Below are 57,494 nucleotides of genomic sequence, written 5' to 3' on the forward strand. Positions count from 1 at the left end.
TCGCCCTCGCCCCAGAACTGCTGCAGCAGCTCCAGGTTCTCCCCGAGCCGGCGCACCCGAGCTGCCGCGTCGCCGCTCTCGATGCCGAACCGCTCGAACTCCTGTGGCCACGAACCGGATCCGAGGCCGAGTTCGAAACGGCCGCCGCTGGCCTCCGACAGCGTGACAGCCTGCTTGGCGAGCACCGCCGGATGCCGGAACGCGTCACACAGCACCAGATGGCCGACCCGCAGACGTTCGGTGCGGGCCGCCACCCAGGTGGCGACAGTCATTGCCTCCCAGATGCTTTGGTGGGTGGCACCCGGGGCTTCCAGATGGTCGATGAGGGCGATGCCGTCGAACCCACTGGCCTCGGCCGCCCGCGCACGCTCGACGATGTCGTCGACACCGAGGCGCACTTGGGGCAGGAACAGGAACCACTCACTCACCGCCGCACCGCCCGCGGTCGATCCAACACAGTAATCACAAGCCGCCTATTGCTTCTACAGAAACGGTAACGTCATTCTCGCAAGTGCAGCATGACGGAGGTGATGGCGCAATGGCTAGGCCGGCCGAACAATCGTCCGAAGGCGCGCGCGCCGAGGCGCAGGCGGACCGGGCCCGCCGTTTCATGAAATCGGCGTTGGCGATCCTGGGCGAGACCGGACGCACCGACTTCACCGTGCTGGAGGTGGTGGAACGCTCCAAGACGTCGCTGCGATCCTTTTACCAGCATTTTTCCACCAAGGATGAGCTGCTGCTGGCCCTCATCGACAAGATCATGGCCGAGTCGACCCAGCGCTGGCGCGCGGACACCGAGGGCCTGGCCGGACGCGAGGCGCTGCGTGTGCTGATCGAGCGCATCACCATCCCGGCCTCGTCGAGCACCCAGGACAGCATCAACCGCGGCCTGACCTTCTACAACGACCATCTCGCCGAGTCCCTGCCCCGTGAATACGCGCGGGTGCTGACGCCATTGCACCAGCTCATCGGCGACATTCTGCAGCGCGGAATGGACTCGGGGACCTTCCGGTCCGACATCGATGTCCAGAGCACCGCCGCCCTGATCATGCAGTCGGTGCTCGGTGCGATGCGCCTACGTTCACTGGGGGTGGAACTCAACGGCGCGCCGATCGACGGCGAGCACATCTACGAGTTCTGCGTGCGCGGTCTACTGGCCCCAGAATCTGCGGCCTGACCAGTACTTTCCCGACATTTTGAGCGATCGCCCGAATGGGCTCGTCGGCGCCTGCCATCGCGTGGTAACGTCATTACCAGTTTCGAAAACCCGACTCTCCCTGGAGGCGAAGATGCCGTCACGCGAGCTTTCCTATCCGGTGTTCGACGCCGACAACCACTTCTATGAGCCCAAGGAAGCCCTCACCAAGTTCCTCCCGGAGCACCGCAAGGGCGTCATCGACTACATCGATGTCCGGGGCCGGACCAAGATCATGGTCCGCAACGTGGTCAGCGACTACATCCCGAATCCGACCTTCGAGGTCGTGGCCCGACCCGGCGCGCAGGAGGACTACTTCCGCCACGGCAGCGGCGGCAAGACCTACCGCGAGGTCATGGGTAAGCCGATGAAGGCCATCCCCGCGTTCCGCAATCCGCAAGCGCGCCTGGAGGTTCTCGACAGCCTCGGCCTGGATTACACCCTGATGTTCCCGACGTTGGCCAGCCTGGTCGAGGAGCGACTCAAGGATGACCCCGACCTGATTCTCGACATCGTGCACGCCCTCAACGAGTGGATGTACGAGACCTGGCAGTTCAACTACTCCGACCGCATCTTCTCCACGCCGGTCATCAATCTGGGCAACGTCGACCGCGCACTCGAGGAACTGGAATGGTGCGTGGAGCGCGGCGCCAAGACCGTCCTGGTCCGTCCCGCGCCGGTGCCCGGGTATCGCGGTAGCCGGTCCATGGGCACCGAGGAATTCGACCCGTTCTGGAACGCCTGCGTGAAGGCCGGCATCCCGGTGTCGATGCACGCCTCGGACAGCGGCTACTCCAACTATCTCAACGACTGGGAGCCGGCCACCGAGTTCAAGCCGTTCTCGCCCACCTCATTCCGGATGGTTGCGATGGGTAAGCGTCCGATCGAGGACACCATGGCCGCGCTGGTCTGTCATGGCGCGCTGACCCGCAACCCCGACCTGCGCATCCTGTCGGTGGAGAACGGCGCCTCATGGGTGCCCTACCTGCACTACCAGTTCAAGGATGTCTACTCGAAGATGCCCGACGGGTTCCCCGAAGATCCGATCGAGGCGTTCAAGCGCTGCGTGTACGTCGCCCCGTTCTGGGAGGACGACTTCAAGAAGATGGCCGACCTGTGCGGCATCGACCGGGTGATCTTCGGCTCGGACTGGCCGCATCCGGAGGGCCTGGCTGATCCGATCAATCTGGTCGACGACCTCGTATCCCATGGACTTGACGATGAAGGTGTACGGAAGGTGATGGGCGGCAACATGATCGACTTGTTCAAGGTCGAGAACAAGAAGATGTACCGACCCGATGTACCTGCGCTCGTCCTGAACTGACCTCGTCCTCTCCTCATACACAAGAAGCTGGGCCGACTACATGACCGATGTGGCAAATCCCGAACAGATGTTGTTCACCTCCACCGCGCAAGCCTTCCTCGAGAAGGAGGTGCCGCTGGCCCGGGTACGCGAACTGCATGCCCAGGGCAACTCGTTCGACACCCAGTGGTGGGGCCGCGCAGCTGAATTGGGATGGGCCAGCCTCCTGGTGCCCGAGGAACTGGGCGGCGGCAGTCCGTCCGGGGACGGTGTCACCGACCTGGCATTGCTCGCCGAGCAGGCCGGCCACACCGTGGCCCCCGGTCCGCTGCATCCGGTCAGCATCGTGCTGGCCGGACTCGTCGAATCACCCGACGGGCACGGTGAATTGATCGAATCGCTGGTCGCCGGTGAAACGGTGGCGTCCTGGGCGGCATACGAACCCAAGCGGCCGTTCGGGGCCCTCGAGGCCGTCACCGGGATCGGAACCACCGCCACCCGCACCGAGGCGGGCTACCGCATCGACGGCATCAAGGACCGCGTCGAAGCCGGCGACCAGAGTGCCACGTTGCTGGTGGTTGCCGCGTGCGACGGCCAGATCCGCCAGTTCGTGGTGCCGACCGGCGCCGCCGGGGTGACGGTCACGCCCCAGAACTCGGTCGACCTGGTCAAGCGTTACGCCCGAGTGCAATTCGACGGTGTCCACGTCGACGCGTCCGCGGCCCTGGGTACCGCCGAGCAGACGCCGGCAATCATCGAACGCCAGCGTCAGGTCGCCCTGGTGCTGCAGTGCGCCGAGATCGTCGGAATCCTGGACGCGGTGCTCACGATGACCAACCAGTGGTTGGCAGACCGGCACAGTTTCGGCCGTCCGCTGGCCTCGTACCAGGCCCTCAAACATCGTGCTGCTGACATGAAGATGTGGTTCGAAGCCGCACGCGCCACCACCGCGGGAGCAGTCGCCGCGGTGGCCGATCGGTCCCCCGATGCGCCGAAGCTCGTCAGCGTCGCGAAAGCCTATGTGGCCGAGCGGGCTCCGGTGATGCTGCAGGACTGCGTGCAGCTGCACGGCGGCATCGGGGTGACCTGGGAGCATGACCTGCACCTGTACCTGCGGCGGGTTGCGCTGCATCGGGCGATGTACGGTTCGCCCGAAGATCACCACCGCGTCGTATACGCATTGAGCCGCAAGACCCGCGCAGCCGAGGAGATCGGGGCATGACCGACACCGTGAGTACCGCCGCAACCACAGAGTCTGTCGGGGAGTTCGCCCTTCGCGCCCGGACCTGGCTGGCCGAGAACATGCCGTCCATCGATCCGGACAACCCTCCGTTCGCGGTGCGTGCCAAGTCCGAATCCTGGGAACGGGCAAAGGAACTGCAGAAGCGGCTCTACGACGGTGGATTCGGCGGCATCTGCTTCCCGCGCGAGTACGGCGGCCTCGGCCTGGACTACGCCTACCAGAAGGCGTTCAACGACGAGTGCACAGCGTATGAGATGCCGTTGATCCTCAACACCCCGTCGTTCACCATCTGCGGCGCAACGATTCTCGACATGGGTAGTGAAGAGCAGAAGCGCGAACGCATCTCGGCTGCGATCCGCGGCGACGAGGTGCTCTGCCAGTTGCTGTCCGAGCCCAGCGGCGGGTCGGATCTCGCCGGCGTGATCACCCGTGCCGAACGTCAGGGCGACACGTGGATCATCAACGGCGCCAAGACCTGGAGCACCAGCGCCTTCGCCGCCGACTACGGATTGATGCTGGCCCGCACCGATTGGACCGTGCCCAAGCACGAGGGCCTGACCATGTTCCTGGTGCCACTGAATGCGCCGGGTATCACGATGCGCCGGATCACCGAGGTGAACGGCAACGAGGAATTCTGCGAGGAGTTCTTCGACAACCTGGAGCTTCCTGCGGACGCCGTCGTCGGTGAGGTCAATGACGGCTGGACCGTGGCCTCCCGTCAGCTGCACCACGAACGTCGGGCTGTCGGTGGCGGTTCCGAGTTCGCCAGCGGTACCGGCGCCGAGAACGCGAACGAGATGCCGCCCGATCACGTCGGGCTGGCCGAGGCCACCGGCCAGGGTGACGATGCCCGGGTGCAGGATCTGGCCGGTCGCGCCCTGGTGCGGCGAATGGTCAAGAAGCAACTCATCGACCATGTCGGCACAGCGATCGGGAACGGTTCGCTGCCGCCGAATGCGGGCACCCTGATTCGGCTGTTCCATGCCGAGACCACCGAGCTCGAGGTGGACACCGCACTGGCCATCGCAGGGACGGCCGGCGTGATCGACGAAGGCTCCGAAGGTGCGCCAGAGTTGGCCGGGCTGATGGAGATCGGTGTGCGCTACCTGTCTCGGCAGACCGGGTCGCTCGGCGGTGGCAGCTCGGAGATGGCGCGCAATGTGATCAGCGAGCGCATTCTGGGCTTCCCACGCGAACACTCGGCCGACCGCGGAGTGCCGTTCAACCAGGTCAAGCGCGGCAAGAGCTGACCGCCGCTCGGCGCTGAGGCGCGGTCGTGTCGACAGGTGTGCCGCGTACGGTGGGGACCAGACAACCCAGGGGGAATCCTGATGCCCACCATTCGTTTGGAACGAGTGATCGCCGCACCGCTCGAGCAGGTCTTCGACTGGATGGCCGACCCGGCGGGGCTGGCCACCGCACCGCTGGTGCTCCGGTCTGGCTGGGCGGCGGGGTCTTCGGAACCCACCGTCGGGGCCGTACGAACGGTGACCGGAGCCGGCATGTGGTTTCGGGAGGAGATCACCGCCTACGACCGCCCCAACAGTTACTCGTATCTGATCATCAGGTCGTTCCCGCCGTTCGATCATGACGGCGGCACACTGACTTTCACACCCCGCGGCAACGGTACGCATGTCGAATGGACGACGAGCTACACCCACCCCGCACGTGTCGGTGGTAGGGCGATGGAGGCCATCAGCTCGCGGCTGCTCCCGTGGAATTTCCGCGCCATCCTCGCCAATTGCGCTAAGGCACTGGAGCACTAGAACAGGACTGGGTGCGCCGATGCCGCGGTTTCGGGTACGGCATCGGCGCGCGCCGAGGGCGCTTGCCCAGTCATTCGCACATCGGATCGGAAGCGGACCGCCCGACGTGCACATCTATATCGAACAATAGTTCGAATACTCAGTCAAGCCGGATCCCAGTCTCTGGGATCCGGCGGGTCAGATCAGCACACCCGCGCGCGGGTCAATCACCACTTACCGAGCTGGCAGCGCGGGCTGTACGGATGGTCGTTCTGGACCGCGATCTGGCCGTCGACGGTGATCTCGCAGTGCGCGTTCGGCTGGGCCTGGCCCCCGTGCGTGGTGCTCGCGACCGTGAAGATGGCCCACTGCGGATCGTCGAGCGTGGTCTCGAACACCCAGGGCGCATCGGGACCGACGTTCACCGTCGCCTTCTGCAAGTACTTGTAGGCGTCGGCGTTGTAGGCGGCCATGCTCGCAGGCTGCGCCGTCAGGTAATAGAGGTCGAATTCGTAAGGTGCGCCGGAAGTGAGCGTGTACTTCACCTGGTGGCCTTGGGCCGCCGGATCCGCATACGACGTTGCGTTGGAAACCGCCATACCCGCAGCCGCCAGAACGAGGGCCGCACCGACCGTGGTTGTCGCTTTTCGCATATTCGTCACATACGTCATATCCGAGCACGCTACCGCGTTGTTACACCTGTGACAGGACCAGTGGCCACGCCGATGCGCGGACAATGCCCGAAATCTGTTCACGCTGGGAACATCGCTGTCATCGGCAGGTAACAAGCCGCTCCTAATTTTTCCGCATGACACAAGACCTCGGCAGTAAGCCGGCGGATGACACTGTCGAGGACCACCTCGACACCATGAATGCCACCAGGGAAACCCTGGAGGACTACACGCTGCGGTTCGCGCCGCGCAGCTACCGAAAATGGTCGACCGGAGTGGTGGGTATCTCCGCCCTCGGCGGCATCGCCTACCTGGCCGACTTCGCGATCGGCGCCAACATCGGCATCTCGTACGGCACCACCAATGCGCTGTGGGGCATCCTGATCTTCGCGGTCGTCGTCATCCTCACCGGATTTCCGGTCGCCTACTATTCCGCGCGCTACAACATCGACCTCGACCTCGTCACGCGCGGTAGCGGATTCGGTTACTACGGCTCCGTCGTCACCAACGTCATCTTCGCGACGTTCACCTTCATCTTCTTCGCCCTCGAAGGCTCGATCATGGCCCAGGGACTTCAGCTGGGCCTGCACATCCCGCTGTCGGTGGGCTATGCGGTGTCCACCCTGGTCATCTTCCCGCTGGTGATCTACGGGATGAAAGCCCTTTCCACACTCCAGGTCTGGACCACGCCGTTGTGGCTGGTCCTGATGGTGGCGCCGTTCGTCTATCTCGTGGTGAGCCATCCGGAGTCGGTCGGCCAGTTCTTCGCCTACCAGGGCGAGAACGGGGTCAAGGGCTTCGATCTCGGCTCGACACTGTTGGCCGCGGGCGTGTGCCTGTCGCTCATCGCCCAGATCGCCGAACAGAACGACTATCTGCGGTTCATGCCGCCGCTGACCCCGGAGAACAAGCGGAGTTGGTGGACCTGGCTCATCCTGGCCGGGCCGGGGTGGGTGTTCTTCGGCGCCGTCAAGCAGGTGGTCGGGCTCTTCCTCGCGGTCTACCTGATCGCCAACGTCGCCGACAGCGCCGGAATCGCCAACCAGCCCGTGCACCAGTTCCTGGAGATCTACGAGAACTTCCTGCCCGGTTGGCTTGCGATGACGCTGGCCGTGGTGCTCGTGGTGATCAGCCAGATCAAGATCAACGTCACCAACGCCTACTCCGGTTCACTGGCGTGGACGAACGCCTTCACCCGCGTCACCAAGCACTACCCGGGACGTCTGGTGTTCCTCGGACTGAACCTGTTGATCGCACTGATCCTGATGGAAGCCAACATGTTCGACTTCCTCAACACGATCCTGGGGTTCTACGCCAACTGCGGCATGGCGTGGGTGGTCGTGGTCGCGAGCGACATCGTGTTCAACAAGTACCTCCTCAAGCTGTCCCCGAAAGAGCCCGAGTTCCGGCGCGGCATGCTGTATGCGTTCAACCCCGTCGGTTTCGGCTCGATGCTGATCGCAGCCGGACTGTCGGTGATCGCATTCTTCGGCGGGCTCGGCGAAGCCATCCGCCCGTACTCGCCGCTGGTCGCCATCGGCCTCGCGCTGGTGCTGCCGCCGATCATCGCCGTCGCCACCAAGGGCAAGTACTACCTGCGCCGCATCGACGACGGTATCGACCTGCCGATGTTCGACGAACTCGGCAACCCTTCCGGCGCCCACCTCAAATGCCATGTCTGCCATCACGATTACGAACGTCCGGACATGCTCAAGTGTGAGACGCACGATGCCTACGTGTGCTCGCTGTGCGTGAGCACCGACAAGGTCGGCGACCACGTACTGCCCGCAGCACGGTAAAACCTCAGGCAATTCACGCACGCTGACGGGCCCGGCGGCCTCGCTATCGATCGGATAGCGGGTCGTCGGGCCGGCACGACGAACGACGGCTCACTCAGCCCAGACGGGAAAGAACCTCGGCGACAACGGAATCGGCTGCGACATCGACCTGCTCGCCGGTGGAGAGGTCCTTGAGGCCGACGGTGCCGGCCTCGATATCGCGGTCCCCGGCCACCAGCGCGTACTTGGCGCCGGAGCGGTCGGCCGCCTTCATCGCGCCCTTCAGCCCGCGGTCGCCGTAGGCCAGGTCGACGCTCACCCCGTCGGCCCGGAGCCGCGCGGCCAGCTTCGCCAACTCCAGCTTGGCGGCGTCGCCCAGTGGCACGCCGAACACCTCGACACCGCCGACACCGGTCACCGACTTGCCCTCGGCCTTCAGCGCGAGCAGCGTGCGGTCGACACCGAGCCCGAAGCCGATCCCCGAGACGTCCTGCCCGCCGAGCTGACTCATCAGCCCGTCATAACGCCCACCGCCACCGATGCCGGACTGTGCGCCCAACCCGTCGTGCACGAACTCGAAGGTGGTCTTGGTGTAGTAGTCCAGCCCGCGCACCATGCGCGGGTTGATCACGTACGGCACGCCCAGTGCGTCGAGGTGCGCCAGCACCACCTCGAAGTGGGCCTTGGCGCTGTCGGACAGGTGGTCGAGCATCAGCGGCGCGTCAGCGGTCATCTCCCGCACGTGGGGCCGCTTGTCGTCGAGCACCCGCAACGGGTTCAACTGAGCGCGTTGCCGGGTTTCTTCGTCCAGGTCGAGTTTCGACAGGAAGTCCTGCAGCAGCTCCCGATACGCGGGCCGACAGGTGTCGTCGCCCAGCGAGGTGATCTCGAGGCGGAAGCCGTCCAAGCCCAATGACCGGAAGCCCGCGTCGGCCACCGCGATCACCTCGGCGTCCAATGCCGGGTCGTCGACCCCGATGGCCTCCACGCCGACCTGCTGCAACTGGCGGTAGCGTCCGGCCTGGGGGCGTTCGTAGCGGAAGAACGGCCCGGCGTAGCAGAGCTTCACCGGCAGCGCGCCCCGGTCCAGGCGGTGCTGGATCACCGCGCGGATCACCCCTGCGGTGCCCTCGGGACGCAGGGTCACCGAGCGGTCGCCCCGGTCGGCGAACGTGTACATCTCCTTGGACACCACATCGGTGGACTCGCCCACACCGCGGGCGAACAGCGCGGTGTCCTCGAAGATCGGCAGCTCGATGTCGCCGTAGCCGGCCCGGCGCGCCGAGGCCAACAGGCCGTCCCGGACCGCCACGAACTGTGCCGACTCGGGCGGTAGATAGTCAGGCACGCCCTTGGGCGCCTGGAATGCAGAAGTCACAGAGTCAAACCTTCGAGAAACGGGTTGGTACGGCGTTCATGCCCGATGGTGGTGCGCGGGCCGTGCCCTGGTAGTACCACGGTGTCGTCGTCGAGTATCAACAGCTTTGTCACGATCGACTCGAGGAGGTCACGTCCGCTGCCACCGGGCAGGTCGGTGCGGCCCACCGAGGACCGGAACAGCGTATCGCCCGTGAATACCGTCTGAGCGGCCGATGCTTTCTCCGGCCCGCCGGAGACCCGGAACACCACCGATCCCCTGGTGTGTCCGGGCGTGTGCTCGACGGTGACCGAGACACCGTCGAAATCGAGAGTTTGGCCATCTCTGTCCAGCTCGACCAGCTGTTTGGGCTCGGAGAGAAGTACACCGAACGCGAGCCGGGACAACCGGCCCACGAGGGCGGGCCCGAAATCTTTGATCGGGTCGGTCAGCATGAATCGGTCTTCGGGGTGGATGTAGACGGGGCAGCCATAGCTGTCGGCGACCTTCTGGGCCGACCAGATGTGATCGAGGTGACCGTGGGTCAGCAGGACCGCCGCCGGGGTCAGGCGGTTCTCGTCGAGGATCCGGCGCAGCCGGTCCATTGCCCGCTGACCGGGGTCGACGACGATCGCGTCGGCTCCTGGCCGCTCGGCCAGGACATAGCAGTTGCACGCCAGCATCCCGGCCGGAAATCCGGTAGTGAACACGACCACAGTTTCCCACGTGGCCGCTTCCCCGACGCGCCGCGACCTGCGGCTACCGCGGGTCGCGGCACCGGCACTCAGGTTCGCCTGGCAGACTCGTTGCCAATCTCAACCGCCTACAAGGAGGACTGCCGCGGTGCCGACCAACGAACAACGGCGTGCGACGGCCAAGCGCAAGCTGGACCGCCAGCTGGAGCGCCGTGCCGACCAGGAACGCAAACGACGCATCGTGACCATCGCGGGTACCGCGGTCGCGGCCCTCGTCGTCATCGGGGCGGTTGTGGCCACATTCGTGTTCACCGGCAAGGACTCGGGCAGCACCACCGCCTCGGCGGAAGCCACCACCGCCACGTCGGGAGCGCCGGCGCAGCCTGCCGCCAACGGGCAGCTCCCGGCCTTCGCCGCACCTGCCGACCTCGGCGCCAACTGCCAGTATCCGGCCGCAGCCGCGGCCAGCAAGCCGGCCACGCCACCGCGCACCGGCAAGGTCCCCACCGATCCGGCCACGGTCAGCGTCAGCGTGGTCACCACCCAGGGCAACATCGGGCTGCAACTCGACAACGCCAAGGCGCCGTGCACCGTGAACAGCTTCGCGAGCCTGGCCGGCCAGAACTACTTCAACGACACCCCCTGCCACCGGCTGACCGCGGGCGGCCTGTCGGTGCTGCAGTGCGGTGACCCGACCGGCCAGGGCACCGGCGGCCCCGGCTACAAGTTCGCCGACGAGTACCCGACGAACCAGTACCAGCCGGACAACCCGGCGCTGGGTCAGCCGGTGCTCTACCCCCGCGGCACCTTGGCCATGGCCAACGCCGGGCCCAACACCAACGGCAGCCAGTTCTTCCTGGTGTACCAGGACTCCCAGCTGCCCCCGAACTACACGGTGTTCGGCAAGATCGACGACACCGGCCTGGCCACCCTCGACAAGATCGCCGCAGCCGGTGTGGCCGGAGGCGGAAGCGACGGCAAGCCGGCCCTCGATGTTCAGCTGAAGTCCGTGGCACTGGATTAGTCCCCGTTGACTGTCCCGCCCCCGTACGGCGGTTACCAGCCGGAGCATCCCAGTTATCCGCCGGCATACCCGGTGGGATATCCGGCTGGTTATCCCCCGCCTGCCCGCACCAACGGCATGGCGATCGCATCGTTGATCGGTGCCGTCCTGTTCGCTCCGCTGGGCATCGTCTTCGGGCACATTTCGCTGTCGCAGCTCAAACGCAGCGGTGAACAGGGACGCGGCATCGCGATCGCGGGCCTGATCATCGGATACGTGATGACGGCGCTGACCCTCGTGGCAGTCGTGCTGGTCGTGGTGTTCGCCGTCCTCATCAGCCGAGCCGCCGAGGACATGCCCCGCCAGGACCGGTACACGGCCGCCCCCGGCTCAGGCCGTCAACTGCCCGCGTTCGCGGCGCCATTGAACCTCGGCGCCAACTGCCAATACCCGGCCACCACGGCGCCTGCCACCAGGCCGGTCACCCCGCCGCGTTCCGGCCCGGTGCCAACCGAACCTGCCACGGTGGAAGCCGGGATGGTCACCAATCGCGGCGCCATCGGACTCAAGCTCGCCAATGGCAGGGCGCCGTGCACGGTGAACAACTTCGCCAGCCTGGCCTTCCAAGGATTCTTCGATGGCACCCCGTGCCACCGGTTGACCACAGGAGAGCTCGCGGCGCTGCAGTGCGGTGACCCGTCGGGCAGCGGAACCGGTGGGCCCGGTTACCGATTCCCGAATGAGTACCCGACCAACCAGTACCGGCTCTCCGATCCCGCGGTGAAACAACCTGTCGTCTATCCGCGCGGCACGGTGGCGATGGCGAATTCCGGGCCCGGCACCAACGGCAGCCAGTTCTTCCTCGTGTACGAGGATTCGCTCCTGCCGCCGACATACACGGTGTTCGGCACCGTCGACAAGACCGGATTGGACACTCTCGATGGGATTGCCGCAGCCGGGGTCGCCGACGGCGGCACGGACGGCAAACCAGCCGGCCCCGTCGAAATCACCTCGGTCACACTCGATTAACCCGCACGGCGTCAATTTCGGGGGCCGGCGAGTGTGGCTGTGGCAAGCTGACCAGGAAAGAACGCCTTCGACGAATGGGAAGTGGCGCATGAGGATCCGCAGGTTCGGAACACCGCTGGCGGTTGCGGGTATCGCGGTGATCGGCTTGACGACCGCACCGATCGCAATGGCCGAGCCGACCGTGACTCCCTTCGACACCACCCAGGAACTGGTCGATGCGGGCGGCGCCGTGGTCACCGGCTGGACGGTCGAGGAACTGGAGCCCGCCGACGACACCATCCCGGGCTACCACCCCGCGGGGCAACTGTGGGAGGCCGACGTCACCGTCGAGGCCGTCAAGGGCGCCGTCACGCCGATCATCCCCAACTTCAGTGTGCGAGCCGCCAACGGCGACACCTACCGGGTGGTCGTGGTGCTGCCGGCGCCCGAAGGGCTCAATCCGAGCACATTGCAGCAGGGCCAGTCCGCCGAGGGCGAACTCTACTTCGACGTCACCGGCGCGGAGCCGGATAGCGTCGTCTACAGCGCCGGAGGCCATGACCTGCTGATCTGGAAGGGCGAAAGCTAGGCCTCAGGCTGCGGAGGTGATGCGGTAGACGTCGTACACGCCTTCAACGTTGCGCACCACACTCAGCAGGTGGCCGAGGTGCTTGGGATCGCCCATCTCGAAGGTGAACCGGCTGATCGCGACCCGGTCGTTCGAGGTCGTCACCGACGCCGAGAGGATGTTGACCTTCTCGTCGGCCAGCACGCGCGTCACATCGGACAGCAGACGGTGCCGGTCGAGCGCCTCGACCTGGATGGCCACCAGGAACACCGACGACGGAGACGGTGCCCAGTTCACCTCGATGATGCGTTCCGACTGTTGTTGCAGGGAAGCCGCATTCGTGCAGTCGGTGCGGTGCACGCTGACGCCACCACCGCGGGTCACGAAGCCCATGATGGTGTCGCCGGGTACCGGGGTACAGCACTTGGCGAGCTTGGTCAGGGTGCCCGGCGCTCCCGGCACCGCGACGCCGGTGTCGTCGGTGCTGCGCTGACGCACCGGCATGGTCAAGGGCGTGGACCGCTCGGCGAGTTCGTCCTCGGCCGCGTCGTCGCCGCCGAACTGGGCGAGCAGACGCTGCACGACGTGGCGCGCCGAGACGTGGCCCTCACCGACAGCGGTGTACAGGGCGGAGACGTCGGCGTAACGCAACTCGCGGGCGAGCGCACCCATGGAATCGGCATTGATCAAGCGCTGCAACGGAAGTCCGCCTCGACGGACTTCCCGCGCGATGGCATCCTTGCCGGACTCCAAGGCTTCTTCGCGGCGTTCCTTGGCGAACCACTGCCGGATCTTGGCCTTGGCCCGCGGCGACACCACGAAGGTCTGCCAGTCGCGTGACGGTCCGGCGTTGTGCGCCTTCGAGGTGAACACCTCGACGACTTCACCGTTCTCCAGCTTGCGTTCCAGCGCGACGAGCCGGCCATTGACCCGGGCACCGATACAGCGGTGCCCCACCTCGGTGTGCACGGCGTAAGCGAAGTCGACCGGCGTCGATCCGGTCGGCAGGTTGATCACGTCGCCCTTGGGGGTGAAGACGAAGATCTCTTTGACCGCAAGGTCGTAACGCAAGGACTCGAGGAACTCGCCGGGGTCGGCGGCCTCCCGCTGCCAATCGAGCAACTGGCGCATCCAGGCCATGTCGTCGATCTCGGTGGCGGCGTGGCTGGGCGGAACTCCGTTGCGGCCCTTGGCTTCTTTGTAGCGCCAGTGCGCGGCGATGCCGTACTCGGCGGTGCGGTGCATGTCGCGGGTACGGATCTGCACCTCCAGCGGCTTACCCTCGGGGCCGACGACCGTGGTGTGCAGCGACTGGTAGACGCCGTAGCGCGGCTGGGCGATGTAGTCCTTGAACCGGCCCGCCATCGGCTGCCACAGCGAGTGCACGACGCCGACGGCCGCATAGCAGTCCCGGATCTCATCGCACAGGATCCGCACGCCGACCAGGTCGTGGATGTCGTCGAAGTCGCGCCCCTTGACGATCATCTTCTGATAGATCGACCAGTAGTGCTTGGGCCTGCCCTCAACCACCGCGTTGATCTTCATCGCGCTCAGTGCCACGCCGATCTCGGCACGCACCTTGGCCAGGTAGGTGTCCCGCGACGGCGCCCGGTCGGCGACCAGTCGCACGATCTCTTCGTACTTCTTGGGGTGCAGGATCGCGAACGACAGGTCCTCAAGCTCCCACTTGACCGTCGCCATACCAAGCCGATGGGCCAGCGGCGCAATCACTTCCAGGGTCTCGCGGGCCTTGCGGGCCTGCTTCTCGGGGGGCAGGAACCGCATGGTGCGCATGTTGTGCAGCCGATCGGCCACCTTGATCACCAGTACCCGCGGGTCGCGGGCCATCGCGATGATCATCTTGCGGATCGTCTCGCCCTCAGCGGCCGAGCCGAGCACCACCTTGTCCAGCTTGGTGACCCCGTCGACCAGGTGACCCACCTCGGCCCCGAACTCGGCGGTCAACGCCTCCAAGGTGTATCCGGTGTCCTCCACCGTGTCGTGCAGCAGGGCCGCGACCAGCGTGGTGGTGTCCATGCCGAGCTCGGCCAGGATGTTGGCGACCGCCAGCGGATGGGTGATGTAGGGATCACCCGATTTGCGCAACTGGTCGGCGTGCCGCTGGTCGGCGACGTCGTAGGCCCGCTGTAGCAACTGCAGGTCGGCCTTGGGGTAGATCTCGCGGTGTACCGCGACGAGGGGCTCCAGGACCGGGTTGAACGCACTGCGCTGCGAGGTCATCCGGCGGGCCAACCGGGCGCGCACCCGGCGCGAGGCACTGGTTTTGGTCGTATCGGGAGCCGGCGGGGTGGCACCCGGCAGCGTCGGGGGCAACTCAGCAGTCTGGCCGGTACCTGTGTCCGTAACCGGTTCGCTGGCCATCGTCACCTCCCACTGTTGATCTGAGATATCGAGGATATCCCTCACACCGTGTGCAAGCTGCTGACCCTCAGCGGTGCCACCACATCCCGACCACCCAGGGCGGTCAATTCCAGCACCACCGCGGCGCTCAGGACATTGGCGCCGCTGGCCTCGAGCAGCTGCATGGCCGCTCCCAGCGTCCCGCCGGTGGCCAGGACATCGTCGATGATCACAACGTTGCGGCCGGCGATATCAATCCCGTCAGCCGGGATCTCCAGGGTCGCGCTGCCGTACTCGAGCTGATAGGTCACGCTGTGCACCGGAGGCGGCAGCTTGCCGCCCTTGCGCACCGCCAGGACACCGGTGCCGAGTCGGGTCGCGACCGCGGCACCCAGCAGAAAGCCGCGGGCATCCAGGCCTGCGATCAGATCGGCGTCGGCCGCGGTGGCGGCCAATGCATCGGTCACCGCGCACAGGCCCTCGGCGTCGGCCAGCAACGGGGTCAAGTCCTTGAACTGCACGCCGGGCTCGGGAAAGTCGGGGACCTCCCGGATCAGCCTCTTGACCAGCTCCGAGACTCTGGCAACGTCACCGCCACTCACGTGGACAACTTCCAGCGATCCATGTTCCAGCCCGCGCCCCACCGCGTGGGGTTACTGCTCACCGCATACATCTTGTTCGATGTCAGCACGGTGCGCTGCTGGCGGTACAGCGGCAGGGTCGGCATGTCGTTCCACAGGATCGTCGCGCCCTCCCCGGCCAGCCGGGCCAGTTCCTTCGGATCGCTCGTGACAGCCTGCGCATCGATGATGCCGTCCACCCGCTCGTTGAAATAGGCGCCCAGGTTGTTGCCGTTACCCGAATGGAAGGCATAGGCATCGATCGCCGAAGATCCCGAGGAACCGCTGCCGGCGGCCCCGCCGGTGCTGGCCAGCAATCCGTCGATCTCGTTGTTGCGCAACGCCACCGGCCCTGCCGTCGCCGATCCGGCGTCCTGCACGGTGATGCCCGCGGCGGCGCACGATTTCGCGATGGCGCCGACGGTCGCGGCCAGTCTGGCATTGGGCGTCTGATACCCGATGCGCACCGTCAACGGCTTGTTGTTCAGGGCGGCGCGGGCCGCACCGGGGTTGGCAGAAGCGAATTGCGCGGCCTCGCCGACATTCTCGGCCGCACTGAACGCGTCGTCGCTGACCGGGCTGAGCCGCGAGTTGACGATCGGCGTGGCGGCGTTGCGGGCGATCACGTCACGCGGGGTGCACAGCGCGACGGCCCGTCGCGCCGCCGGAGGGGCCAGCGGACCGCCCGGCGCGAAGATCAGCTGCTCGATACCGGCGGACGGGCTTTCGGTGCTGACATAGTCGTCGGGCAGGTTGAGCAGACCCGAGGATCCGGACTCGATGTCGACAACGTCGAAGGATCCCTGGTTGACCCGCTCCTGGATGTCAGCCCCACGCGGCCACACCGCGATCCGGTTGGTGACGGGGGCGGTGCCCCACCATTTGTCGTTGGCGACCAGGACCACCACGCCGTCCTCGGACACTGAGTCGATCCGGTACGGGCCGGACGAGGGGAACCGTTTGAGGTCGAGGTCGGGCTTGAGATCCCAGCTGTTGTTCCACGCCTTGGCGATGCGGTCGATGGTCGGTTGGTCGCTGTTCAGCAACGCAGTGGCCACACCCCCGTCGCCCAGGTCGAGTTCGTCGGCGAGGACGTGTGCGGGCATCAGCGAGGTGGCCGCGAACAGCTGACCGTAGTCGAGGAATCCGCGATCCTGGGCGAAGGACACCCGGGCCCGCTTCTGGCCGGGTACGCAGTCCACCGATGCGATGTCGCGGTAGCCGGCGTGGCTGGCGGCGTCGAACACGGGGAACCGGCCGGACTGTGCGCCCCAGGTCAGCACCAGGTCGTCACAGGTGATCGGCTTACCGTCGGAGTAGACGGCCTTGTCGCTGATCACGTAGTCGAGCACCAGTGGGGCGCGGCCCACGACCGACACCGAGCCGAAGTCGTTGTCGGCGACCACCTGACCTTCAGGCCCGTGATAGGCGAACCCGGTCAATGCCCGGGCGAAGGCCTGTGGGCCGGCGGAGGCCGCTCCGGCCATGGTGTTGGTGTTATAGGTGGTCAGTGTGCCGTCCACGGCGTAGTCGATCTCGTCGGCCGAACTGCCCGAACACGCCGCCAGACCCAGCCCGGCGACCACGGACAGCGTGGCCACTGTTGCCGCTGTCCGGGTCCGGGCCGCGGCCCGCCACTGAACCATGCGGATTACCGCCGGCTGTTCCGCTTGCCCGACGGACGTCCGGTCCGGGGGCCGGGACGTGCGCCCGGTGCCGGCTTGGCCGGTGCAGGCGCGGCGACGACCGAAGCCGACACGGTCGCGTCGTCGGCGTCGTCGGCCTCGGTGGTGTCGGAGGCATCCTTGGCCATCACCGGCTTGGCGCCCCGCTCCCGGCGGTTGAGCACCCGCTTGGTGTGCTTGCGCACCAGTTCGGTGCGTTCACGCAACGACACGAGCAGCGGCGTGGCGAAGTAGATCGACGAGTACGTACCCACGATGACGCCGACCAACTGGACCAGAGCCAGGTCCATCAGGGTTCCGACGCCCAGAAGCCACACCGCCACCACCATCAACGCCACGATCGGCAACACCGAGATCAAGCTGGTGTTGATCGAACGCATGAATGTCTGGTTGACGGCGAGGTTGGCCTGCTCGGCGAAGGTTCGGCGAGTGGTGTGCTCGAACCCGTTGGTGTTCTCCTCGACCTTGTCGAACACGATCACCGTGTCGTACAGCGAGAAGCCCAGAATCGTGAGCAGGCCGATCACGGTGGCCGGGCTGACCTCGAATCCGACCAGCGAATAGACGCCTGCGGTCACGACCAGGTCGAAGACCAGGGTCGCCATCGCGGCCATCGCCATGTAGCGCTCATAACGCCAGGCGATGTAGATCGAGGCCAGGACGATGAACACCACAAGCGCGATCAGTGCCTTGTCGGTGATCTGGCCGCCCCAGGTCTCCGACACCTTCGAATCGCTGATCGCCTGTTTGCTGGGCTGGCCGTCGCTACCCTTCGGATGGAACTCGTCGAACAACGCGGTGCGCAACTGCTCGATCTCGGGTTCCGACAGTGTCTCCGAACGGATCTGGACCGTCGCCGAGTCGCCGCTGCCGACCCGCACGACCGACTCGGGCGTCCGATTCAGGGTCTTGCTGTAGACATCCTCGACCTGTTGCACCGAGACGTTGCCCGTAGAACCGGCCGACGGCATCGACACCTTCGTGCCGCCCTCGAAGTCGATCCCGAAGGTGAACCCGCGCAGCACCATGCTGGCGATACAGATCCCGACGATGATGCCGCTGACCGCATACCAGAATTTGCGGCGACCGATCACCTCGAAGGCGCCGGTGCCGGTGTAGAGCCGGACGAAGAATCCGTGCTTGGGCAGTGCCGCAGACGTGGATTCGATGCTCGGCGCCTCCACCGAGGTGTCTTTCACGTCCTCGCCAGTGGTGTCATTCTTTGCTGCCATCTGCTTATCCCCGTCCCGCGGTCGCATGCGAAGCCTCCCGGCGTTCCCGCGCGATCTGCTGCACCGCGCCGAGACCGTTGAGGGCAGGTTTTGCCATCGTCGGGGACTTGGACGCCAGGTACACCAGCGGCCAGGTCACCAGGAACACCACCACGATGTCCAGGATTGTCGTCAACCCCAGTGTGAACGCGAAGCCCTTGACCTGACCGATCGCCAGGAAGTACAGCACCGCGGCAGCCAGGAAGGTCACGGCGTTGCCGGACACGATCGTCTTGCGGGCGCGCGCCCAACCTCGGGGCACCGCCGACCGGAAAGATCTGCCCTCGCGGATCTCGTCCTTTATTCGCTCGAAGAACACCACGAAGGAGTCCGCAGTGGTGCCGATACCGATGATCAGACCGGCGATGCCGGCCAGGTCCAGTGTGTAGCCGATATACCGGCCGAGCAGGACGAGGATGGCGAAAACCACCGCGCCGGCAGCGATCAGCGACAGCGCCACCAACAGACCGAGCACCCGGTAGTACAGCAGCGAGTACAGCAGCACCGCCGCCAGACCGACCGCGCCTGCGATCAGGCCGGCTCGCATGGAGGACAGGCCCAGGGTCGCCGAAACGGTCTCGGCCTCCGACGACTCGAACGACAGCGGCAGCGACCCGTACTTGAGCACGTTGGCCAGTTCCTTGGCCGATTCCGAAGTGAACTGGCCGGTGATCTGGGTGTTGCCACCGGGAATGGCTTCCCGGATCTCGGGTGCGCTGACCACCTGCGAGTCCAAGGTGAAGGCGGTCTGAGTGCCCACGTTGGCCGCGGTGAAGTCGGCCCAGGTCTTGGCTCCCCCACTCTTGAAGGTCACGTCGACGACGTACTGGCCCTGCTGCTGGTCCAGACCCGAGGAGGCGGTCTCGATCTCTTCACCGCTCATGATCGACTTGCTGAGCAGGTACACCGTCTGCCCGTCTTGCGAGCACGTGATCAACGGCAGGTTCGGGTCGTCGTTGCCGGCGAGCACATCTTCCTCACCGCAACGGGTGGCCTGGTACTGCAGCGCCAGGATCTGGATCGACGGGTTGGTGCTCTGCCGCAGTTCCTTCTCGTCGGAAATCCGCTGCGCCATAGCGGCCTTGGCGTCACCGGGCTTCGGCTGTTCGGGAGCCGGAGCCGGTGCGGGACCGGGTGCCGGTGCAGGCGCCGGGCCGGGCTCACCCGGGGCCGGAGCCGGAGTCGGTTCACCTGGAGTCGGTGCCGGGTCCAGCGGGTAGGGCCGCGGCTGGGGAGCCGGGACCGGCTCACCCGCCGGAGGCGCCGGCTGCTCGCCGGCCGGCGGTACCGCCGGAGCCTCGCCCGGCGCACCCGGAGCCAGACCTGGGACCGCACCGGGAAGCCCGGGCACGACACCCGGAGCCGCAGGAGCACCCGGGGCCGCAGGAGCACCCGGAGCGCCCGGCTGCTGTCCCTGCGGAGCCGGCGGCTTGGCGGGCATCGAGTGCACGACCGGCCGGATGTACAGGCGGGCGGTCTGGCCCAGGTTGCGGGCCTCGCTGCCGTCATTGCCGGGAACGGTGATCACCAGGTTGTCGCCGTCGATGACGACCTCCGAGCCGGAGACGCCGAGACCGTCGACGCGGGCACTGATGATTTGTTGGGCCTGGCTGAGTGCCTCTCTGGTGGGCGTCGAGCCGTCCGGGGTGCGCGCTGTCAGCGTCACCCGGGTACCGCCCTGCAGGTCAATGCCTAGTTTTGGCTTCGCCTGCTTGTCGCCGGTGAGAAACACCAGCAGATAAACGCCGACCAGAAGTGCCAGGAATAGCGACAGGTAGCGCGCAGGATGCACCGGCGCCGAAGACGATGCCACGTTTCTAGGGTCTCCTCGAGATCAGTTCGTCAGCACCGCAAAGGGTACGTGCTTGTCCTGGGTGCTCTGCGGTCAGTCTTTCTTGAAGCCGTCGGCGTCGGTGACACCGGTGCTCTCGGTCAATTCGGTCGCGCCTGCCGAAGCGGCGGTCTCATCCTCGAGATCATCGTCGGTGTCCTCCTCGATGCGATCGCGCACGGCGAGCTTCATCCAGGTGGTGACGACGCCGGGGGCGATCTCCAGGTCGACGTTGTCGTCGGTGATACCGGTGATGGTGGCCAGCATGCCCGAGGTGGTGTGCACTCGATCCCCGACCTGCAGAGAATTGTGCAGGTCGATGGTCGCCTGCATGGCCTTGCGCTGACGACGCGACGCGAAGAACATAAATGCGCCCATGACGATCAGCAAGGGCAGGAAAATGACGAGATCCATGTCAGTTATGTCTTTCGTGTTGTGTCAGAAGTCAGGGCGACCGAGGCCACGATACCGCCGCCGAGCCGGACCACCCCATTCGCCGCCGACAGTCGGGTGTGACGACTAGGCTCGAGACGCGTTCTTTCCGGCGCCGCCCTTGGAGAATTCAGGAGGCTGTGTTGAGTCATCCCGAGCAGAGTCGCCATCTGGCCACCGCGATCCCGGGCCCGAAATCTGAGGCGTTGATCGGCCGGAAAATGGCCGCTGTCGCCCGTGGTGTCGGCACGACCATGCCGGTGTATGCCGCCCGCGCCGGCGGCGGCATCGTCGAGGACGTTGACGGTAATCGGCTCATCGACCTGGGCTCGGGCATTGCCGTCACCACCATCGGCAACTCGTCGCCGCGGGTGGTCGAGGCAGTCGCCGCACAGGCCGGCGAGTTCACCCATACGTGCTTCATGGTGACGCCGTACGAGCGGTACGTCGCGGTCTGCGAGCACCTCAACCGGCTCACACCGGTGCGGGGCGAGAAACGCTCGGCCTTGTTCAATTCCGGTTCTGAGGCCGTCGAGAACGCAGTCAAGATCGCCCGGTCCTACACCCACAAGCCCGCCGTCGTCGCGTTCGACCACGCCTATCACGGGCGCACCAACCTGACCATGGCCCTGACTGCCAAGGTGATGCCCTACAAGCATGGCTTCGGCCCATTCGCACCCGAGATCTACCGGGCGCCGTTGTCCTACCCCTACCGCGACGCCGAGTTCGGCAAGGAGCTGGCCACCGACGGCGCGCTGGCGGCCAGGCGGGCCATCGACGTGATGGAAAAACAGATCGGCGCCGACAACCTGGCCGCGGTGATCATCGAACCCATCCAGGGCGAGGGCGGGTTCATCGTGCCGGCCGACGGGTTCCTGCCCGCACTGTTGGGCTGGTGCCGCGACAACAACGTGGTGTTCATCGCCGACGAGGTGCAGACCGGGTTCGCCCGGACCGGCGCAATGTTCGCGTGCGAGCACGAGGGCATCGATCCCGATCTCATCGTCACCGCCAAGGGGATCGCCGACGGCCTGCCGTTGTCGGCGGTGACCGGCCGCGCCGAGATCATGGACTCGCCGCACGTCTCCGGGTTGGGCGGCACCTACGGCGGCAACCCGATCGCCTGCGCGGCGGCGCTGGCCACCATCGAGACCATCGAGGCCGACGGACTGGTCGCCCGCGCCCAGCACATCGAGCTGCTGATGAAGGACCGACTTGGCCGGTTGCAGGCCGAGGACGACCGGATCGGCGACGTGCGCGGCCGGGGGGCGATGATCGCCGTCGAACTGGTCAAGGCCGGCACCACGACCCCCGACCCGGAGCTGACCAAGGCGCTGTGCGCCGGTGCCCATTCGGCCGGGGTGATCGTGCTGTCCTGCGGTACCTATGGCAACGTGCTGCGCTTCCTCCCGCCGCTGACGATCAGCGACGAACTGCTCGTCGAGGGGCTCGACGTGCTCGAGCTGATCCTGCGCGACCTCTGAGGTATTAGTGCGCGTGGGTGTGGCGTCCACCGAAGAATCCGCCCCAGGTCCGACGTCTAGGCGTGCCCACCGCTTCGGTCGGCTGAGCGTCGGCGACCGCTTCGGGCTCGGTCGACACCGCCGACGCGACGGGTCGGCGCACGTATTCGACATCACGCACACTGCGGACCGATAGTCGCCCTACCGCGACGGCTCCCAGGAACACGATCAATGCGCCCAGCCCCGAGAAGTAGGCCAGCTCGAGGCTGACGCGCTTGGCGTCGGTCACGGCGATCGGCATCCCGGCGTCGCCCATGCCCAATGGCCCTGCGAGCGCCCGGCCGATCACGAACCACGCCCCGCCGAGTACCGCCAGCCATGCGCCGAAATGGGCCGTGGCCCGGTTACCCGAAACCAGGAGGAGCAGGCCGCCCAGCGCCGTGACAGCACCCGGAAGTACCTCCAACCACCCGCGCGCCGACGTCCAGAACCAGCCCTGGTCCGGCGTGAACGCGAAGTCGAAGTACGGCCCCACGAACGGGATCAGCGCACCCCAGATTCCGAGCAGCACCAGCAGAAACCCACTGGCGGCTCCGCGGCTGCGTGGCATTCGCAGACGGCTGCCGGGGGTATCGAATTCGGTCATGATGCCTCCTTTGACATCCCGGTGGGTACCCCAAACTCAGTGGCAGTAACGCTCCTACGGTGAGGAGATGCGCCGAGTAGGGATCGTCTTGCGCGATGAGTTGGCCGCCTGGGCGCGATGGATTAGCAGGCCTGCCCGGGGGCACCACATAGAAATGACCGGACTCACAGCACATTGACAGCGCAGAAGCTGGTTTTCCGGAAATAAGTTTAGTTTCACTAACGTAGTAGTTCGGTAGCGCAACGTCGCGCCAGTGATTATTTCCGCTATCTGTAAAGAGGGTTCTTGATGTCGTCCGATACTCGCGAAGAGCAACTAGCAATCCGGATCGCCGATCTGACCGCCGCCGATCCCCAGTTCGCCGCCGCGATTCCCAGCGACACCGTCACCGCCGCCGTCGACGTCCCCGGCCTCCTGTTGCCCGAGATCGTCCAGACCCTCCTGCAGGGTTATGCCGAACGGCCGGCGCTCGGTGAACGCGCACAAGAATTCGTCACCGATCCGGCCACCGGTCGGACCACGGCCCGCCTGCTCCCCCGGTTCGACACGATCAGCTACGGCCAGCTCGCCGACCGGGTCCGCGCCCTCGCCGCGGCCTTGCACGCCACTGCCGTCGCGACCGGCGACCGGGTTGCCATCCTCGGATTCACCAGCGCCGACTACACCGTGATCGACACCGCACTGGGCCAGATCGGCGCGGTGTCGGTGCCCCTGCAGACCAGCTCCTCGCCCGAGTCGCTGGCGCCGATCGTGACCGAGACCGAGCCGCGCGTGATCGCCGCGAGCGTCGACCACCTCGCCGCCGCAGTCGAACTGGCGGTCACCGCCCACGCTCCAGCCCGGGTCCTCGTCTTCGACTACCACCCCGAGCTCGACGACCACCGCGACGCCGTGGCATCGGCCTCCGAGCGGCTGGCGGGCACCGGCGTCGCAGTCGAGACCCTGACCGACCTCCTGGACCGCGGCGACAAGCTGCCGGCGCCCGAGGCACCCAAGGCTGACGGCACCGATCCGCTCGCCTTGCTGATCTACACCTCTGGCAGCACCGGTGCCCCCAAGGGCGCCATGTACCTGCAGAGCTCGGTCGGCAAATTCTGGCGGCGCAACAGCAAGGCCTGGCTCGGACCGGTCAGCTCGGCGATCAATCTGAGTTTCATGCCGATGAGCCATGTGATGGGCCGCGGCATCCTGTACGCGTCGCTCGCCGCCGGCGGTACCTGCTACTTCGCGGCCCGCAGCGATCTGTCGACGCTGCTCGAGGACCTCGCCCTGGTGCGGCCCACTGAGCTGAATTTCGTTCCGCGCGTGTGGGAGATGATCCACAGCGAGTACCAGAGCCGGGTCGATCACCGCCTGGCCGAGGGAGGCCAGGACCGTGACGCGGTCGAGGCCGACGTACTGGCCGAGGTGCGCGACGAGGTTCTCGGCGGACGGTTCGTCGCGGCGATGACCGGCTCGGCACCCATCTCGGCCGACCTCAAGGTCTGGACCGAGGACATGCTCGGCATTCATCTGCTGGAGGGTTACGGCTCGACCGAGGCCGGTATGGCGCTGTTCGACGGCGTGGCCCAGCGTCCGCCGGTGATCGACTACAAGCTCGTCGACGTCCCCGACCTTGGGTACTTCAGCACCGATCAGCCCCACCCGCGTGGCGAGCTGCTGATCAAGACCGAGAATCTGTTCCCCGGCTACTACAAGCGTCCCGACGTGACCGCGTCGGTGTTCGACGAGGACGGCTTCTACCGGACCGGTGACGTCGTCGCCGAGATCGGCCCGGATCAGCTGCGCTACGTCGACCGGCGCAACAACGTGCTCAAGCTCGCCCAGGGCGAGTTCGTCACGCTGGCCAAGTTGGAAGCAGTCTTCGGCAACAGCCCCCTGGTGCAACAGATCTACGTCTACGGCAACAGCGCGCAGCCATACCTGCTGGCCGTCGTGGTGCCCACCGATCTGACGGTGTCGAAGGAGGCGATCAGCGAATCCCTGCAGGAGGTCGCCCGGGATGCCGATCTGCAGTCCTATGAGGTCCCGCGCGATTTCATCGTGGAGACAACACCTTTCAGCCTGGAGAACGGCTTGCTGACCGGCATCCGCAAGCTGGCCTGGCCGAAGTTGAAGGCGCACTATGGCGAGCGGTTGGAGCAGCTCTACACCGACCTGGCCGAGACTCAGGCCAACGAGTTGCGCGCCCTGCGCACCGGCGCGGCCGACGCCCCGGTGCTGGAGACCGTGAGCCGGGCCGCCGGCGCCCTGTTGGGTGCCGCGGCTTCGGATCTGGAGCCCGACGCCCATTTCACCGATCTGGGCGGAGATTCGTTGTCGGCATTGACCTTCGGCAATCTTCTCCGGGAGATCTTCGACGTGGATGTGCCCGTCGGCGTGATCGTCAGCCCGGCCACCGACCTGGCCGGCATCGCCACCTACATCGAAACGCAGCGCCACGGATCCCAACGCCCGACCTACGCATCGGTGCACGGCAGGCACGCCGCCGAAGTCGCCGCCGCCGACCTGACGCTGGACAAGTTCCTCGACGCGGACACCCTGGCTGCCGCACCCGGCCTGCCCAAGGCCCCAGCCGAGGTGCGCACAGTGTTGCTCACCGGCGCCACCGGATTCCTGGGCCGCTATCTGGCCCTGGAATGGCTGGAACGCATGGATCTGGTCGACGGCAAGGTCATCGCCCTGGTGCGGGCCAAGTCCGATGAGGAGGCCCGAGCCCGGCTCGATGCCACCTTCGGCGGTGCTGAATCTAACAGCGGTGGCGACGCGAAACTCCTTGCGCACTACCAGGATCTGGCCGCCGACCACCTCGAAGTGATCGCCGGCGACAAGGGTGAGGAAAACCTCGGCCTGGATCAGCAGACCTGGCAGCGGCTGGCCGCTGACGTCGACCTGATCGTCGATCCGGCCGCACTGGTCAACCACGTGCTGCCGTACAGCGAACTGTTCGGGCCCAATGCCCTGGGCACCGCCGAGCTGATCAAGATCGCGCTCACCACGAAGATCAAGCCGTACACCTATGTGTCGACCATCGGCGTGGGCGATCAGATCGAGCCGGGGAAGTTCGTCGAAGGCGTCGACGTCCGCCAGATGAGCGCGGTCCGCAAGATCAACGACGGCTACGCCAACGGCTACGGCAACAGCAAGTGGGCCGGCGAGGTCCTGCTGCGGGAGGCCAACGATCTGTGCCGGCTGCCGGTGGCGGTGTTCCGTTGCGACATGATCCTGGCTGATACCACCTACTCGGGTCAGCTGAACCTGCCGGACATGTTCACCCGGATGATGCTCAGCCTGGTCGCCAGCGGTATCGCGCCCGGCTCGTTCTACCAGCTCGACGCTGACGGCAACCGGCAGCGCTCGCACTACGACGGACTGCCGGTCGAGTTCATCGCCGAGGCCATTTCGACACTGGGCGGGCAATCCGTGGAGAGCTTCGAGACCTACCACGTGATGAACCCGTACGACGACGGCCTCGGGCTCGACGAGTTCGCCGACTGGCTGATCGAGGCCGGCTACCCGATCGAGCGCATCGCCGACTATGGGCAGTGGATCCAGCGCTTCGAGAGCACCCTGCGCGCGCTGCCGGACAAGCAGCGACAGGCCTCACTGCTGCCGCTGCTGCACAACTACCAGCAGCCCGAGCGGCCGATGCTGGGCGCCCTGGCCCCCACTGACGTGTTCCGGGCCGCGGTGCAGGAAGCCAAGATCGGACCGGACAAGGACATCCCTCATGTCAGCCCGGCAGTGATCGTCAAGTACATCACCGACCTGCAGCAGCTCGGCCTGCTCTAGTCCCCCGTGCGCCCGTCCCACATCGGAGTGGGACGGGCGCACGTCGGGCGTGACGCATCTCGCAGCCCCAGGACTGGCATCTCGAAATATAATTAGTTTTACTAACGTAGTAATTACTAGGCACGGCAAACGTGCCGACCATAGTTATTTTGATTTGCTCAGGGGACCGATATGACGACCGAAACACGCGAGGACCGGCTCCAACGCCGCATCGCACACCTGCATGACACCGACCCACAGTTCGCCGCCGCCTACCCCAGCGACACCGTCAACGCCGCCGTCGCGCAGCCCGAGCTGCGGCTGCCGGCCATCGTCAAAGGGGTGCTCACCGGGTACGCCGACCGCCCCGCGCTCGGACAGCGCGCCGTCGAACTCGTCACCGACGCCGCCGGCCGGACCTCGGCCCAGCTGCTCCCCCGTTTTGACACCATCACCTACCGCCAGCTGGGCGACCGCGTCCAAGCGGTGACCAACGCGTGGCACAACCATCCGGTGAAGCCCGGCGACCGCGTCGCCATCCTCGGCTTCACCAGCGTCGACTACACCACGATCGACACCGCACTCATCGAACTCGGCGCCGTGTCGGTGCCGCTGCAGACCAGCGCCCCGGTCAGCACACTGCAGCCGATTGTCGCCGAGACCGAACCGGTCGTGATCGCTGCGAGCATCGACTTCCTTGACGACGCAGTCGAATTGGTCCGGACCGGCCCCGCGCCCCGCCGCCTCGTGGTGTTCGACTACCTTCCCCAGGTCGATGCTCAGCGCGAGGCCTTCGAAGCGGCCAAGGCGGCCCTGTCGGATACCGACGTGATCGTCGAACCTGTGGCCGACGTCCTCGACCGCGGCCGCTCGCTGGCCGACGCACCGCTCTACACGCCAGGTCAGGCCGACCCGCTGGCCATGCTGATCTACACCTCCGGCAGCACCGGGACCCCCAAGGGCGCGATGTACCCGGAGAGCAAGGTCGCCAACATGTGGCAGCTCGCGGCCAAGGCCAATTGGGACCCACAGCAGGCCGTGCTGCCCGCGGTCACGCTCAACTTCATGCCGATGAGCCACGTCATGGGCCGCGGCATCCTGATCGGCACCCTGAGCTCGGGCGGGACCGCGTATTTTGCGGCGCGCAGCGACCTTTCGACCTTCCTGGGCGATCTCGCACTGGTCCGGCCCACGCAGCTCAGCTTCGTGCCGCGGATCTGGGACATGCTGTTCGGTGAGTACCAGAGCCACCTCGACCGCGCCGGCGGCAGTGAAGACGCGGTGCTCGCCGAGGTTCGCGAGAACCTGCTGGGCGGGCGGTTCGTCTCCGCGATGTCGGGCTCCGCGCCGATCTCGGCTGAGATGAAGGCTTGGGTGGAGCGCCTGCTCGACATGCACCTGCTGGAGGGATACGGCTCGACCGAGGCCGGTTCGGTCTTCGTGGACGGCCAGATCCAGCGTCCGCCGGTGATCGACTACAAGCTCGTCGACGTTCCCGATCTCGGGTACTTCGGCACCGATCAGCCTCATCCGCGTGGCGAGCTACTGGTGAAGTCCGAGCAGATGTTCCCCGGGTACTACAAGCGTCCGGAGATCACCGCCGAGATGTTCGACGAGGACGGCTATTACCGCACCGGTGACATCGTGGCCGAGCTCGGACCGGATCACGTGGAGTACCTCGACCGGCGCAACAACGTGCTCAAGCTTTCGCAGGGCGAGTTCGTCGCCGTGTCCAAGCTGGAGGCGGTCTTCGGGGACAGCCCGCTGGTGCGGCAGATCTTCATCTACGGCAACAGCGCCCGCTCCTATCTGCTGGCCGTGGTGGTACCGACCGATCCCAGTGCGTCCAAGCGGGCGATCAACGACTCCCTGCAGGACGCGGCCCGTGCCGCTGGTCTGCAATCGTATGAGATCCCCCGCGATTTCATCGTGGAGACAATGCCTTTCAGCCTGGAGAACGGCCTGCTGACCGGTATCCGCAAGCTGGCCCGCCCCAACCTGAAGAATCACTACGGCGACCGGTTGGAGCAGCTGTACACCGAGCTGGCCGAAGGTCAGGCCAACGAGCTCAGCGAACTGCGGCGCAGCGGTTCGCACGCCCCCGTTCTCGACACCGTCAGCCGGGCCGCCGGAGCGCTGTTGGGTGCCGCGGCATCCGATCTCTCACCTGACGCCCATTTCACCGATCTGGGCGGAGATTCGTTGTCGGCGTTGACCTTCTCGAATCTGCTGCACGAGATCTTCGATGTGGACGTGCCGGTCGGTGTGATCGTCAGCCCGGCAACCGATCTGGCCGGCATCGGCGCCTACATCGAGGCGCAGCGCCACGGATCGAAACGCCCGACCTACGCCTCGGTGCACGGACGTGGCGCCACCGAGGTACATGCCCGCGATCTGACACTGGACAAGTTCATCGACGCGGACACCCTGGCCGCCGCACCGTCGCTGCCCAAGGCCCCGGCCGAGGTTCGCACCGTGCTGCTGACCGGCGCCACCGGATTCCTGGGCCGCTACCTGGCCCTGGAATGGCTGGAGCGCATGGACCTGGTCGACGGCAAGGTCATCGCCCTCGTCCGCGCCAAGAGCGACACCGAGGCCCGTGCGCGGCTCGATGCCACCTTCGATGTCGGTGATGCGAAATTGCTTGCGCACTACCAGGATCTGGCCGCCGACCACCTCGAAGTGATCGCCGGCGACAAGGGTGAGGCCGATCTGGGTCTCGACCACGACACCTGGCAGCGACTGGCCGACGAGGTCGACCTGATCGTCGACCCGGCCGCGCTGGTCAACCACGTGCTGCCCTACAGCCAGATGTTCGACGCGAATGCGCTGGGCACCGCCGAGCTGATTCGTATTGCACTCACCACGAAGATCAAGCCGTTCGTCTACGTCTCGACGATCGGTGTGGCCGCCGGCATCGCACCCGGCGCCTTCGTGGAGGATGCCGACATCCGGGTGATCAGCCCGACCCGCCAGGTCGACGATTCCTACGCCAACGGCTACGGCAACAGCAAGTGGGCCGGCGAGGTCCTGCTGCGTGAGGCCCACGATCTGTGCGGGCTGCCGGCCTCGGTGTTCCGCTGCGACATGATCCTGGCCGACACGACCTACTCGGGTCAGCTCAACCTGCCCGACATGTTCACCCGACTGATGCTGAGCCTGGTGGCCACCGGTATCGCGCCCGGATCGTTCTACGAACTCGACGCTGACGGCAACCGCCAGCGGGCGCATTACGACGGGCTGCCGGTGGAGTTCATCGCCGAGGCCATCTCGACGCTGGGCGTGCACGTCACCGAAGGGTTCGAGACCTACCACGTGATGAACCCGTACGACGACGGCCTCGGCCTCGACGAGTTCACTGATTGGTTGATCGAGGCCGGTTACCCGGTGCATCGCATCGACGACTACGCGGAGTGGTTGCAGCGCTTCGACACTGCGCTGCGCGCCCTGCCGGACAAGCAGCGCCAGGCCTCTCTGCTGCCGCTGCTGCACAACTACCAGCAGCCGTCGTACCCGTTGCGCGGCGCAGTCGCGCCGACCGACCGGTTCCGGGCCGCGGTGCAGGAAGCCAAGATCGGGCCGGACAAGGACATCCCCCATGTCAGCCCGGCGATCATCGTGCAGTACATCACCAACCTGCAGCAGCTCGGACTGCTGTAACAGACTTCCCCACCAGGGAAGAATCCCCTGAGCGGCCGCGGTCCTTACCCAGGACCGCGGCCAATCAGTATCTGTGCGAACGGTGCAACCACGTCACAGAGAAGAACCCGGCTGGCAGGTGGGCGCCGGAGTTGATGAATCAGGGCCCCGAATCGCAGCGTGACCGGGCGGACCAGAATTCGGTGAGCAATCCGACGATCCGGTCGCAATCGATCAGCAGCGGCGAGACATGACCCGTGCCTGCCACCTCCTCGACGCGGCAGTCGGCAATGGCCGCGCAGGCTTGGCGGGCCTCGGCCGCCTGCCAGCCCATCATGTCGTCACGAGCCGCAAGCACCAGCGTGGGGACCCTGATCGCGGTCAGCAGATCCGATACCCCGCTGCGGTGCAGCATCATCGACCGCATGGCGTGCAGCATTCCCATCCGGTCGGCAGTTCGGAACGAATCTAGAATCACCGCAGCCTGATTCGGCTCGGCAGCGACGCCTGACGAACCGAGAATCGAATCTGACAGCTGCTTCACGATGAACGCATTCGGGCCGACCAATTGATATAGCCCGACCAACGGCCACCCCTTCATCCACTTCTCGCGCCTCGTGAGCGCCTGGACCGGGGTGCCGATCGTGGTCAAGGTCCGCAGCCTCGGCTGTTCGTCGGCTGCCAAACGGATGCCGACGTGACCACCCCAGGCATTCCCGACCCAGTCCACGGGTTCGTGCAATCCCAGGCCCTCCAGAGCCTGCTCCGCGGCCGCCACGCATTCCGCGAAGGTGAAATCGCGCTTCACTGCATCACTTTTCCCGTGTGACGGACCGTCGATCGCGTACACGGCGCGGTCACGCGCCAACGCGCGCTCGATCGGGCCCCAGGACTGTGAATCGACGAAAAGGCTGTGCCACAAGACGGCCGGCGGTCCGGCTCCGCTGCAGCGCACGTGCAACCGGCCCAGGTCTGTGGTGACGAAACGGGAACGGTTCATGGCTTTCTCCAATTACTTCGGGAACCGAAACTTCGGTAACCGTAGTATCCTCGAGCGCCATGGTGTCGTCAAGAGAGTTGCCCTCCGACCGACAGGCGATCGGACAACTACTGGTGCGGCTACTGCGGGAGTTCCGCAGCGAACTCGCCGATCCCCGGACCGGGGCTGAATTCAGCGACATCCGCGATCCACACATGCAGATCTTCGGCAATATCCGCATCGGCGGCATCCGGCTCACCGAGCTTGCCCACCGGGCTCAGCTGAGTTTGGCCGCGACCTCGGAACTGGTCAACGACTTGACCGAGTTGGGATACCTCACCAGGCGGCCGGACCCCGCCGACGGCCGGGCGAAGTTGATCGATCTGACCGCCCGCGGAAATGCCGCGATGAGCTTTGCAGCTGAAAGAGTTGCCGACATCGAACAGCACTGGGCCCGCATCGTTGGTGGCCGAGACTTCGATCAGATGTGTACGACGATGCAGCAACTGCTCGACGAGCTCAATCCCGAGCAGTCGAGGAGCTGAGCGCTAGACCGCAATTCCCAGGGCCAGCAGCACCACCGCGATCAGCGGGAAGATGCCCTGGGTGATCGCTGCCCGCGCCTTGTCCGGCGAGCTGGTCAGCAGCACCGCGGCCGCGACCAGCATGGAACCGACACCGGCAAACACCAGCGCGGCCCCGACCGCGTTGTGGCCCGAGCCAACCGCGACGATGCCCACCACCGTGACGATGGCCAGGAACAGGTTGTAGAAACCCTGATTGAAGGCCAGCTCCTTGGTGGCCTGCGCCTCCTCCGCACTGATTCCGAAGGTGGCGCGGGTGCGTGGCGACGTCCAGGTGAGCGACTCCATCACGAAGATGTAGACATGCAGGGCCGCGGCGAGCGCGGCGAACACCAGACCGGCGGTGACCATGCGGTCTATTCAAACAGCCCGGTCGGCCCCAGTCCGGTGATCGGCGGTTGCATACCCAGATGCGTCCATGCCAGCGGCGTGGCCACCCGGCCCCGCGGCGTGCGAGCGACCATGCCTGCGCGCACCAGGAAGGGCTCGCACACCTCTTCGACCGTGGTGGCTTCCTCCCCGACCGCCACGGCCAATGTCGACACGCCGACCGGACCGCCGCCGAAACTGCGGGTGAGCGCCGACAGCACGGCACGGTCCAGGCGGTCGAGGCCGAGCTCGTCAACGTCGTAGACCTCCAGGGCGGCCTTGGCGATATCGCAGGTGATCACCCCATCCGCGCGGACCTCGGCGTAGTCCCGAACCCGGCGCAGCAGTCGGTTGGCGATGCGGGGCGTGCCCCGGGAGCGCCGGGCAATCTCGGTGCCGGCCTCACGGCCCAATTCGATGCCGAGGATGCCGGCCGACCGGGCCAGGACCCGCTCGAGTTCGACCGGTTCGTAGAAGTCCATGTGCGCGGTGAAACCGAACCTGTCCCGCAGCGGGCCGGTCAGTGCGCCGGATCGGGTGGTCGCTCCCACCAGGGTGAAGGGCGCGACTTCGAGCGGGATCGACGTGGCGCCAGGGCCTTTGCCGACCACCACGTCGACGCGGAAGTCCTCCATAGCCAGATACAGCATTTCCTCGGCCGGCCGGGCGATGCGGTGGATCTCGTCGATGAACAGCACATCGTGCTCGACGAGGTTGGACAGCATCGCGGCCAGGTCACCGGCCCGCTCCAGTGCGGGACCCGAGGTGAGCCGCAGCGAGGAGCCCAACTCGGCGGCGATGATCATCGCCAGCGAGGTCTTGCCCAGCCCGGGCGGACCGGACAGCAGGATGTGATCGGGTGTGCCACCGCGGTTCTTGGCACCCTCTAGAACCAGCGACAGCTGCTCGCGAACCCGCGGCTGACCGATGAACTCCCCCAGCGAGCGCGGGCGCAGGCTGGCGTCGACATCGCCCTCACCGACCGTCAGCGCCGGTGATACCTCCCGCTCCTCGGGCTCCTCGGCTTCGTCGAAGCGGCCCATTACTTCCTACCCAACATGGACAGCGCCGTCCGCAACGCGGACGCCGTAGTGGCCTCCGGATCGTTGGCCAGCACCTTGTCGGTGGCCTCCTCGGCCTGTTTGGCCGCAAAGCCAAGTCCGACAAGGGCTTCCACCACTGGTGCGCGCACCGCGTGGCCGGTGAAGCCGGAGCCCCCGGCGGTGACCGGCCCGATCTTGTCGCGCAGTTCGAGCACCATGCGTTCGGCACCGCGTTTGCCGATGCCGGGAACCCGGGTCAATGCCGTCACGTCCCCGTCGGCCAGCGCCTGGCGCAGGGCCTGCGGGTCGTAGACCGCCAATGTCGCCAATGCGATCTTCGGGCCGACGCCCGATACCCCCAGCAGTGTGAGGAACAGATCGCGGGCCTCCCCGTCAGCGAACCCGAACAGCGTCATCGAATCCTCGCGCACGATCATCGCGGTGATCAGCCGCGATTCGCTGCCACGGCGCAGGTTGGCCAGGGTCGACGGGGTCGCCATCACCTTGTAGCCGACGCCGGCAGCCTCGATCACGGCATGGTCGAGGGCGATGTCGATGACCTCGCCGCGCACCGACGCGATCATGCCCGGGCCGCCTTCGCCGTGGCCTTCAACCGGGCCTGGTATTTGCGCCGCTGTTCGGCGGCCATTGCCTCGGCGGCAGCCATCCGCTCGATCATCGGGGCGCGCCAGCAGTGGCAGATTGCCAGGGCCAGCGCGTCGGCGGCGTCCGCCGGGTTCGGCTTGGCTTGCAGCGCAAGAATTCTGGTGATCATCTCGGTGACCTGAGCTTTGTCGGCGCGGCCGTTGCCGGTGACCGCGGCCTTCACCTCGGAGGGGGTGTGGAAGTACACCTCGATGTCCCGCCGGGCAGCGGCGAGCGCGATCACCCCGCCGGCCTGGGCGGTGCCCATCACGGTGGAAACATTCTGTTGAGCGAAGACCCGCTCGATCGCGATCACATCGGGCCGATGGGTATCCATCCAGCGCTCGGCCACATCGCTGATCGCCAGCAACCGCTTCTGCAGCGGTGCGTCCGCCGGGGTGCGCACCACGTCCACGTCCAGCGCGGTGACCTGCCGGCCCTTGCCACTCTCGACCACCGACAGGCCGCAGCGCGTCAACCCGGGATCCACTCCCATCACCCGCACACGAACCCCTTCGTCAGAACATCTGTTCGAAGAGCCTAGCGCGACCCGGCGACAGCCTGCGGCAGGGACACGCTCAGCCCTCGGCGAATACGCTCGCCCCGAGCGTGACCCCCCGGTATTGCGGGCCCAGTGCGCGGCCGGCGGCCAGCAACGGCTCGACGTCGCGCAGCGTGCGGGCCAGGATGAACCCGCCTTCGAGTGCGGCGACGAGCGCCATCGTGACGTCGCGAGCATTCGCGGGATCGACACCGCGTTGCGCGAAATAGGCTGCGCCGCCGTCGAACCACGCATTGAACACGCCGGCCGCGGCGACCCGCAATTCCTCGACCGTGTCGGCGGTTTCACCCGCCACGGTGCCGACCGGGCACAGGTTCGCGAAGCCGGTGGCGGCCATGTCCGCGGCGGCCTGGGTGAACACTCCCTCGATCGCCTCACCCAGGTCGTCGTACTCGTCGACGATCGTCGGGATGAGCAATCCGTAGGCGACGCCCGCGTCGACCAGCGCCTCGCGGGCGATCTGGCACTTCCCACCCGGGAAGTGGTGGTAGAGCGAACCGATCGGCGCCCCCGACGCCAAAACGATGTCCTTCATCCCGACCGACGCGTAGCCCTTGTGCCGCATCAGCTCGGCCGCGGCGGTCACGATCGCCTCCCTCGTAGACCTTGCCATTCAAACCTCCTGCCGACACACTAGAGCATTAGTTCTAGAATCATCGTTCTAACAATGGGAAGGCCATCATGAAGTCAGTAGACCTGTCCGCCGGAACCGTCGAATACCGCGAGGAAGGCAACCCGACAGGTCCGCCGGTGGTGCTGCTGCACGGGCTGCTCATGAACGACACCCAGTGGAGTTCGACGCTGCCCCTGTTGCCCACCGGATTCCGCTATCTGCTGCCGGTACTCCCGATGGGCGGGCACCGCATCCCGATGCGCGAGGACGCCGACCTCAAGATGGACGGGATGCTCGGCATCCTCGCCGATTTCCTCGATGCCCTGGACCTGGCCGATGTCACCCTGGTCATCAGTGACTGGGGCGGGCCGCTGTTGCTGACCGATACCGGCCGCGACAAACGGATTGCGCGGTTGGTGATCTGCCCTGCGGAAGCGTTCGACAACTTCCCGCCCGCTCCGGCCGCCAAGGTGCTCTGGTTCGCCACCCGCACCACCGGCACCGTGGCCTTCGCTCTGCGCCAGATGCGGATCAGCTGGCTGCGCAGGCTACCGATGATGTTCGGGCAGATGTCGAAAAAGTCGATTCCCCAAGATGTTTTCGAGGGCTGGACCAATGCCGCGCTGGCCGATCCGCGAATTCGCCGCGACCTGATCCGCTACTGCCGCAGCCGATTCGACAAGCCGGAGCTGATCCGGGCCACCAACGCCCTGGCCGATTTCACCGGCCCCGCATTGGTGTTGTGGAGCGACAACACCGTGATGCCCACCGCGCATGGGCAACGGCTGGCCGACCTGCTCCCGAACGGACAGCTCCGACACATCGAGGACGCCCGGGTACTCGTCATGCTCGATCAACCCGAACAGACCGCCTCCGAGATCGGCCGGTTCCTGGCCCAGTGAGCGAACGGGGATACCGTGTCCGAGGGAGGTAGGGACATGCGAGTAGTGATTGCAGGTGGACACGGAAAGATCGCCCTGATCCTCGAGCGGCTGTTGTCGGCGCGGGGCGACGAGGCAGTCGGCCTCATCCGCAACCCGGACCAGGCGGCCGATCTAGAGGCCGCAGGGGCCGAGGCCGTCGTTCTGGACCTGGAGCAGGCGTCGGTCAACGAGGTGGCCGACGCGGTGCGCGGCGCCGCCGCGGTGGTGTTTGCCGCCGGTGCCGGTCCCGGCAGCGGGGCAGACCGCAAACAGACCGTGGATCGCGACGCCGCGATCCTGCTGGCCGACGCCGCCGAGGCCGCGAGTGTGGGCCGGTACGTGATGGTCTCGGCCTTGGCCGCCGACGACCGGTCGCTCGACAAGAACTACGACGAGGTGTTCCTGGCGTACATGCGGGCGAAGTCCGAGGCCGACGCCGACGTGCGGGCACGCACCGGGCTACGCACCACGATCGTTCGGCCCGGCGGGCTCACCGATGAGCCCGGTACCGGCACGGTCACCATCGCCGAATCCACCGGCCGCGGCAGCATTCCCCGCGACGACGTCGCCCGCGTGCTGCTCGCCGTCCTGCACGAGCCGGAGGCCGCGGGACGGACCTTCGAGGTCATCTCGGGCGAGACGCCGATCGAGGCAGCGCTGCATCCGACGCGATGAACGCCTTGATCTGATCGATGCGGGCGCTGGTCGCGGCCCAACCACGCACGGCTTCCTCACCGACGATCTTGCGGTCACGCCGGACCACGATGATCCACGGCGTTCCGAACAGTGAGCGGGCCAGCACCCACAGCGGCAGTAGGAGCAGCAACAGCAGGAACTCCGCGGCCACCAGCAGCGCCAACACCAGAACCGGGATCAACAGCACCATCAGGGCGATATTGAGCACGATGCTGATGATGTCGTCGCCGTCGCTGAAGGACGCACCGCCGAAGTTCCAGTCGTCAGGCATCTTTCGGCGCGGCCGCCACGGCAACCAGCGCCGGCGAACCGTCCATCGGACGCCCTCAGGGTCGAGGACGCTCGCCACTACTCCTCGTCGAGTTGCGCAGCGACATCGTCGGGGATGTCGATGTTGGTGTACACCTCTTGCACGTCGTCGCTGTCCTCCAGCGCGTCGACGAGCTTGAGCACCTTCCGCGCGCCCTCGAGGTCGACCGGCACGCTCACCGAGGGCTGGAAGCTGGCCTCGGCCGAGTCGTAGTCGATGCCGGCGGCCTGCAGCGCGGTGCGCACCGCGACCAGGTCGGTCGGCTCGGAGATCACCTCGAAGGCGTCCCCCAGGTCGTTGACCTCTTCGGCACCCGCCTCCAGGACGGCCGTCAGCACGTCGTCCTCCGTCAGGCCGTTCTTCTCCAGCGTCACGACGCCCTTGCGGGTGAACAGGTAGGCCACCGAACCGGGGTCGGCCATGTTGCCGCCGTTGCGGGTCATCGCGACCCGCACCTCGCCGGCCGCGCGGTTGCGGTTGTCGGTCAGGCACTCGATGAGCACAGCGACACCGTTGGGGCCGTAGCCCTCGTAGGTGATGTTCTGCCAGTCGGCGCCGCCGGCCTCTTCACCACCGCCGCGCTTGCGAGCCCGCTCGATGTTGTCATTGGGAACCGAAGACTTCTTGGCCTTCTGGATCGCGTCATAGAGGGTGGGGTTACCGGATGGGTCACCGCCGCCGACACGCGCTGCGACCTCGATGTTCTTGATCAACTTGGCGAACATCTTGCCGCGCTTGGCGTCGACGACGGCCTTCTTGTGCTTGGTGGTCGCCCACTTGGAATGGCCGCTCATGCAGGTTCTGCCCTCTTTCCCGGTTAAAACTCCGGCCCCCCAGTCTACGTGGCCCCGTCTACCGGGCCTGCAGCAACGCGAACGTCGTGCCCGCCACGGCGCTGCACAGCACCGGCCAATACCAGATGTGCCAGTGCCGCCAATGCCCGATCGCCATGCCGATCGGCGCGACAACGACCGTCGCCAGGGTCAGGACTGCCCATCCGGCAATGCTCCCGGCCTCATCCGCCTGTTCGGGAAATGCCCCACTGAAGCCCAACGGAAAGATCGCGGCGAACGCCAGCACCACGGCGATCAGGCCGACGACGGCCCATGTGGCCCAACTGATCACCGACTCGACGACACCTGGCCGGCCTCGGGCGGACGTTGGCGCCGACGCAGACATGCAGGGAGCGTACGCCGATGCACGGACGCTACCCGGCACCTACGGACAGCGTCGCATTGGCGTCGGCGGTGAGAATGTCGTCATCGCCCATCCAGTGCACCAGCCGGGCCAGCGGATACATGGCATCGTGCGGGCCACCCTCGACGTGACCGTTGGCAGTACCCACCCGGCACACCCGCTGGCCACCCGCGCCGGCCAGCGCATCGCGCAGCTGGGCCTTGCGTTCGAAGGGATAGACGCCGATGGTCTGGGTCGCCACGTTGACGTAGCGGACCGCGTCGTCGAGCGATGGCACCATCACCACGTTGGAGATCTTGTTCGACGGGTGAAAGTCCACCGGCTCGTCGGACAGCACGACCATGCCGCGGCCGTCGAAGCGGCCGAACACTTCAAGTTCGTCACCCATCGCACCCATCACCTCGACCTCGTCGCGGATCTCGGTGGGCGGCAGTGGCGCCACCGCCGATCCGAACACCCGGTCAACACCCAGGCGCGGCAAAAGTTCAGCGCAGAACCGCCGAGCCTGGGCCCGGTCGGTGGTCTCCAGGAAGACGAATCGGCTTGCCAGGCAGGCCTCCTGGTTGAAGACGCAGGTGTCGGCCGCCACCCGTTCGGCGACATCGGCGAGCACCTGATCGGAGGCGAACACCTCACTCCCGATCATCGAGATCGACGACTTGGGGTCGAAGGACACCAGCTGGATGCCGGGGCCCAGGTACTTGATGACGTTGTTGATCGCCGGTCCGCCACCCCAGGCCACGATCTTGTCGAAGTACTGCGGGCGGTAGATGGTCCGTTCGATCGCCTCATCGCCGCCGGCCCAGTAGACCGCCGACATCGATTGCACCACCGGGTGGTTCGGGTCGATCTCGGCCATGGTCCGCAGTACTGCCACCGTGGTGAACGGATCCGATGAGGGCATCTTGAACAGGCTGATGCCCTTGACCAACGCGCTCTGGGCAATCGACGCGACGCAGCCGGACGGGGCGTTACCGGCCAGCATGTGCACCATGCGGGGCGGGAAGGCCCGCACCGCGCCGGTGTTCCCGGGCGCGTCGGTACGGCTCACCCAGCCATCGAGCACGGCCGGATCGGCGAAGTTGGATTCGACCTGCGCCCACAGGCTGTCCCGGTTCAGCAGGGACGGTGCGGTGCGGTAGAGGTTTTCCACCACTCGGCGTGGCAACGGATTGGTCTCCGCCACCAGATCCAGACAGCGCTGCATGTGCGGATTGCCATCGAGCTCCAGCCGCTGCCCGGTCTCGACCAGAAAGTCGATGATCTCGGCCAGCGGCACGTTCAACAGTGGCGGCAATTCCGTGCGCGGGGTCACCAGCGCATCCAGTTCAATTGCGGGCGTGGCGAAGTCGACACCGAGGTCGCGGGAACGGTGCAGCGAGGCATCTCCCTCGACCAGCTCTCCGCGGATTACGAACGGCGCCGACAGGGCCACCGCGGCGCTCACGTTTCACCCCCCCACGTACGCGTCGATGGTGCCCGAGCAGGCGATCTTGTCCCCGCCCAGATCGGCATAGCGGGTGATGTCCGGACCGATGGTCGGCCCCTGGTGGCCGCAGTCGCAGGCCCCGAAATCGACATCGATGCGGTCACCGGAGATGACCCCACCCCAGCGGCCGTCCAACGACAGATCGAAGAATGCCCCGCGCACTTGCACCGGACCTGCGGAGGTATCGACGATATTCTCGCCGGGTTCGTCCAGCGGCAGCAGCAGCACCCACGGCGGTACGTCCAGATCCTCGCGCTGGGCCACCTTGGTGATCTCCGCAGCCTGAGCGCGGTTGCGCAGCAACGGGATCTGGTCAACCCGCTCGGCGAACCGCTCGTTCACCGCGTCAATCTGCAGCTGCTGCACATCGGCGGGCGCGATGTCGTAACGGTCCGGCGCCGTCTGCAAGGCAAGGAGTTGGTCAATTGCGGTCATAGTGACTCCCGAAAGAATTAATAGCACCTATTGCGTTTCATTTAATGTTAGTATGTACCCATGCCCCAGAGTTCGTCAAGGCCCCGCGCGGGCCGGCCAACCCGGGAACAGGCCGAGCAGCGACACCTCGAACTGCTCGACTGTGCCCTGGAAGTGTTCCTGGAGAACGGATTCGAGCGTTCCACCATCGAGGCCATCGCCGCGTCCGCCGGCATGGCCAAGCGCACCATCTACAGCCTGCACCCGGACAAGGCCGCACTGTTCGAAGCCTCGGTACAACGCGCGGTCGACCGGTGGCTGGTCCCGATCGAGACGCTACGAGCGGCCGAGGCCGACGATCTCGAGGAAACCCTGCTCGCCATCGGCCGAATCCGGTTGGCCGGGATCACCAGCCCCGCCGGCACCGCCTTGCAGCGCATCCTCAACGCGGAGGGCAACCGTTTTCCCCAGCTGTTCCGGCTTGTCTACGAGCAGGGCACCATGCCGGCGCTGACGTTCATCGCCGAGGTCCTCGCCCGCCACGCCGAGGCCGGAATCATCGAGGTCGACGATCCCGCGGTGGTCGGGGGCGCGTTCTTGAGCATGGTCGTCGGCGGCCCCGCCACCGGCGCACTCTGGGGTGTGTCCTGGGATCCCGACGACCTGGACAAACGCATGCGGACCTTGGTGCGACTGTTCCTCGACGGCGTGAGGCCGCGAAACCCGTGACACGCCACAACAACTGAAAGGACACCATGGATCAAGACACGTACGACAAGGGATTGGCAATCCGGAAAGCAGTCCTGGGCGAGGACTATGTCCGCAAGGCGGCCGGCAATGTCGACGCATTCAACAAGCCACTGCAGGATCTGGTCACCGAATACTGTTGGGGCGCCGTGTGGGGCCGCGAAGGCCTGGAACTGAAGACCCGCAGCATGCTCAATCTGGCGATGATCGCCGTGCTCAACCGGCCCAACGAGTTGAGCACCCACATCCGGGGCGCGCTCACCAACGGCGTCACCCGCGAGGAGATCTGCGAGATTTTCCTGCAGGTCGGCATCTACGCGGGCATCCCGGCCTCCGTCGACAGCTTCCGGCTGGCCCGCGCCGTGTTCGCCGACCTCGACGAGGCAGCCGATGAGTGAGCCGATCGGCTTCATCGGCCTGGGCAACATGGGCTTTCCGATGCTGGGCCGGCTGTTGACGGCCGGCCATCCGGTGGTGGCCTTCGACGTCCGTGAGGACGTGCTGGCCACGGCAACCGCGCTGGGTGCCCAGCCGGCCAAGTCGGTGCGCGATGTGGCCGACCGGGCCGAGACCGTACTGGCCAGCCTGCCCACACCGCAGGTGTCGCAGTCCGTCGTGACCGAGGTTGCCGAAGGCTCGAAGGTCCGGCGCTTCGTCGACCTGTCCACGGTGGGAGCTGGGGCAGCGCAACGCAATCACGCAACGCTCGCCGCACAGGATATCGCTGCCCTGGACAGCCCGGTCAGCGGCGGAATGCACGGCGCCCAGGCCGGCACCCTGGCCATCATGGTGTCCGGTCCACACGCCGAATTTGAGGCGCTGGCAGCGGTTTTCGAGGCGCTCGGTAGGGCGATCTTCGTCTCCGAACAGCCCGGTGCCGCACAGACCATGAAGCTGATCAACAACCTGATGGCCGCCACCACCCTGGCCGCGACCGCCGAGGTGATGGTGATGGGTGTCAAGGCCGGGCTGAGCGCCGACGTGATGATCGACGTGCTCAACGCCGGATCCGGCGGGACACACGCCAGCCGGGACAAGTTCCCGCGTGCGGTACTCCCCCGCACTTTCGACTACGGGTTCGCCACCGGCTTGATGGCCAAGGATGTGGGGCTGTATCTGGCGGAGGCCACTTCGCTGGGCCTGCCGGTCGAGATGGCCGCGACCGTGCAACGGATCTGGGAGCAGACGGTGCAGGCCGAAGGCCCCGAATCCGACTTCACCTCCGTCATCAAACCGATGGAGAAGACCGCTGGCGTCATCGTCGAGGGAGGCAACGGATGAGCATGCGTGGCAAGACCTGTGTGATCACCGGAGCCACCTCCGGGCTGGGCCGCGAGTCCGCCCGGGCCCTCGCGTCGGCCGGGGCGCACGTGGTGTTGGCGTCCCGCAACGCCGACGCACTCTCCGAGACCCGGGACCGGATCCTCGCCGAGGTGCCCGAGGCACGCCTGTCCGGCGTTGCCGTCGATCTCGCCTCACTGGCGAGTATTCGCGCTGCAGCTCCGCAGATCGCCGACCTCGCTCCAGTGATCGACGTATTGATGAACAACGCCGGAGTGATGTTCACCCCGTTCGGCCGCACCCAGGATGGCTTCGAAACACAGTTCGGGACAAACCATCTGGGCCACTTCGCACTGACAAACCTATTGCGGCCACAGTTCGTCGAGGGCACCCGCATCGTGAACCTGTCCTCGGAGGGCCATCGTCTCGGTGACATCGATCTGGATGACCCCCACTGGGAACGCCGCGGTTACGACAAGTTCGCCGCGTACGGCGCGGCCAAGACCGCCAACATCCTGCATGCCGTCGCGCTCGACCAACGGCTTGGCGATCGGGGCGTCCGCGCGTTCGCCGTGCATCCGGGAATGGTCGCCACCAACCTGGCCCGGCACATGTCGCGCGAAGATGTGATCGCGGTCAGCGGGCAGGCCCGCTCGCATGCCATCGAGGTGTCCACGCCCGAACAGGGTGCGGCCACCCAGGTGTGGGCGGCCGTCAGCACCGACCTCGACGGCAGGGGCGGGCTGTATCTGGCCGACTGCGCGGTGCGCACCGATGCCGAACCCTATGCCACCGACCCTGACCGGGCCGAAAAGCTCTGGGAGGTTTCGGAATCCCTGTGCGCTACGCCTATTTCTTGAGCGGCGCGCTCAAGTCGTACACCGTGTCCGCGCCCACCTTGGTGGAGATGAAGTTCGCCTTCACCCAGTCGGAGATGTCGGTGTGCGAATTGTTGCCGAAGAATCCGCCGTGGTCGCTGCCTTTGGACTCGGGCAGGATGTAGTAGGCGATCTGCCGGTCGGCGACGTAGGTCTGGAACTGCTCCAGCGTCGGCACCGGATCACTGCCGGTGAAGCCACCGATCGCCATGACCGCGGTGTCGGTGGACAATTCGAGACCGGCCGCGGCCCCGGACCGGTTGATGGCCGCCGACCACTTGGTAGTGGTGGCCCGCAGCATCGCATTCACCTCGGGATTGTCGGAATGCCGGCCGTGCCCGTGGTCGTCGTCGGGATCGGCCGGTCCGACACTCGGGCCGCCACCGGTATGCGGCTGCCCCAGGGTGGCCACCGTGTAGCCCGTCATACCGCCCAGTCCACCGATCAGCGCCGCCGCCAGTGCTACGGTCGCCGCGCTACGGTTTCCGCCACGGAGCGCCCACAGCATGACGGCAGCGGCCGCGACGGCCACCATCAGGATCGCCCACCGCAGCGGTGGAAGCCACAATGCGTTGCGGCCCAGGATCCAGAAGCTCCACACTCCGGTACCCAGAAGCATGGTGATCAAACCGATCTGGCCCAGCCGGTCGTCACGCCGACGCCACATCTCGTGGATACCGATGGCGAACATCGCCGCCACAGCCGGAGCCAGTGACAGGCAGTAGTACGGGTGGACGTTGGTCTTCATGAAGCTCAGCACCAGACCGTTGATCACCAGCCAGGTGCCGAACAGGATGGCGCCGGCCCGCACGATGTCGGTGCGCGGCGCCCGACCACGCGACACCAGCACCAGCACCACCGCCAGCAGGGCGGCAGGTACCAGCCAGCCGATCTCGAAACCGAACTCGCCGGTGAACAATCGCGGCAGGCCCTGGGTCTGATTGCCGAATCCGCCGAAACCATGCTGCTGCCCGGCGGGCACCACCGGATCGACATCGACGTGCGTGCCGTAGTGGTTGTGACCGAGGACCCGGCCGAACCCGTTGTAACCCAACACCAGATTCATGAAGTTGTTGTCGGTCGACCCTGCGAGGTAGGGCCGCGACGAGGCCGGCCACACCAGGGTGAGCAGCACGAACCAGCCGGACGACGCGAGGAACGCGACCAGCGAGCCCAGCAGGTGCAGCAGCCGGCGGCGGACCGTCACGGGCGCGGCGATCAGGTAGACCAGCCCGATGGCAGGCATGACCATCAGCCCTTCGAGCATCTTGGCCAGGAACGCGAACCCGAGCGCGACACCGGCCAATGCCATCCAGCGGGCGCCGTTGTGCTCCAGTGCACGCACCGCGCAATAGGCGGCGGCCGTCATCAACAGGACCATCACCGCATCGGGATTGTTGAACCGGAACATCAACGCCGTCACCGGCATCAGGGCCAGCGCGGCACCGGCCAGCAGCGCGGCACGGGGGCCGCTGATCCGGCGCACCGCCCCGTGGAGCAGCGCGACGGCGGCGACGGCCATCAACGCTTCCGGGATGAGCATGCTGGCGCTGCTGAATCCGAACAGCTGACCCGAGAGCGCCATCACCCACTGCGATACCGGTGGTTTGTCCACGGTGATGAAGTTGTTCGGATCCAGCGACCCGAAGACCCACGCCTCCCAGCCGGTCGATCCGGCCTGAACCGCGGCGGCGTAGAAGTCGTTGCCCATCCCGTTGACGGTGATGTTCCACAGGTAGGCCACCGCCGTGGCGATCAGCAGCGCTGCCAACCCCACGCGCCCACGATCGACTCGCGGGGCACTGGGCGGGGCTTCGAGGACAGGCTCAGTGGAGGCATCCTCCAACGTCGTCGTCACACGTCCATTAAGTCGGCGCCGGCTATGACTGAGCTATGTGGCCGCCGTGGGTTTGCTGGGTCAGAGCGAATCGACGAAAAGCTTGTGGATACGCCGGTCCCCCGTCACCTCCGGGTGGAAGGACGTCGCCAGCATCGAGCCCTGCCGCACCGCCACGATGTGGTCGGCGGCACGGGCCAGTACCTCGACGTCGGCCCCGACCCGCTCGACCCACGGCGCCCGGATGAACACCGCATGCACCGGGGTGTCGAGACCGACGAAGTCGACGTCCCCCTCGAAGGAGTCGACCTGACGACCAAAGGCGTTGCGCCGCACAGTCATATCGATGCCACCGAGTGGCAGCGCCGCACGGCCCGGCACACCGGCGTCTTTGATCTCACTGGCCAGCAGGATCATCCCCGCGCAGGAGCCGTAACAGGGCAGCCCGGCGGCGATACGTGCCCGCAACGGTTCGAGTAGGTCGAACTCGCGCAGCAGGTGGCTCATCGCCGTCGATTCCCCGCCGGGAATCACCAAGGCGTCGACCGCATCGAGTTCGGAAAGCCGCCGCACCGTTCCGGCTTCGGCACCTGCGGCCCGCAGCGCAGCCAGATGCTCGCGCGTGTCCCCCTGTAGCGCGAGCACCCCGACCCGGGGACTCACGGCCCCTCTGCCGGGGCGAAGTCGCGCTGATAGCGGGTCAGACCCTCCTGCATCACCGCGGCCACCAGCTCGCCGTAGCGGTTGAAGATCTTGCCCTGGGTCAACGAGCGCCCACCGCATGCCGAGGGCGAGGACTGGTCGTAGAGCAGCCATTCGTCGGCGCGGAACGGCCGCATGAACCACATGGCGTGGTCGAGTGACGCCACGTTCAGATGCTTGCGTACGTCGAGGTGGTTGACCTGCGCCGAACCGAGCAGGGTCAGATCGCTCATGTAGGCCAGCGCGCAGATGTGCAGCACGTGATCGTCGGGCAGCGGGTCGCGGTGACGGAACCACACCTGCTGCTGCGACGCCTTGCCCGGCACCTTCACCACACGGTCCCGCGGAACGATGCGGACGTCCCATTCGGCGAACTGCGCGAAGCCGGCGTCATCGAACGCTCCCCCGGACCGGAACCCGGGCAGATCATCGGGCCCCGGCGCCTCCGGCATCGCGTCCTGATGCTCGATGCCGGTCTGGTCGGTCTGGAAAGATGCCGACATCGTGAAGATGGTCTCGCCGTGCTGGATCGCGCTCACCCGACGGGTGCAGAACGAGCCGCCGTCGCGGATGCGCTCGACGATGTATACCGACGGTGCTCTGGCGTCACCCGGCCGCAGAAAGTAGCCGTGCAGGGAGTGCACCTGGAATGTCGGCTCCACCGTGCGCACCGCCGAGACCAGCGACTGACCGGCCACGTGGCCGCCGAAGGTGCGCTGCAGGAAGCCGCTCTCAGGGCTGAAGACCCCGCCGCGATAGATGTTGACCTCGAGCTGCTCCAGGTCGAGGATCTCTTCAATCGCCATAGGAGGTACTTACCAGCCGCGTTCGGCGAGCCGATGCGGCTGGGCGATCTCCTCGACGTTGATGCCGACCATGGCCTCACCGAGACCGCGCGACACCTTGGCCAACACGTCGGGATCGTCGTAGAACGTCGTCGCCTTCACGATCGCGGCGGCCCGCTCAGCGGGGTTGCCGGACTTGAAGATGCCCGACCCTACGAACACACCCTCGGCACCGAGCTGCATCATCATCGCGGCGTCGGCCGGGGTGGCGATGCCGCCTGCGGTGAACATCGTCACCGGCAGCTTGCCGGCCCGGGCCACCTCGACGACGAGGTCATACGGCGCCTGCAGCTCTTTGGCCGCGACATAGAGCTCGTCTTCACTCATCGAGGTGAGCCGACGGATCTCACCGCCGATCTGACGCATATGCGTAGTGGCGTTGGAGACGTCACCGGTGCCGGCCTCGCCCTTGGAGCGGATCATCGCCGCCCCCTCGGTGAGCCGGCGCAGCGCCTCGCCCAGGTTGGTGGCACCGCACACGAACGGCACGGTGAACTTCCACTTGTCGATGTGGTTGGCGTAATCGGCCGGGGTGAGCACCTCGGACTCGTCGATGTAATCCACCCCCAGGCTCTGCAGGATCTGCGCTTCGACGAAGTGCCCGATGCGCGCCTTGGCCATGACGGGGATGGTGACCGCGGAGATGATGCCCTCGATCATGTCGGGATCGCTCATCCGCGACACCCCGCCCTGGGCACGGATGTCGGCGGGAACCCGCTCCAGTGCCATGACGGCGACGGCGCCCGCGCCTTCGGCGATCTTCGCCTGTTCGGGGGTGACGACGTCCATGATCACGCCGCCCTTGAGCATCTCAGCCATCCCGCGCTTCACGCGCGCGGTACCGGTCTGGTTGCTCGAACCGTTCTGCGCTGCGATATCCATCGCAATCACCTCCAAATTCCCACTAATTCAGTCTAGTAGAGCCGCCAAATCCATTAAATCCGCAATCACCGGATGGCTTGCAGCTCCCGATCCGCGGTTCCACGCGTATTCGCCAGCGGCGTGCTCGACTGTTCGGCCAGATCATTGGCCTGAGCCAGCAGCTCACCCAGTTGCAGCGGGTACACGGCCTCACCGCCGGCAACCAACTCGGCGATCATTGTCGCATCGCACCAACGGTGCCCGTGAATGTAGTGCCGTTCCAGCGTCGTGCGCCCGGTTGCCGACGGCTCGAACCGGGTGGTCCGGTGGATGAAGTAGAACTCCTCGCTGCGGATCACCGAGGCGTTGAAGTCGATGACGGCCTCGCGCCGCCACACCGGCCCGACCAGCTCGGCCGCCGACGCCCGCAACCCCGTCTCCTCGGCGAGCTCACGCACCGCAGCCGCCGCCATGTCCTCGTCCTTGCGGACAGCGCCGCCGACGGTGAACCACCACCGCGGAGCCCCGTCCGGATTGTCCATAGCCGGGTCGCTACCGTGCAGCAGCAACACCGCGCCCGTCTCGTCGAGCAGCACCACACGTGCGGAGGTCCGACGGCTCACCGGGTTCGCCTCGGCTTGGGAGTCCGGACGTTCGACGATCTCGAAATAGGTTGGCAACGGAGCGGTTCCACCAAGTCGAAGTGCCCGCACCATCGGGCGCTCCCGCAGCGCCAGGGTGTCGCGGACGGCATCGTTGTGGAATCGCCGCGCCAGCAGCACCCGCGCTTCGGCATCGGCAAGCTCGGCGACCAGCGCCACCGGAAGCTCGGCAGGGTCAACCGCGGCCAGTGCGGCAGAAAGTTCGTTCTCGGCGGCCTCACGTGCCGGACGCGAGGCCCGCTCGGCTGAGTCCGCCAGCTTCGCAAGACGTTTGCCCTCAGGAGCGCCGGCGTAGGCATCGACCGCGACGGCGCGGGCCACGACGGCGCGACGAGCCAGAGCGCTGTCCAGCGCCTGCCAGGACAGGTCGTAGCGCACGTGGAGCCGATCGAGCCGATTGGCGGTCTGATACGCCCACCCGCCGACGAGCAGCAGGAGGACCAGCGCGGTCACCGCCGCGATCACTATCCAGATGGCCATGTCTAGTCGCCCACCTGTACTTTCACCCCGGCACTGGCCACCGTCTCGTACACCCGCATGATCTGGCCGGCCACCACCGACCAGTCGTAGCGCGCCACCCGCTCGGTGGCCGCCTCGATGTACCGCTCCCGCCGTGCGTCGTCCCCGAGCACCTCGATCAGCGCATCGGCCAGGGCGTCGGCATCGCCGACCGGCACCAACCGGCCGGCCTGGCCGGCGTCGAGCACCCGACTGAACGCATCCAGCTCGCTGGCCACCACGGCTGTCCCGGCTGCCATCGCCTCCACCAGCACGATGCCGAAGCTCTCCCCGCCGAGATTCGGTGCGCAGTAGACGTCGGCGCTGCGCATCGCGGCAGCCTTGGCGTCGTCGTCGACCTGCCCCAGGAAACGCAGATGCCCGGCCAGCTCGCCGGCTTCCTCCCGCAGCTCGTCCTCGTCGCCGCGGCCCACGACCAGAATCTCGACATCGGCGAAGTGCCGCACCAGCTTCGGCAGCGCACCGAGCAACACCGGCATGCCCTTGCGGGGTTCGTCGAACCGGCCGAGGAACAGCACACTACGACCGGGCCGCGGATAACCCTCCAGCCGCGGCGCATTCGCGAACGAGGGCACGTCGACCCCGTTGGGGATCTCGACCGCATCCGAGCCGAGCGCCTCCATCTGCCAGCGACGGGCCAGGTCCGACACCGCGATGCGGCCGACGATCTTCTCGTGGAAGGGTCGCAGCAATCCCTGAAACACGCTGAGTGTCAACGATTTCGTCGTCGACGTGTGAAACGTCGCCACGATCGGCCCCTCGGCGGCCTGCAGCGCCAGCATGGAGAGGCTGGGCGCATTGGGCTCGTGCAGGTGCAGCACATCGAAGTCACCCTCGGCGATCCACTTCTTGACCTTGCGGTGGGTGGCCGGCCCGAACCGCAACCGGGCCACCGAGCCGTTGTACGGAATCGGGACGGCCTTGCCGCCCGACACCACATAGTCGGGCAGCTTCACATCGGGTGACGACGGCGCCAGGACGCTGACGTAGTGTCCGCCCGCGCGCATCACCTCGGCCAGTTGCAGCACATGGGATTGCACTCCGCCCGGCACATCGAACGAATACGGGCAGACCATCCCGATACGCATGGCTAGCTCCGTCGCCTCTTCGCGCAAGCGCTCATCAGGTGGTACCCAGTCGGGCGCGACGTTCATCGGACAGATCGGCCAGCCACTGCGGCTGCAGCATGTGCCAGTCGGCGGGGTGTGCCGCGATGTTCGCCTCGAACCGGTTGGCCAACTGCTGGATCACCACCGACACGTCCCCCGACGAGGTGTCGAGTGCGTCGAAAATCTCGACCACGCAATCCTCACCGTCGTAGTGGACATGCGCCGGATGCAGCGGGGCGCCCGTCTCGATCGCCAGCCTGGCGGGCCCGGCGGGCATCCGGGTGGGCTCGCCGAAGAAATCGACCTCCACCCCGTGACGGGTGAGGTCCCGGTCAGCCATCAGGCAGACGAACATGTTGTCCCGCAACCGGTCCGAGAGCACCTCGAACGGCGGGCGCTCCCCACCGGACAGCGGGAACACCTCGAATCCGAGGCTCTCCCGGTAGTCGATGAAACGCCGATACAGCGACTCGGGTTTCAGCCGTTCGGCGACGGTCGCGAAGGTGCCGAACTGCTGGGCCAGCCACACTCCGGCCATGTCCCAGTTCCCGCTGTGCGGCAGCGCCAGCACGGCGCCTCGGCCCGCCTTCTTGGCAGCCCGGAGCTTGTCTGCGCCGACGAACACCTCGTCAAGACGCTTGGCCACGGCGGTCAGGTCCATCGATGGCAGCCGGAACGCCTCGCGCCAGTACCGGGCGTAGGAGGCCAGTGCCGCCCGCATCAGATCGTCCGACACCTCGGCCGGAGGCACCCCGACCACCCGGGCCAGGTTCTTGCGCAGCTGCTGCGGCCCACCGCCGCGGGAGGCATAGAGGGCACCCGCGTCGAACACGTTGCGCGCCACGAACTCCGGCATCGAGCGAACGAGCTGCCACCCTGCCGCGTAACCCAGATCGGTCACCTGCCCGGACAACGGAATGTTCACGGGGCCCCCGGGGGTTGAATCGGATCCATGGCGCCCGCCGACGTGCGCACTGCGTGCAGTCGCTGCGCCACGGTGATCACACTGGCCACGGCCAGCAGCCATACCGCGACGTGCAGCAGCCACGGCACATGCAGCCACGGCACCCCCGACAGCCCCGCGCCGACGAGCACGATCACCAGTCGCTCCGGGCGTTCGATGATGCCGCCGTCACCGCGCAGGCCACTGGCTTCAGCGCGGGCCTTGATGTACGAGATCACCTGTGAGGTCACCAGGCAGATGAGGATCGCGACCACGAGCGTCGGGTTGTGCATGCCGAACGCCGCCCACCACAGCAGGCCGGCGAATATCGCGCCGTCGGCGATGCGGTCGCATGCCGCGTCCAGCACGGCACCGAACCGGGTGCCCCCACCGCGTTCACGGGCCATTGCCCCGTCGAGCATGTCGGCGAGGACGAAGACGAACACGGCGAACGCGCCCCACCACAACTGCCCCATCGGGAAGAGTGTCAGCGCGGCGGTCACCGTTCCGGCGGTGCCGACGATGGTGACGATGTCGGGGGTCAGGCCCGCGCGCAGCGCCGCCTTGGCCACCGGCCGCGACAACTTCGCGTAGGCCGCCCGGCTCATCAGAAAGAGATTGCTCACGGCTGGCGTGCCCATTCGGTCGCCAACAGTTCCCGAGTCTCACTCAGCAACTGCGGAATGACCTTGGCGCCACCGATGATCGTGATGAAGTTCGCGTCGCCGCCCCAGCGGGGCACCACGTGCATGTGCAGGTGCTCGGCCAGCGATCCGCCGGCCGAGACACCTAGGTTCAGCCCCACGTTGAACCCGTGCGGGCGCGACACGGCCTTGATGACGCGAATCGCCTTCTGCGTGAACGCCATCAGTTCAGCGCTCTCGGCCTCGGTGAGGTCCTCCAGCTCCGACACCCGCCGGTACGGCACCACCATGAGGTGGCCCGGGTTGTACGGGTAGAGGTTGAGCACGGCATACACCAGCTCACCGCGGGCGACCATGAGCCCGTCCTCGTCGGACATCTGGGGGATGTCGGTGAACGGCTGGGAGGATGAGGTCGACCCGGCAGAATCCTCGGAGCCGGCCCCCTTCACCGCATTGACGATGTAGCTCATCCGGTGTGGCGTCCACAGCCGCTGCAGGTGGTCCGGCTTGCCGACGCCATGGTCGATGATGGCGTCTCCGCCGCCGTGGTCGACGGTCGACCGCTCGTCGCCGGTCACTGGCTGGTTCCCACCGTGACCAGCTCGGCCGTCGGCACCGCATTGTTGCGGTCGGCGATCCACTTCACGATCGCCTCCACTGCCTCATCGCGGGGCACGCCGTTGATCTGGGTGCGGTCCCCGAACCGGAAGCTCACCGCGCCGGCTTCGAGATCCGTGCCCCCGGCCAGCAGCATGAACGGCACCTTCTGGTTGGTGTGGTTGACGATCTTCTTCGCCATCCGGTCATCGCTGCCGTCGACCTCGACCCGCACGCCGCGCGACTTCAGTTGGGCGGCAACGTCATACAGGTAGTCCAGGTGGGCATCGGCGACCGGGATGCCGACCACCTGCACCGGCGCCAGCCAGGCCGGGAATGCGCCCGCGTAGTGCTCGGTGAGCACTCCGAAGAAGCGCTCGATCGAACCGAACAGGGCGCGGTGGATCAGCACCGGGCGCTGCCTGCTGCCGTCCGCGGCGGTGTACTCGAGCTCGAAGCGGTCGGGCATGTTGAAGTCCAGCTGGATCGTCGACATCTGCCAGTTGCGACCCAGCGCGTCCTTGACCTGAACCGAGATCTTGGGGCCGTAGAACGCCGCGCCACCCGGATCCGGCACCAGATTCAGGCCCGAGGCCTCGGCCACCGACCGCAGAGTCTCGGTGGCCTCGTCCCACATCTCGTCGGAGCCCACGTACTTGTCGGGATTCTTGGTGGACAGCTCCAGGTAGTAATCGTTCAGCCCGTAATCGGCGAGCAGATCGAGCACGAACTGCAGCAGCGAGATCAGCTCGCCGCGCATCTGCTCCCGCGTGGTGTAGATGTGCGCATCGTCCTGGGTCATGCCGCGCACCCGGGTCAGCCCGTGCACCACGCCGGACTTCTCGTAGCGGTACACCGACCCGAATTCGAACAGCCGCAACGGAAGTTCGCGGTACGAGCGGCCGCGGGCCCGGTAGATCAGGTGGTGCATCGGGCAGTTCATCGGCTTGAGGTAGTAGTCCTGCCCGGGCTTGCGTACCGTGCCGTCGTCGTTGTATTCCGCGTCGATGTGCATCGGCGGGTACATGCCGTCGGCGTACCACTCCAGGTGGCCCGACGTGATGTAGAGGTGTTCCTTGGTGATGTGGGGGGTGTTGACGAACTCGTAGCCGGCTTCGGAATGCTTGCGCCGCGAGTAGTCCTCCAACTCCTTGCGGATCACACCGCCCTTGGGGTGGAAGACCGGCAGACCGGAGCCGAGCTCGTCGGGGAAGCTGAACAGGTCCAGCTCGACACCGAGCTTGCGGTGATCGCGGCGCTGCGCCTCCTCGATCAGCTCCAGGTGACGGTCGAGCGCCTCCTGCGACTCCCAGGCGGTGCCGTAGACGCGCTGCAGGCTGGCGTTGTTCTGGTCGCCGCGCCAGTACGCGGCGCTGCTGCGGGTCAGTTTGAAGGCCGGGATGTACTTGGTGGTCGGGATGTGCGGGCCGCGGCACAGGTCACCCCACACCCGTTCCTTGGTGCGGGCGTTGAGGTTGTCGTACGCGGTGAGCTCGTCGCCGCCGACCTCCATCACCTCCGGGTCGTCGGCACCGGACTTGTCGTCGACCAGCTCGAGCTTGTAGGGCTCGCCGGCCAGCTCCTCGCGCGCCTGATCCTTGGATTCGTAGACGCGCCGGGAGAACAGTTGACCGTCCTTGACGATCTTCTGCATCCGCTTCTCGAGCTTGTTCAGGTCCTCGGGCGTGAACGGCTCGGCGACGGCGAAGTCGTAGTAGAAGCCATCGGTGATCGGCGGACCGATACCCAGTTTGGCCTGTGGGAACAGGTCCTGTACGGCCTGGGCCAGCACGTGGGCGCACGAGTGCCGGAGCACGCTGCGGCCGTCGTCGGTGTTGGCCGCCACCGGCGTCACCTCGACATCGGTGTCCGGGGTCCAAGACAGGTCCCGAAGTCGCCCCTCGGCGTCGCGCACCACCACGATCGCGTCCGGGGTCCCGCGACTGGGCAGATCCGCCTCACGCACCGCCGCGCCGGCGGTAGTCCCGGCCGCGACCCGGATCGGTGCGGCGGGGGCTGGGCTGGGGGCGGCGCTCATCGGGGAGTCTCCTACCATGCGAGGGCTAATGCGAACGCTGACATGTTATCGGGGTGGGCCATCGAGGTTGCTGATCAGGACCCCAACCCGATCGGGCTCTTGAGCCACTGCTGCTCCAGTCCGACCAGTCCGGCGCTCCAACCGACCACGCCGAACAGCCACAGCGTGCCCAGCACGACCAGTCCGGTGAACACCGCGCTGACCCCCTTGACCGCGATGTGCTGGCGATCGAACCACGCCATCACCGTGTCGTAGCGGGCCCGGACGTAGCGCAGCGCCCGCTTGGCGAAGGCGAATTCGCTGGCCAGGATCGCCAAGCCCAGAAACACGATGGCCCAACCGGGACCGGGGTACGGGATCGCCACGATGCCGACGGCCAGCACGAGTGTGCCGATGACACCGACGACGATCCGGTAGGTGAATTCGGCGGCCGGGCGTGACCGCAACCCTTCCCGCCAGCGCGTCCAGCGCTGCTTCACCGCGGCCGGATTCATGGCTGTCCCGGCTTGAGCCGGACGAACAACGCCTCGGCCTCGGCGAGCACGTCGTCGCCGTCGAGCAGCCGTCCCTCGACGAAGATCTTGCGGCCCTCGATGCGGTCGATACCGGCCTGCACCTGCAGTTCTTTCCCGATCGGAACGATCCGGCGGTAGTTGACATGCAGATATGCGGTGCGCTGATACATGCTGCCGGTCAATTTGGCGGCGGTGTAACCCAGCAGCGAATCGAACAGGAGCGCCAGCGACCCGCCGTGCACCGCGCCGTTGCGGCCCAGGTGAAAACGCCGGAAGTGGGCGGTTCCGGCGATTCGGTTGTCGTCGGTCCGTTCCAGGTGCACCGGCACGTTGGTGACGTTGCCCCGGTTGGGCAGGTCCATCCGCCGACCGGACGGTGAATTCCATTCGTCGGCCTCATACGGCGCCAGCAGCGCCGACACCTGCTCGATCAGATCGGCCGCCTGGGTGATCACCGCATCGGGGGCGTCGGCGCTCCGAGCGTGGTCCTGCAGGGTGCGAACGGCCTCGATGAATCGGCCGTAATCGGGGCCGCCGCGATCGGTGGGGTCGGGCGGGTTGAACCCTCCGCCGAGGTGCGTGCCGGCGGTGTCGTTTTCTGGGGCCACACCGCCACCGTAAAGGTGCCATGGTGGTGGACGTGAAACTGGACGACCTGGCCCGGCTGCCCCTGACCTATCCGGAGGTAGGCGCCACGGCCGGCGATCTGCCCGCGGGCTACCGCCACACTAGGGCGGCGGCGGAGATCGGTACCGGCCGCGACCGCTTCGAGCAGGCCGGCGCGGACGTGCTGCGGTGGGGTATGCAACGCGGCGCGGGCCTGCGGGTGCAGGCCACCACCGAGGCCGCCGCGGTGGGCACCGAACTGGTCGTCCGGCTCGGACCCGTACCGGCGCCGTGCCGGGTGGTCTATGTGCTCGACGAAACCGACCGGCGGGGCTTCGCCTACGGCACGCTGGCCGGCCATCCCGAATCGGGTGAGGAGCTGTTCTCGGTCCGGTATGACCCGGCGACCGGCACCGTGCACGCCGAGGTGGTCGCGTTCTCCCGGCCGGCCACATGGTGGAGCCGGTTGGGCGGCCCGGTGACACAGCTGCTCCAGCGGGTCGTGACGCGCCGGTATCTCAGCGGCATCTGAAGTCCGACCTGTGGAGGCCCTGCTTCATCTGCCGCGAGATTCAGTCGCAGTCGATTCTGCTTCTCGCCTCATAGTCGCCGCCAATCAGCTTCAATGACGCCCTATGACATATCGGGTAATTCAGTGGGGCACCGGCGCGGTCGGGGTCGAGGCGCTGGCGGCTGTCCTGGACGACCGCCCCGACCTCGACCTGGTCGGGGTGCGGGTGTACTCCGACGCCAAGGACGGTGTCGACGTCGGCGAACTGCTGGGCCGGCCGCCGGTCGGCGTCCTCGCCACCACCGATGTCGAGGCCATTCTCGGACTGGACGCCGACTGTGTCATCTACACACCGCGGATCACGAATCTGGAAGACGTATGCGCGCTGCTGGCCGGCGGCAAGAACGTGGTGACGACAGCGTTTCTGTTCCACCCCCGGCGCCTGCCCGATGCCGACCGCGAGCGACTGCTGGCGGCCTGCACCGCGGGCGGGACGACGGTGCACGGCGGCGGGCTGAACCCCGGCAACCTGTCAGGCGCGCTGCCGTTGGTGCTGTCCGGAATGAGTCGGCGGATCGACAAGATCACGCTGCAGGAGCGCGCCGACTGGTCCGATTACGACAGCACACACATCACGTTCGACAACATGTCGTTCGGCCGGCCGGTGGATGAGATACGCGTCGATGGCACCGAGTTCCTGGCATTCAACAACGAATTGTTCAGCGAGCAGGTGTGGCTGCTGGCCGATGCTTTGGGTGCCGATATCGACGAGGTCACCTCGTCGGTGGAGGCCGTGCCCGCCCGTCACGACCACCAGATCTTCGACCACGTGCTGACTGCCGGCACCACAGCGGGGCAACGGTGGAACTGGGTCGGAGTGCGAGACGGCGAGCCGCTCATCGAGATCGAGACCTTGTGGACCGTGGGCAACGAGTACCCCGACCAGTGGCCGCGACCCAAGCACGGCTGGACGTTGACCATCGAGGGCGATCCGTCCATGCAGACCCACTTCTTCAGTCTGGCCAGCTTTACCCGCGAGGCCACGATGGCCGAGCACGTGCGAGCGGCCAATGTCGCCACCGCGATGCAGGTCCTCAATGCCGTGCCCGAGGTGTGCGACGCCGAACCCGGGTTCGCCACGCTCGCGACGCTGCCATTGATCCGCAGCCACACCGGGTTTCGGCGGCAGTGACTATCTGATGATGACCGAGCTGGGCTCGTGCGGCGCACCCAGCATGTCCCGGTGTGACGGCGGCACCCGGCCACCTTCGTCGGTGATGCCGTAGCGGGCCGCGAGTTCGGCACCGATCACGGTGTGCCCGGACAGTTGAGCCAACTCCGGGTCCCGGTACAGCGCGTCGATGAGATGACCGGTGAACTCCGGAGTTTCGGCGTGCTCGGCGGTCTTGGCCAGCGCGTCGGGGTGGCCGGCGAACGCGGCCTTGAACTTCTCGGTGAGCAGGATGCCCATCCAGATCGACACCGTCGACACCCCGGTGTCGGTGAAATCGACCGCCATGTCCGCCGCCAGCTTGTCAATGCCGGCCTTCTGAGCGCCGTAGGCCGGGCCGTGCATGTAGCACACCGATCCGGGCGAGGAGGTGAACGCGATCAGACCATGGTCGGCGGCCAACAGCAGCGGCGCGGCGTACCAGGACGCCACATAGGCCGACCGCAACCCGACCTCCAGCACATCGGCCAACTCGATCGGCTTCTCCCAGAACGGTTTCGGGTTGACCAGGTCATCGTGCACCGCGGCGGCATTGTTGACCAGCAGGTCCAGCCGGCCCTCCTGTTCGGTGATCCGCTCGAACAGCGCACCCACGGCAGCGTCATCGGAGTGGTCGAGTTGGACGGCGATGCCGCCTTTTCCGGGGTCGGTGACGGTGCGGCCGGTGACGTACACCCGCCAACCCGAGGAGAGCAGGGCTGTGGCGATGCCGCGGCCCGCGCCACGACTCGCTCCGGTGACCACGGCGATCGGGGTATCCACGGCCATCAACCTACGGGGCGGACCCAGCGCGGCGTGATCTCACATGAAGCCTGGATGACACCAGAATTAAAATTGCGATGACTTCTGCCGCTGTCTC

The 57,494-nt window shown here is 66.6% G+C and carries 56 protein-coding genes (1 of these 56 cut by a window edge); 21 read left to right on the plus strand and 35 right to left on the minus strand.

Annotation, left to right across the window (positions count from 1 at the left end; genetic code table 11):
- Positions 1-428 carry the 5' portion of an LLM class flavin-dependent oxidoreductase gene (locus tag JOF57_RS13350; protein ID WP_209917143.1) on the minus strand. 406 nt of this gene lie to the left of the window's left edge, so 428 of the gene's 834 nt are visible here — the first part of the coding sequence; it begins with the start codon at positions 426-428; its stop codon lies off the left edge, out of view.
- Positions 429-538: 110 nt separating this feature from the next.
- Between JOF57_RS13350 and JOF57_RS13355 the strand changes: the two genes are divergently transcribed.
- The 5 genes from JOF57_RS13355 (at position 539) to JOF57_RS13375 (ending at position 5,507) form a co-directional block, all read left to right on the plus strand.
- Positions 539-1,177, plus strand: coding sequence for a TetR/AcrR family transcriptional regulator (locus JOF57_RS13355; RefSeq protein ID WP_209917145.1), 639 nt, complete (start codon positions 539-541; stop codon positions 1,175-1,177).
- A 112-nt stretch (positions 1,178-1,289) separates the two neighbouring features.
- The gene (locus tag JOF57_RS13360) at positions 1,290-2,519 is read left to right on the plus strand and encodes an amidohydrolase family protein (RefSeq protein ID WP_209917148.1); all 1,230 of its coding nucleotides are present in this window, start codon (positions 1,290-1,292) and stop codon (positions 2,517-2,519) included.
- Positions 2,520-2,559: 40 nt separating this feature from the next.
- The gene (locus tag JOF57_RS13365) at positions 2,560-3,720 is read left to right on the plus strand and encodes an acyl-CoA dehydrogenase family protein (protein WP_209917150.1); all 1,161 of its coding nucleotides are present in this window, start codon (positions 2,560-2,562) and stop codon (positions 3,718-3,720) included.
- Positions 3,717-4,991 carry an acyl-CoA dehydrogenase family protein gene (locus JOF57_RS13370; RefSeq protein ID WP_209917152.1) on the plus strand — a complete coding sequence of 425 codons (1,275 nt, stop codon included), beginning with the start codon at positions 3,717-3,719 and terminating at the stop codon, positions 4,989-4,991. Before JOF57_RS13365 ends, JOF57_RS13370 begins: the two co-directional genes overlap by 4 nt.
- An 81-nt stretch (positions 4,992-5,072) precedes the next feature.
- Entirely contained in the window at positions 5,073-5,507 is a 435-nt protein-coding gene (locus tag JOF57_RS13375; protein ID WP_209917154.1) for an SRPBCC family protein, read from the plus strand.
- Between the two features lie 206 nt (positions 5,508-5,713).
- Here JOF57_RS13375 and JOF57_RS13380 read toward each other — a convergent pair whose 3' ends face one another.
- Positions 5,714-6,139, minus strand: coding sequence for an Rv2576c family protein (locus tag JOF57_RS13380; RefSeq protein WP_209917156.1), 426 nt, complete (start codon positions 6,137-6,139; stop codon positions 5,714-5,716).
- A gap of 155 nt (positions 6,140-6,294) precedes the next feature.
- Between JOF57_RS13380 and JOF57_RS13385 the strand changes: the two genes are divergently transcribed.
- Positions 6,295-7,956 (plus strand): purine-cytosine permease family protein, encoded by a 1,662-nt coding sequence (locus JOF57_RS13385; RefSeq protein ID WP_209917158.1) that lies wholly within the window; start codon positions 6,295-6,297, stop codon positions 7,954-7,956.
- Between the two features lie 94 nt (positions 7,957-8,050).
- Here JOF57_RS13385 and hisS read toward each other — a convergent pair whose 3' ends face one another.
- Together hisS and JOF57_RS13395 are read right to left on the minus strand one after the other, a co-directional pair.
- Complete coding sequence (hisS, locus tag JOF57_RS13390; RefSeq protein ID WP_209917160.1) at positions 8,051-9,313, minus strand: histidine--tRNA ligase; 1,263 nt, start codon at positions 9,311-9,313, stop codon at positions 8,051-8,053.
- The gene (locus JOF57_RS13395) at positions 9,310-10,002 is read right to left on the minus strand and encodes an MBL fold metallo-hydrolase (protein WP_209917161.1); all 693 of its coding nucleotides are present in this window, start codon (positions 10,000-10,002) and stop codon (positions 9,310-9,312) included. Before JOF57_RS13395 ends, hisS begins: the two co-directional genes overlap by 4 nt.
- 133 nt (positions 10,003-10,135) lie before the next feature.
- Here JOF57_RS13395 and JOF57_RS13400 point away from each other — a divergent pair, with 133 nt between their 5' ends.
- The 3 genes from JOF57_RS13400 to JOF57_RS13410 all read left to right on the plus strand — a co-directional run bounded on the left by JOF57_RS13400 (position 10,136) and on the right by JOF57_RS13410 (position 12,587).
- Positions 10,136-11,011, plus strand: coding sequence for a peptidylprolyl isomerase (locus JOF57_RS13400; protein ID WP_209917164.1), 876 nt, complete (start codon positions 10,136-10,138; stop codon positions 11,009-11,011).
- 6 nt (positions 11,012-11,017) lie between these two features.
- Entirely contained in the window at positions 11,018-12,019 is a 1,002-nt protein-coding gene (locus JOF57_RS13405; RefSeq protein WP_234938136.1) for a peptidylprolyl isomerase, read from the plus strand.
- Between the two features lie 88 nt (positions 12,020-12,107).
- Complete coding sequence (locus tag JOF57_RS13410) at positions 12,108-12,587, plus strand: MPT63 family protein (RefSeq protein WP_209917165.1); 480 nt, start codon at positions 12,108-12,110, stop codon at positions 12,585-12,587.
- 3 nt (positions 12,588-12,590) lie between these two features.
- On the opposite strand, the gene JOF57_RS13415 is transcribed toward JOF57_RS13410, so the two are convergent.
- From JOF57_RS13415 to yajC, 6 genes are all read right to left on the minus strand, one after another.
- Complete coding sequence (locus JOF57_RS13415) at positions 12,591-14,948, minus strand: RelA/SpoT family protein (protein ID WP_209917166.1); 2,358 nt, start codon at positions 14,946-14,948, stop codon at positions 12,591-12,593.
- Between the two features lie 41 nt (positions 14,949-14,989).
- Complete coding sequence (locus JOF57_RS13420; protein ID WP_234938436.1) at positions 14,990-15,496, minus strand: adenine phosphoribosyltransferase; 507 nt, start codon at positions 15,494-15,496, stop codon at positions 14,990-14,992.
- A 29-nt stretch (positions 15,497-15,525) separates the two neighbouring features.
- Positions 15,526-17,193: an ABC transporter substrate-binding protein gene (locus JOF57_RS13425; protein ID WP_209917168.1), complete on the minus strand. Its 1,668-nt coding sequence runs from the start codon at positions 17,191-17,193 to the stop codon at positions 15,526-15,528.
- 5 nt (positions 17,194-17,198) lie between these two features.
- Positions 17,199-18,464, minus strand: coding sequence for a protein translocase subunit SecF (gene secF, locus JOF57_RS13430; RefSeq protein ID WP_209917169.1), 1,266 nt, complete (start codon positions 18,462-18,464; stop codon positions 17,199-17,201).
- A gap of 4 nt (positions 18,465-18,468) precedes the next feature.
- Positions 18,469-20,316, minus strand: a complete 1,848-nt coding sequence (gene secD / locus JOF57_RS13435; protein ID WP_209917170.1) for a protein translocase subunit SecD — start codon at positions 20,314-20,316, stop codon at positions 18,469-18,471.
- A 72-nt stretch (positions 20,317-20,388) separates the two neighbouring features.
- On the minus strand, positions 20,389-20,748 hold the full coding sequence (gene yajC / locus JOF57_RS13440; RefSeq protein WP_209917171.1) for a preprotein translocase subunit YajC: 360 nt from the start codon (positions 20,746-20,748) through the stop codon (positions 20,389-20,391).
- A gap of 161 nt (positions 20,749-20,909) precedes the next feature.
- On the opposite strand from yajC, the gene gabT reads away from it, so the two are divergent.
- Positions 20,910-22,250 carry a 4-aminobutyrate--2-oxoglutarate transaminase gene (gene gabT / locus JOF57_RS13445; protein WP_209917172.1) on the plus strand — a complete coding sequence of 447 codons (1,341 nt, stop codon included), beginning with the start codon at positions 20,910-20,912 and terminating at the stop codon, positions 22,248-22,250.
- Between the two features lie 4 nt (positions 22,251-22,254).
- Here the strand turns inward: gabT and JOF57_RS13450 are convergent, their stop codons facing one another.
- Positions 22,255-22,875, minus strand: coding sequence for a hypothetical protein (locus JOF57_RS13450; RefSeq protein ID WP_209917173.1), 621 nt, complete (start codon positions 22,873-22,875; stop codon positions 22,255-22,257).
- Positions 22,876-23,163: 288 nt separating this feature from the next.
- On the opposite strand from JOF57_RS13450, the gene car (JOF57_RS13455) reads away from it, so the two are divergent.
- Together car (JOF57_RS13455) and car (JOF57_RS13460) are read left to right on the plus strand one after the other, a co-directional pair.
- Complete coding sequence (gene car / locus JOF57_RS13455) at positions 23,164-26,667, plus strand: carboxylic acid reductase (RefSeq protein WP_209917174.1); 3,504 nt, start codon at positions 23,164-23,166, stop codon at positions 26,665-26,667.
- A gap of 171 nt (positions 26,668-26,838) precedes the next feature.
- Positions 26,839-30,306 (plus strand): carboxylic acid reductase, encoded by a 3,468-nt coding sequence (gene car, locus JOF57_RS13460; RefSeq protein ID WP_209917175.1) that lies wholly within the window; start codon positions 26,839-26,841, stop codon positions 30,304-30,306.
- 139 nt (positions 30,307-30,445) lie between these two features.
- Here car (JOF57_RS13460) and JOF57_RS13465 read toward each other — a convergent pair whose 3' ends face one another.
- The gene (locus JOF57_RS13465) at positions 30,446-31,285 is read right to left on the minus strand and encodes an alpha/beta fold hydrolase (protein WP_209917176.1); all 840 of its coding nucleotides are present in this window, start codon (positions 31,283-31,285) and stop codon (positions 30,446-30,448) included.
- Between the two features lie 59 nt (positions 31,286-31,344).
- Here JOF57_RS13465 and JOF57_RS13470 point away from each other — a divergent pair, with 59 nt between their 5' ends.
- Positions 31,345-31,809: a MarR family winged helix-turn-helix transcriptional regulator gene (locus JOF57_RS13470; protein ID WP_209917178.1), complete on the plus strand. Its 465-nt coding sequence runs from the start codon at positions 31,345-31,347 to the stop codon at positions 31,807-31,809.
- Positions 31,810-31,812: 3 nt separating this feature from the next.
- On the opposite strand, the gene JOF57_RS13475 is transcribed toward JOF57_RS13470, so the two are convergent.
- The 5 genes from JOF57_RS13475 to JOF57_RS13495 all read right to left on the minus strand — a co-directional run bounded on the left by JOF57_RS13475 (position 31,813) and on the right by JOF57_RS13495 (position 35,080).
- Entirely contained in the window at positions 31,813-32,199 is a 387-nt protein-coding gene (locus JOF57_RS13475; protein WP_209917180.1) for a DUF1304 domain-containing protein, read from the minus strand.
- A gap of 5 nt (positions 32,200-32,204) precedes the next feature.
- Positions 32,205-33,260, minus strand: a complete 1,056-nt coding sequence (ruvB, locus tag JOF57_RS13480) for a Holliday junction branch migration DNA helicase RuvB (protein ID WP_209917182.1) — start codon at positions 33,258-33,260, stop codon at positions 32,205-32,207.
- Complete coding sequence (gene ruvA, locus JOF57_RS13485; protein WP_209917184.1) at positions 33,260-33,844, minus strand: Holliday junction branch migration protein RuvA; 585 nt, start codon at positions 33,842-33,844, stop codon at positions 33,260-33,262. Before ruvA ends, ruvB begins: the two co-directional genes overlap by 1 nt.
- On the minus strand, positions 33,841-34,410 hold the full coding sequence (gene ruvC, locus JOF57_RS13490) for a crossover junction endodeoxyribonuclease RuvC (RefSeq protein ID WP_209917186.1): 570 nt from the start codon (positions 34,408-34,410) through the stop codon (positions 33,841-33,843). Before ruvC ends, ruvA begins: the two co-directional genes overlap by 4 nt.
- A 73-nt stretch (positions 34,411-34,483) precedes the next feature.
- On the minus strand, positions 34,484-35,080 hold the full coding sequence (locus JOF57_RS13495; protein WP_209917188.1) for a TetR/AcrR family transcriptional regulator: 597 nt from the start codon (positions 35,078-35,080) through the stop codon (positions 34,484-34,486).
- A gap of 68 nt (positions 35,081-35,148) precedes the next feature.
- On the opposite strand from JOF57_RS13495, the gene JOF57_RS13500 reads away from it, so the two are divergent.
- Together JOF57_RS13500 and JOF57_RS13505 are read left to right on the plus strand one after the other, a co-directional pair.
- Positions 35,149-35,982 carry an alpha/beta fold hydrolase gene (locus JOF57_RS13500; RefSeq protein ID WP_209917190.1) on the plus strand — a complete coding sequence of 278 codons (834 nt, stop codon included), beginning with the start codon at positions 35,149-35,151 and terminating at the stop codon, positions 35,980-35,982.
- Between the two features lie 36 nt (positions 35,983-36,018).
- Positions 36,019-36,678 (plus strand): NAD(P)H-binding protein, encoded by a 660-nt coding sequence (locus tag JOF57_RS13505; RefSeq protein WP_209917192.1) that lies wholly within the window; start codon positions 36,019-36,021, stop codon positions 36,676-36,678.
- On the opposite strand, the gene JOF57_RS13510 is transcribed toward JOF57_RS13505, so the two are convergent.
- Genes JOF57_RS13510 through JOF57_RS13530 form a run of 5 tightly spaced genes read right to left on the minus strand, consistent with a single transcriptional unit; the run spans position 36,629 to position 40,130 of the window.
- Positions 36,629-37,048: a hypothetical protein gene (locus JOF57_RS13510; protein ID WP_209917194.1), complete on the minus strand. Its 420-nt coding sequence runs from the start codon at positions 37,046-37,048 to the stop codon at positions 36,629-36,631. The genes JOF57_RS13505 and JOF57_RS13510 overlap by 50 nt on opposite strands.
- Positions 37,048-37,803, minus strand: coding sequence for a YebC/PmpR family DNA-binding transcriptional regulator (locus tag JOF57_RS13515; RefSeq protein WP_209917196.1), 756 nt, complete (start codon positions 37,801-37,803; stop codon positions 37,048-37,050). Before JOF57_RS13515 ends, JOF57_RS13510 begins: the two co-directional genes overlap by 1 nt.
- A gap of 58 nt (positions 37,804-37,861) precedes the next feature.
- Positions 37,862-38,188, minus strand: a complete 327-nt coding sequence (locus JOF57_RS13520) for a hypothetical protein (RefSeq protein ID WP_209917197.1) — start codon at positions 38,186-38,188, stop codon at positions 37,862-37,864.
- A gap of 28 nt (positions 38,189-38,216) precedes the next feature.
- On the minus strand, positions 38,217-39,653 hold the full coding sequence (locus tag JOF57_RS13525) for an acyl-CoA reductase (RefSeq protein WP_209917199.1): 1,437 nt from the start codon (positions 39,651-39,653) through the stop codon (positions 38,217-38,219).
- Positions 39,654-39,656: 3 nt separating this feature from the next.
- Complete coding sequence (locus tag JOF57_RS13530; protein WP_209917201.1) at positions 39,657-40,130, minus strand: hypothetical protein; 474 nt, start codon at positions 40,128-40,130, stop codon at positions 39,657-39,659.
- A 60-nt stretch (positions 40,131-40,190) separates the two neighbouring features.
- On the opposite strand from JOF57_RS13530, the gene JOF57_RS13535 reads away from it, so the two are divergent.
- The 4 genes from JOF57_RS13535 to JOF57_RS13550 are packed head-to-tail and all read left to right on the plus strand — an operon-like array spanning position 40,191 to position 42,997.
- Positions 40,191-40,838, plus strand: coding sequence for a TetR/AcrR family transcriptional regulator (locus tag JOF57_RS13535; protein WP_209917203.1), 648 nt, complete (start codon positions 40,191-40,193; stop codon positions 40,836-40,838).
- Positions 40,839-40,864: 26 nt separating this feature from the next.
- On the plus strand, positions 40,865-41,254 hold the full coding sequence (locus tag JOF57_RS13540; protein WP_209917205.1) for a carboxymuconolactone decarboxylase family protein: 390 nt from the start codon (positions 40,865-40,867) through the stop codon (positions 41,252-41,254).
- Positions 41,247-42,137 carry an NAD(P)-dependent oxidoreductase gene (locus JOF57_RS13545; RefSeq protein ID WP_209917207.1) on the plus strand — a complete coding sequence of 297 codons (891 nt, stop codon included), beginning with the start codon at positions 41,247-41,249 and terminating at the stop codon, positions 42,135-42,137. The genes JOF57_RS13540 and JOF57_RS13545 overlap by 8 nt, the downstream gene beginning before the upstream one ends.
- Positions 42,134-42,997 (plus strand): SDR family NAD(P)-dependent oxidoreductase, encoded by an 864-nt coding sequence (locus JOF57_RS13550; protein WP_209917209.1) that lies wholly within the window; start codon positions 42,134-42,136, stop codon positions 42,995-42,997. Before JOF57_RS13545 ends, JOF57_RS13550 begins: the two co-directional genes overlap by 4 nt.
- Here the strand turns inward: JOF57_RS13550 and JOF57_RS13555 are convergent.
- The 12 genes from JOF57_RS13555 to JOF57_RS13610 form a co-directional block, all read right to left on the minus strand.
- Positions 42,987-44,873: an ArnT family glycosyltransferase gene (locus JOF57_RS13555; RefSeq protein WP_209917211.1), complete on the minus strand. Its 1,887-nt coding sequence runs from the start codon at positions 44,871-44,873 to the stop codon at positions 42,987-42,989. The genes JOF57_RS13550 and JOF57_RS13555 overlap by 11 nt on opposite strands.
- 60 nt (positions 44,874-44,933) lie before the next feature.
- The gene (gene pdxT / locus JOF57_RS13560) at positions 44,934-45,515 is read right to left on the minus strand and encodes a pyridoxal 5'-phosphate synthase glutaminase subunit PdxT (RefSeq protein WP_209917213.1); all 582 of its coding nucleotides are present in this window, start codon (positions 45,513-45,515) and stop codon (positions 44,934-44,936) included.
- On the minus strand, positions 45,512-46,360 hold the full coding sequence (gene tesB, locus JOF57_RS13565) for an acyl-CoA thioesterase II (RefSeq protein ID WP_209917215.1): 849 nt from the start codon (positions 46,358-46,360) through the stop codon (positions 45,512-45,514). Before tesB ends, pdxT begins: the two co-directional genes overlap by 4 nt.
- Before the next feature lie 9 nt (positions 46,361-46,369).
- A complete protein-coding gene (gene pdxS / locus JOF57_RS13570) occupies positions 46,370-47,281 on the minus strand; it encodes a pyridoxal 5'-phosphate synthase lyase subunit PdxS (protein ID WP_209917217.1) in 912 nt (303 codons plus the stop codon).
- A 65-nt stretch (positions 47,282-47,346) separates the two neighbouring features.
- Complete coding sequence (locus tag JOF57_RS13575) at positions 47,347-48,402, minus strand: NUDIX hydrolase (protein WP_209917219.1); 1,056 nt, start codon at positions 48,400-48,402, stop codon at positions 47,347-47,349.
- Between the two features lie 2 nt (positions 48,403-48,404).
- Positions 48,405-49,529, minus strand: a complete 1,125-nt coding sequence (locus JOF57_RS13580) for a glycosyltransferase family 4 protein (protein ID WP_209917221.1) — start codon at positions 49,527-49,529, stop codon at positions 48,405-48,407.
- Between the two features lie 34 nt (positions 49,530-49,563).
- Complete coding sequence (locus JOF57_RS13585) at positions 49,564-50,475, minus strand: phosphatidylinositol mannoside acyltransferase (RefSeq protein WP_209917223.1); 912 nt, start codon at positions 50,473-50,475, stop codon at positions 49,564-49,566.
- Positions 50,472-51,119, minus strand: a complete 648-nt coding sequence (gene pgsA, locus JOF57_RS13590; RefSeq protein WP_209917225.1) for a phosphatidylinositol phosphate synthase — start codon at positions 51,117-51,119, stop codon at positions 50,472-50,474. The genes JOF57_RS13585 and pgsA overlap by 4 nt, the downstream gene beginning before the upstream one ends.
- A complete protein-coding gene (locus JOF57_RS13595; RefSeq protein WP_209917227.1) occupies positions 51,116-51,715 on the minus strand; it encodes an ATP adenylyltransferase in 600 nt (199 codons plus the stop codon). The genes pgsA and JOF57_RS13595 overlap by 4 nt, the downstream gene beginning before the upstream one ends.
- Complete coding sequence (gene thrS / locus JOF57_RS13600) at positions 51,712-53,772, minus strand: threonine--tRNA ligase (protein ID WP_209917229.1); 2,061 nt, start codon at positions 53,770-53,772, stop codon at positions 51,712-51,714. The genes JOF57_RS13595 and thrS overlap by 4 nt, the downstream gene beginning before the upstream one ends.
- A 74-nt stretch (positions 53,773-53,846) precedes the next feature.
- Positions 53,847-54,266, minus strand: coding sequence for a TIGR02611 family protein (locus JOF57_RS13605; RefSeq protein ID WP_209917231.1), 420 nt, complete (start codon positions 54,264-54,266; stop codon positions 53,847-53,849).
- Complete coding sequence (locus tag JOF57_RS13610) at positions 54,263-54,895, minus strand: PaaI family thioesterase (protein ID WP_209917233.1); 633 nt, start codon at positions 54,893-54,895, stop codon at positions 54,263-54,265. The genes JOF57_RS13605 and JOF57_RS13610 overlap by 4 nt, the downstream gene beginning before the upstream one ends.
- A gap of 32 nt (positions 54,896-54,927) precedes the next feature.
- Between JOF57_RS13610 and JOF57_RS13615 the strand changes: the two genes are divergently transcribed.
- On the plus strand, positions 54,928-55,425 hold the full coding sequence (locus tag JOF57_RS13615; protein WP_209917235.1) for a DUF1990 domain-containing protein: 498 nt from the start codon (positions 54,928-54,930) through the stop codon (positions 55,423-55,425).
- 103 nt (positions 55,426-55,528) lie between these two features.
- Positions 55,529-56,596, plus strand: a complete 1,068-nt coding sequence (locus tag JOF57_RS13620; RefSeq protein ID WP_209917236.1) for an NAD(P)H-dependent amine dehydrogenase family protein — start codon at positions 55,529-55,531, stop codon at positions 56,594-56,596.
- Here the strand turns inward: JOF57_RS13620 and JOF57_RS13625 are convergent, their stop codons facing one another.
- Positions 56,597-57,397, minus strand: coding sequence for an SDR family NAD(P)-dependent oxidoreductase (locus tag JOF57_RS13625; protein WP_407666566.1), 801 nt, complete (start codon positions 57,395-57,397; stop codon positions 56,597-56,599).
- Between the last annotated feature and the right edge of the window lie 97 nt (positions 57,398-57,494).

The organism is Mycolicibacterium lutetiense (genome assembly GCF_017876775.1).
Lineage (GTDB): Bacteria > Actinomycetota > Actinomycetes > Mycobacteriales > Mycobacteriaceae > Mycobacterium > Mycobacterium lutetiense.

Bases quoted from the DNA above. Each gene is read 5' to 3' on its own strand.
- JOF57_RS13355 (WP_209917145.1), top strand. From the start codon at position 539: ATGGCTAGGCCGGCCGAACAATCGTCCGAAGGCGCGCGCGCCGAGGCG.
- JOF57_RS13360 (WP_209917148.1), top strand. From the start codon at position 1,290: ATGCCGTCACGCGAGCTTTCCTATCCGGTGTTCGACGCCGACAACCAC.
- JOF57_RS13365 (WP_209917150.1), top strand. From the start codon at position 2,560: ATGACCGATGTGGCAAATCCCGAACAGATGTTGTTCACCTCCACCGCG.
- JOF57_RS13370 (WP_209917152.1), top strand. From the start codon at position 3,717: ATGACCGACACCGTGAGTACCGCCGCAACCACAGAGTCTGTCGGGGAG.
- JOF57_RS13375 (WP_209917154.1), top strand. From the start codon at position 5,073: ATGCCCACCATTCGTTTGGAACGAGTGATCGCCGCACCGCTCGAGCAG.
- JOF57_RS13380 (WP_209917156.1), bottom strand. From the start codon at position 6,139: ATGCGAAAAGCGACAACCACGGTCGGTGCGGCCCTCGTTCTGGCGGCT.
- JOF57_RS13385 (WP_209917158.1), top strand. From the start codon at position 6,295: ATGACACAAGACCTCGGCAGTAAGCCGGCGGATGACACTGTCGAGGAC.
- JOF57_RS13410 (WP_209917165.1), top strand. From the start codon at position 12,108: ATGAGGATCCGCAGGTTCGGAACACCGCTGGCGGTTGCGGGTATCGCG.
- JOF57_RS13415 (WP_209917166.1), bottom strand. From the start codon at position 14,948: ATGGCCAGCGAACCGGTTACGGACACAGGTACCGGCCAGACTGCTGAG.
- JOF57_RS13425 (WP_209917168.1), bottom strand. From the start codon at position 17,193: ATGGTTCAGTGGCGGGCCGCGGCCCGGACCCGGACAGCGGCAACAGTG.
- secF (WP_209917169.1), bottom strand. From the start codon at position 18,464: ATGGCAGCAAAGAATGACACCACTGGCGAGGACGTGAAAGACACCTCG.
- yajC (WP_209917171.1), bottom strand. From the start codon at position 20,748: ATGGATCTCGTCATTTTCCTGCCCTTGCTGATCGTCATGGGCGCATTT.
- JOF57_RS13450 (WP_209917173.1), bottom strand. From the start codon at position 22,875: ATGACCGAATTCGATACCCCCGGCAGCCGTCTGCGAATGCCACGCAGC.
- car (WP_209917174.1), top strand. From the start codon at position 23,164: ATGTCGTCCGATACTCGCGAAGAGCAACTAGCAATCCGGATCGCCGAT.
- car (WP_209917175.1), top strand. From the start codon at position 26,839: ATGACGACCGAAACACGCGAGGACCGGCTCCAACGCCGCATCGCACAC.
- JOF57_RS13465 (WP_209917176.1), bottom strand. From the start codon at position 31,285: ATGAACCGTTCCCGTTTCGTCACCACAGACCTGGGCCGGTTGCACGTG.
- JOF57_RS13470 (WP_209917178.1), top strand. From the start codon at position 31,345: ATGGTGTCGTCAAGAGAGTTGCCCTCCGACCGACAGGCGATCGGACAA.
- JOF57_RS13475 (WP_209917180.1), bottom strand. From the start codon at position 32,199: ATGGTCACCGCCGGTCTGGTGTTCGCCGCGCTCGCCGCGGCCCTGCAT.
- ruvB (WP_209917182.1), bottom strand. From the start codon at position 33,260: ATGGGCCGCTTCGACGAAGCCGAGGAGCCCGAGGAGCGGGAGGTATCA.
- ruvA (WP_209917184.1), bottom strand. From the start codon at position 33,844: ATGATCGCGTCGGTGCGCGGCGAGGTCATCGACATCGCCCTCGACCAT.
- JOF57_RS13495 (WP_209917188.1), bottom strand. From the start codon at position 35,080: ATGGCAAGGTCTACGAGGGAGGCGATCGTGACCGCCGCGGCCGAGCTG.
- JOF57_RS13500 (WP_209917190.1), top strand. From the start codon at position 35,149: ATGAAGTCAGTAGACCTGTCCGCCGGAACCGTCGAATACCGCGAGGAA.
- JOF57_RS13505 (WP_209917192.1), top strand. From the start codon at position 36,019: ATGCGAGTAGTGATTGCAGGTGGACACGGAAAGATCGCCCTGATCCTC.
- JOF57_RS13515 (WP_209917196.1), bottom strand. From the start codon at position 37,803: ATGAGCGGCCATTCCAAGTGGGCGACCACCAAGCACAAGAAGGCCGTC.
- JOF57_RS13520 (WP_209917197.1), bottom strand. From the start codon at position 38,188: ATGTCTGCGTCGGCGCCAACGTCCGCCCGAGGCCGGCCAGGTGTCGTC.
- JOF57_RS13530 (WP_209917201.1), bottom strand. From the start codon at position 40,130: ATGACCGCAATTGACCAACTCCTTGCCTTGCAGACGGCGCCGGACCGT.
- JOF57_RS13535 (WP_209917203.1), top strand. From the start codon at position 40,191: ATGCCCCAGAGTTCGTCAAGGCCCCGCGCGGGCCGGCCAACCCGGGAA.
- JOF57_RS13540 (WP_209917205.1), top strand. From the start codon at position 40,865: ATGGATCAAGACACGTACGACAAGGGATTGGCAATCCGGAAAGCAGTC.
- JOF57_RS13545 (WP_209917207.1), top strand. From the start codon at position 41,247: ATGAGTGAGCCGATCGGCTTCATCGGCCTGGGCAACATGGGCTTTCCG.
- JOF57_RS13550 (WP_209917209.1), top strand. From the start codon at position 42,134: ATGAGCATGCGTGGCAAGACCTGTGTGATCACCGGAGCCACCTCCGGG.
- tesB (WP_209917215.1), bottom strand. From the start codon at position 46,360: ATGGCGATTGAAGAGATCCTCGACCTGGAGCAGCTCGAGGTCAACATC.
- pdxS (WP_209917217.1), bottom strand. From the start codon at position 47,281: ATGGATATCGCAGCGCAGAACGGTTCGAGCAACCAGACCGGTACCGCG.
- JOF57_RS13575 (WP_209917219.1), bottom strand. From the start codon at position 48,402: ATGGCCATCTGGATAGTGATCGCGGCGGTGACCGCGCTGGTCCTCCTG.
- JOF57_RS13580 (WP_209917221.1), bottom strand. From the start codon at position 49,529: ATGCGTATCGGGATGGTCTGCCCGTATTCGTTCGATGTGCCGGGCGGA.
- thrS (WP_209917229.1), bottom strand. From the start codon at position 53,772: ATGAGCGCCGCCCCCAGCCCAGCCCCCGCCGCACCGATCCGGGTCGCG.
- JOF57_RS13605 (WP_209917231.1), bottom strand. From the start codon at position 54,266: ATGAATCCGGCCGCGGTGAAGCAGCGCTGGACGCGCTGGCGGGAAGGG.
- JOF57_RS13620 (WP_209917236.1), top strand. From the start codon at position 55,529: ATGACATATCGGGTAATTCAGTGGGGCACCGGCGCGGTCGGGGTCGAG.